Origin of the sequence: Streptomyces achromogenes subsp. achromogenes, from assembly GCF_000720835.1 — a bacterium.
Taxonomy (GTDB): Bacteria; Actinomycetota; Actinomycetes; order Streptomycetales; family Streptomycetaceae; genus Streptomyces; species Streptomyces achromogenes.
Window position 1 is genome coordinate 225,578 of the sequence record NZ_JODT01000005.1, and the last position, 44,636, is coordinate 270,213.

The 44,636-nt window shown below is 72.0% G+C and carries 38 protein-coding genes, 2 tRNA genes and 1 pseudogene (1 of these 41 cut by a window edge); 8 read left to right on the top strand and 33 right to left on the bottom strand.

Annotation, left to right across the window (positions count from 1 at the left end; translation table 11 throughout):
* Positions 1 to 739: the 5' portion of a translation elongation factor 4 gene (gene lepA / locus IH25_RS0107385; protein ID WP_030604973.1), read on the bottom strand. 1,136 nt of this gene lie to the left of the window's left edge; only the first 739 of its 1,875 coding nucleotides appear in the window; its start codon is at positions 737 to 739; the stop codon falls past the left edge of the window.
* A 225-nt stretch (positions 740 to 964) separates the two neighbouring features.
* Here lepA and rpsT point away from each other — a divergent pair, with 225 nt between their 5' ends.
* A complete protein-coding gene (gene rpsT / locus IH25_RS0107390; RefSeq protein WP_004001350.1) occupies positions 965 to 1,231 on the top strand; it encodes a 30S ribosomal protein S20 in 267 nt (88 codons plus the stop codon).
* A 451-nt stretch (positions 1,232 to 1,682) separates the two neighbouring features.
* On the opposite strand, the gene holA is transcribed toward rpsT, so the two are convergent.
* From holA to leuS, 8 genes are all read right to left on the bottom strand, one after another.
* Positions 1,683 to 2,672, bottom strand: a complete 990-nt coding sequence (gene holA, locus IH25_RS0107395; RefSeq protein WP_030604975.1) for a DNA polymerase III subunit delta — start codon at positions 2,670 to 2,672, stop codon at positions 1,683 to 1,685.
* An 87-nt stretch (positions 2,673 to 2,759) separates the two neighbouring features.
* Positions 2,760 to 3,005, bottom strand: a complete 246-nt coding sequence (locus IH25_RS0107400) for a hypothetical protein (protein ID WP_030604977.1) — start codon at positions 3,003 to 3,005, stop codon at positions 2,760 to 2,762.
* A 245-nt stretch (positions 3,006 to 3,250) separates the two neighbouring features.
* Complete coding sequence (locus IH25_RS0107405) at positions 3,251 to 4,132, bottom strand: YceI family protein (RefSeq protein ID WP_030604980.1); 882 nt, start codon at positions 4,130 to 4,132, stop codon at positions 3,251 to 3,253.
* A gap of 206 nt (positions 4,133 to 4,338) precedes the next feature.
* Positions 4,339 to 7,230 (bottom strand): ComEC/Rec2 family competence protein, encoded by a 2,892-nt coding sequence (locus IH25_RS0107410; protein WP_030604983.1) that lies wholly within the window; start codon positions 7,228 to 7,230, stop codon positions 4,339 to 4,341.
* Positions 7,227 to 8,246 carry a ComEA family DNA-binding protein gene (locus IH25_RS0107415; RefSeq protein ID WP_078844164.1) on the bottom strand — a complete coding sequence of 340 codons (1,020 nt, stop codon included), beginning with the start codon at positions 8,244 to 8,246 and terminating at the stop codon, positions 7,227 to 7,229. The genes IH25_RS0107410 and IH25_RS0107415 overlap by 4 nt, the downstream gene beginning before the upstream one ends.
* A 614-nt stretch (positions 8,247 to 8,860) precedes the next feature.
* Positions 8,861 to 9,706, bottom strand: a complete 846-nt coding sequence (locus tag IH25_RS0107420) for a DegV family protein (RefSeq protein WP_030604989.1) — start codon at positions 9,704 to 9,706, stop codon at positions 8,861 to 8,863.
* Between the two features lie 72 nt (positions 9,707 to 9,778).
* Positions 9,779 to 10,519, bottom strand: a complete 741-nt coding sequence (locus IH25_RS0107425; protein ID WP_030604991.1) for a hypothetical protein — start codon at positions 10,517 to 10,519, stop codon at positions 9,779 to 9,781.
* A gap of 192 nt (positions 10,520 to 10,711) precedes the next feature.
* Positions 10,712 to 13,591, bottom strand: coding sequence for a leucine--tRNA ligase (gene leuS / locus IH25_RS0107430; RefSeq protein ID WP_030604994.1), 2,880 nt, complete (start codon positions 13,589 to 13,591; stop codon positions 10,712 to 10,714).
* A gap of 401 nt (positions 13,592 to 13,992) precedes the next feature.
* Here leuS and IH25_RS0107435 point away from each other — a divergent pair, with 401 nt between their 5' ends.
* Both IH25_RS0107435 and IH25_RS0107440 read left to right on the top strand, forming a co-directional pair.
* Complete coding sequence (locus tag IH25_RS0107435; protein WP_209445281.1) at positions 13,993 to 15,243, top strand: YML083C domain-containing protein; 1,251 nt, start codon at positions 13,993 to 13,995, stop codon at positions 15,241 to 15,243.
* On the top strand, positions 15,240 to 16,850 hold the full coding sequence (locus IH25_RS0107440) for an NADH-quinone oxidoreductase subunit NuoF family protein (RefSeq protein ID WP_030604997.1): 1,611 nt from the start codon (positions 15,240 to 15,242) through the stop codon (positions 16,848 to 16,850). Before IH25_RS0107435 ends, IH25_RS0107440 begins: the two co-directional genes overlap by 4 nt.
* Before the next feature lie 194 nt (positions 16,851 to 17,044).
* On the opposite strand, the gene IH25_RS0107445 is transcribed toward IH25_RS0107440, so the two are convergent.
* A tRNA-Ala gene (locus IH25_RS0107445) sits at positions 17,045 to 17,117 on the bottom strand.
* Between the two features lie 115 nt (positions 17,118 to 17,232).
* On the opposite strand from IH25_RS0107445, the gene IH25_RS0107450 reads away from it, so the two are divergent.
* Positions 17,233 to 18,444, top strand: coding sequence for a glycosyltransferase 87 family protein (locus IH25_RS0107450; protein ID WP_037654494.1), 1,212 nt, complete (start codon positions 17,233 to 17,235; stop codon positions 18,442 to 18,444).
* Here the strand turns inward: IH25_RS0107450 and IH25_RS0107455 are convergent.
* From IH25_RS0107455 to IH25_RS0107465, 3 genes are all read right to left on the bottom strand, one after another.
* Positions 18,434 to 18,667: a hypothetical protein gene (locus IH25_RS0107455; RefSeq protein ID WP_030605004.1), complete on the bottom strand. Its 234-nt coding sequence runs from the start codon at positions 18,665 to 18,667 to the stop codon at positions 18,434 to 18,436. The genes IH25_RS0107450 and IH25_RS0107455 overlap by 11 nt on opposite strands.
* A gap of 3 nt (positions 18,668 to 18,670) precedes the next feature.
* Positions 18,671 to 18,844, bottom strand: coding sequence for a hypothetical protein (locus tag IH25_RS40550; RefSeq protein ID WP_107058340.1), 174 nt, complete (start codon positions 18,842 to 18,844; stop codon positions 18,671 to 18,673).
* A gap of 69 nt (positions 18,845 to 18,913) precedes the next feature.
* Complete coding sequence (locus IH25_RS0107465; RefSeq protein WP_030605007.1) at positions 18,914 to 20,278, bottom strand: MFS transporter; 1,365 nt, start codon at positions 20,276 to 20,278, stop codon at positions 18,914 to 18,916.
* Positions 20,279 to 20,571: 293 nt separating this feature from the next.
* Here IH25_RS0107465 and IH25_RS0107470 point away from each other — a divergent pair, with 293 nt between their 5' ends.
* Positions 20,572 to 21,456, top strand: coding sequence for a helix-turn-helix transcriptional regulator (locus IH25_RS0107470; RefSeq protein ID WP_030605010.1), 885 nt, complete (start codon positions 20,572 to 20,574; stop codon positions 21,454 to 21,456).
* A gap of 77 nt (positions 21,457 to 21,533) precedes the next feature.
* Here IH25_RS0107470 and IH25_RS0107475 read toward each other — a convergent pair.
* The 7 genes from IH25_RS0107475 to IH25_RS40555 form a co-directional block, all read right to left on the bottom strand.
* A tRNA-Ala gene (locus IH25_RS0107475) sits at positions 21,534 to 21,606 on the bottom strand.
* Between the two features lie 93 nt (positions 21,607 to 21,699).
* Positions 21,700 to 22,368 carry a histidine phosphatase family protein gene (locus IH25_RS0107480; RefSeq protein ID WP_030605013.1) on the bottom strand — a complete coding sequence of 223 codons (669 nt, stop codon included), beginning with the start codon at positions 22,366 to 22,368 and terminating at the stop codon, positions 21,700 to 21,702.
* The gene (rsfS, locus tag IH25_RS0107485) at positions 22,368 to 22,811 is read right to left on the bottom strand and encodes a ribosome silencing factor (RefSeq protein WP_030605017.1); all 444 of its coding nucleotides are present in this window, start codon (positions 22,809 to 22,811) and stop codon (positions 22,368 to 22,370) included. Before rsfS ends, IH25_RS0107480 begins: the two co-directional genes overlap by 1 nt.
* A 125-nt stretch (positions 22,812 to 22,936) precedes the next feature.
* Positions 22,937 to 24,760 (bottom strand): LytR C-terminal domain-containing protein, encoded by a 1,824-nt coding sequence (locus tag IH25_RS0107490; RefSeq protein ID WP_030605019.1) that lies wholly within the window; start codon positions 24,758 to 24,760, stop codon positions 22,937 to 22,939.
* Positions 24,761 to 24,776: 16 nt separating this feature from the next.
* Positions 24,777 to 25,463 carry a nicotinate-nucleotide adenylyltransferase gene (nadD, locus tag IH25_RS0107495; RefSeq protein ID WP_030605022.1) on the bottom strand — a complete coding sequence of 229 codons (687 nt, stop codon included), beginning with the start codon at positions 25,461 to 25,463 and terminating at the stop codon, positions 24,777 to 24,779.
* Positions 25,464 to 25,519: 56 nt separating this feature from the next.
* On the bottom strand, positions 25,520 to 25,684 hold the full coding sequence (locus IH25_RS41535) for a hypothetical protein (protein ID WP_030605024.1): 165 nt from the start codon (positions 25,682 to 25,684) through the stop codon (positions 25,520 to 25,522).
* Positions 25,685 to 25,851: 167 nt separating this feature from the next.
* Positions 25,852 to 26,016 (bottom strand): hypothetical protein, encoded by a 165-nt coding sequence (locus tag IH25_RS40555; protein WP_030605025.1) that lies wholly within the window; start codon positions 26,014 to 26,016, stop codon positions 25,852 to 25,854.
* A 103-nt stretch (positions 26,017 to 26,119) separates the two neighbouring features.
* Between IH25_RS40555 and IH25_RS0107510 the strand changes: the two genes are divergently transcribed.
* Positions 26,120 to 27,202: a M48 family metallopeptidase gene (locus tag IH25_RS0107510; RefSeq protein WP_030605028.1), complete on the top strand. Its 1,083-nt coding sequence runs from the start codon at positions 26,120 to 26,122 to the stop codon at positions 27,200 to 27,202.
* Positions 27,203 to 27,276: 74 nt separating this feature from the next.
* Here the strand turns inward: IH25_RS0107510 and IH25_RS0107515 are convergent, their stop codons facing one another.
* The 5 genes from IH25_RS0107515 to proB form a co-directional block, all read right to left on the bottom strand.
* On the bottom strand, positions 27,277 to 28,347 hold the full coding sequence (locus IH25_RS0107515; protein WP_030605031.1) for an SCO2583 family membrane protein: 1,071 nt from the start codon (positions 28,345 to 28,347) through the stop codon (positions 27,277 to 27,279).
* Between the two features lie 97 nt (positions 28,348 to 28,444).
* Positions 28,445 to 29,011 carry an SCO2584 family spore wall biosynthesis protein gene (locus IH25_RS0107520; RefSeq protein WP_030605034.1) on the bottom strand — a complete coding sequence of 189 codons (567 nt, stop codon included), beginning with the start codon at positions 29,009 to 29,011 and terminating at the stop codon, positions 28,445 to 28,447.
* A 121-nt stretch (positions 29,012 to 29,132) separates the two neighbouring features.
* On the bottom strand, positions 29,133 to 30,419 hold the full coding sequence (locus tag IH25_RS0107525) for a glutamate-5-semialdehyde dehydrogenase (protein ID WP_030605038.1): 1,287 nt from the start codon (positions 30,417 to 30,419) through the stop codon (positions 29,133 to 29,135).
* Between the two features lie 152 nt (positions 30,420 to 30,571).
* Positions 30,572 to 30,997 carry a hypothetical protein gene (locus tag IH25_RS0107530; protein ID WP_030605040.1) on the bottom strand — a complete coding sequence of 142 codons (426 nt, stop codon included), beginning with the start codon at positions 30,995 to 30,997 and terminating at the stop codon, positions 30,572 to 30,574.
* Between the two features lie 187 nt (positions 30,998 to 31,184).
* Complete coding sequence (gene proB, locus IH25_RS0107535) at positions 31,185 to 32,291, bottom strand: glutamate 5-kinase (protein WP_030605043.1); 1,107 nt, start codon at positions 32,289 to 32,291, stop codon at positions 31,185 to 31,187.
* A 310-nt stretch (positions 32,292 to 32,601) separates the two neighbouring features.
* Here proB and IH25_RS0107540 point away from each other — a divergent pair, with 310 nt between their 5' ends.
* Positions 32,602 to 33,279, top strand: a complete 678-nt coding sequence (locus IH25_RS0107540; RefSeq protein ID WP_030605046.1) for a hypothetical protein — start codon at positions 32,602 to 32,604, stop codon at positions 33,277 to 33,279.
* An 87-nt stretch (positions 33,280 to 33,366) separates the two neighbouring features.
* Here IH25_RS0107540 and IH25_RS0107545 read toward each other — a convergent pair whose 3' ends face one another.
* Genes IH25_RS0107545 through IH25_RS0107555 form a run of 3 tightly spaced genes read right to left on the bottom strand, consistent with a single transcriptional unit; the run spans position 33,367 to position 39,649 of the window.
* Positions 33,367 to 34,512 (bottom strand): glycosyltransferase family 4 protein, encoded by a 1,146-nt coding sequence (locus IH25_RS0107545; RefSeq protein ID WP_030605048.1) that lies wholly within the window; start codon positions 34,510 to 34,512, stop codon positions 33,367 to 33,369.
* A complete protein-coding gene (locus tag IH25_RS0107550; RefSeq protein ID WP_030605051.1) occupies positions 34,509 to 37,382 on the bottom strand; it encodes a bifunctional glycosyltransferase/CDP-glycerol:glycerophosphate glycerophosphotransferase in 2,874 nt (957 codons plus the stop codon). The genes IH25_RS0107545 and IH25_RS0107550 overlap by 4 nt, the downstream gene beginning before the upstream one ends.
* A gap of 8 nt (positions 37,383 to 37,390) precedes the next feature.
* Positions 37,391 to 39,649 (bottom strand): bifunctional glycosyltransferase/CDP-glycerol:glycerophosphate glycerophosphotransferase, encoded by a 2,259-nt coding sequence (locus IH25_RS0107555; RefSeq protein WP_030605054.1) that lies wholly within the window; start codon positions 39,647 to 39,649, stop codon positions 37,391 to 37,393.
* Positions 39,650 to 39,910: 261 nt separating this feature from the next.
* Here IH25_RS0107555 and galE point away from each other — a divergent pair, with 261 nt between their 5' ends.
* Positions 39,911 to 40,882 (top strand): UDP-glucose 4-epimerase GalE, encoded by a 972-nt coding sequence (gene galE, locus IH25_RS0107560; protein ID WP_030605057.1) that lies wholly within the window; start codon positions 39,911 to 39,913, stop codon positions 40,880 to 40,882.
* A gap of 144 nt (positions 40,883 to 41,026) precedes the next feature.
* On the opposite strand, the gene obgE is transcribed toward galE, so the two are convergent.
* The 5 genes and pseudogenes from obgE to IH25_RS0107585 all read right to left on the bottom strand — a co-directional run.
* Complete coding sequence (obgE, locus tag IH25_RS0107565; protein WP_030605062.1) at positions 41,027 to 42,472, bottom strand: GTPase ObgE; 1,446 nt, start codon at positions 42,470 to 42,472, stop codon at positions 41,027 to 41,029.
* A 139-nt stretch (positions 42,473 to 42,611) separates the two neighbouring features.
* A complete protein-coding gene (gene rpmA / locus IH25_RS0107570; RefSeq protein WP_030605064.1) occupies positions 42,612 to 42,866 on the bottom strand; it encodes a 50S ribosomal protein L27 in 255 nt (84 codons plus the stop codon).
* 14 nt (positions 42,867 to 42,880) lie between these two features.
* On the bottom strand, positions 42,881 to 43,201 hold the full coding sequence (rplU, locus tag IH25_RS0107575; protein ID WP_028422127.1) for a 50S ribosomal protein L21: 321 nt from the start codon (positions 43,199 to 43,201) through the stop codon (positions 42,881 to 42,883).
* 193 nt (positions 43,202 to 43,394) lie between these two features.
* Positions 43,395 to 44,456 carry an iron-containing alcohol dehydrogenase family protein gene (locus tag IH25_RS0107580; protein WP_030605067.1) on the bottom strand — a complete coding sequence of 354 codons (1,062 nt, stop codon included), beginning with the start codon at positions 44,454 to 44,456 and terminating at the stop codon, positions 43,395 to 43,397.
* Positions 44,444 to 44,636, bottom strand: a pseudogene (locus tag IH25_RS0107585) (phosphocholine cytidylyltransferase family protein); the annotation flags it as partial. The gene IH25_RS0107580 and the pseudogene IH25_RS0107585, both read right to left, overlap by 13 nt.

The following is a 44,636-nucleotide window of genomic DNA, read 5'->3' on the forward strand; positions in this document are numbered from 1 at the left end:
TCGACATCATCTTGATGCGCTCGCGCTTGTTGAGCTGGCCGTCGATGACACGGACGTACGTCACGACACCGCGGTAGGAGTCGTAGACCGAGTCGAAGATCATCGCGCGGGCGGGCGCGTCGGCGACACCGACCGGTGCCGGGATCTCCTTGACGACCTTGTTCAGCAGCGCGTCCACACCGAGACCGGTCTTCGCCGAGACCTTGAGCACGTCGTCCGGTTCGCAGCCGACCAGGTTCGCCAGCTCCTCGGCGAACTTCTCCGGCTGCGCGGCCGGCAGGTCGATCTTGTTCAGCACCGGGATGATCGTGAGGTCGTTCTCCATCGCCAGGTAGAGGTTGGCGAGGGTCTGCGCCTCGATGCCCTGGGCGGCGTCGACCAGGAGGATGGTCCCCTCGCAGGCGGCCAGCGACCGCGAGACCTCGTAGGTGAAGTCGACGTGCCCGGGGGTGTCGATCATGTTGAGGATGTGGGTCGTGCCCTGGTCGGGGCCCTCGGTCGGGGCCCAGGGCAGACGCACCGCCTGGGACTTGATCGTGATGCCGCGCTCGCGCTCGATGTCCATCCGGTCGAGGTACTGAGCACGCATCTGCCGCTGCTCGACCACACCGGTCAGCTGGAGCATCCGGTCGGCGAGCGTGGACTTGCCGTGGTCGATGTGCGCGATGATGCAGAAGTTGCGGATCAGAGCCGGGGCGGTACGGCTCGGCTCGGGCACATGGTTAGGGGTCGCGGGCACGCAGGGTCCTGTCTCTTGAGGCGCCTTATGCCTCGGGTCGGATCGTTACGTAGTCTCCATGGTCCCACGGGGAGGGACCTAGGGCCGTTTTGGGCTGCCCGGAGGGCCACTGGTACTGTAGATGGCTGTGCCTCATGCCCTCTCAGCGCGAGGCGCGACAGAAAATTTTGGATCACCGGCACGGGACCCGAGCGGCCCCGTGCCTGAACCTGAAAAGGCTCCTTCGTGGCGAACATCAAGTCCCAGATCAAGCGGATCAAGACCAACGAGAAGGCCCGGCTGCGCAACAAGGCCGTCAAGTCCTCTCTGAAGACCGCGATCCGCAAGGCCCGTGAGGCCGCTGCCGCGGGTGACGTCGAGAAGGCCACCGAGCTGCAGCGCGCTGCCGCTCGTGCGCTCGACAAGGCCGTCTCCAAGGGCGTCATCCACAAGAACCAGGCCGCCAACAAGAAGTCGGCGCTTGCTTCCAAGGTCGCTTCCCTCAAGGGCTGAACCTCCTTTCTGATCTGATCGCCGGAAAGACCCAGAGCGGGCCCTCTCTCATCCGCTCCCGACCGGCACCCCCGGAACCACGCGCGGCCTGCGTTCGCCACGCGGGCGTGGATCCACAAGCTTGATCCAACGGCCCCGGCACCTTCGCCTTTCCCCAAGGCGGGCGCCGGGGTCTTTGGCATGTCCGGGGAGCTTTTGGCGTGCCTGGGAGGGGTGGGGCGCCAAAGTCTCGGTGGGCGGTCGGTCGACCGGTGCCGGCTCTTCGGTGAGCGGAGCCGGGCATGCGGTGCCTGGGGGCGCCGGGTTGTCCGGTGGGCGTGAGTGCCAGTTGTCCGGCGCCCGTGTTTCGTGGGGCGAGGTGCGCCTGCCAGTGGCTCATCGGGAGGCGGGGCGGGCCGGCCCACCCCCGCCGGACCCTGCCGCGGCCCGTCGGTGGGCTGGAGCCCTCCGGTCAGGCCCGGCCTCTGGAGCGGGCGGCCCGGGCGATCACCACGACCGCCTTCTCCAGGGCGTATTCGGGGTCGTCGCCGCCGCCCTTCACCCCCGCGTCCGCCTCCGCGACCGCTCTGAGTGCCACCGCGACCCCGTCCGGCGTCCAGCCCCGCATCTGCTGGCGCACCCGGTCGATCTTCCACGGCGGCATGCCCAGCTCACGCGCCAGATCGGCCGGCCGGCCGCCCCGGGCCGAGGACAGCTTGCCGATCGCCCGCACGCCCTGCGCCAGCGCGCTGGTGATCATCACCGGCGCCACGCCTGTCGCCAGCGACCATCTCAGGGCCTCCAGCGCCTCCGCCGTACGCCCCTCCACGGCCCGATCGGCGACCGTGAAGCTGGAGGCCTCGGCACGCCCCGTGTAGTACCGCCCGACAATCGCCTCGTCGATCGTCCCTTCCACGTCGGCGACCAGCTGCGAGACCGCCGAGGCCAGCTCCCGCAGGTCGCTCCCGATGGCGTCGCAGAGCGCCTGGCACGCCTCGGGGGTGGCCGACCGCCCGAGGGAACGGAACTCGCCCCGCACGAAGGCCAGCCGGTCCGCCGGCTTGGTCATCTTCGGGCAGGCCACCTCCCTGGCGCCCGCCTTGCGCGCCGCGTCCAGCAGCCCCTTTCCCTTGGCGCCGCCGGCGTGCAGCAGCACCAGGGTGATCTCCTCGGCCGGCGAACCGAGATACGCCTTCACGTCCTTGACCGTGTCGGCGGACAGGTCCTGCGCGTTGCGTACGACCACGACCTTGCGCTCCGCGAAGAGCGACGGGCTGGTCAGCTCGGCGAGTGTGCCGGGCTGCAGCTGGTCCGGAGTCAGGTCACGTACGTCCGTGTCGGCGTCGGCGGCCTTGGCGGCGGCCACCACCTCCCGCACGGCACGGTCGAGCAGGAGGTCCTCCTGGCCCACGGCAACGGTCACCGGGGCGAGAGGGTCGTCATTCGCAGTCTTCCTGGCCATCGCTTACAGCATCCCACGCGGCACTGACAGCCAACCGGCTCCGCCACCCTGAGCGGTCCCGGAGCGGACCCTGAGGACGGCTCGGGGTCAGGGCTCCTCGCGCCAGCCGTCCCACTCCCCCGCGAACGCGTCCAGCTCGGCGGGGTCGAGCCGCTCGCCCTCGTCCCGCAGGACCACCAGCCACTGAGCATCCTCGGCGTCGTCCTCGCCGGCCAGCGCGTCCCGGACGAGCCGGGGCTCCTCGTCGATCCCGAACCGCTCCCCGAGCACCTCCGCCGCTTCCTCGGCGGCGTCGCGGTCGGGCAGCACCAGCACGTGTCTCACATCGCTCACCGGCCCATTCTCCGGCACCCGGCGGGGGCCTCCGGCCCGGGTTCGGTCGACCTCTGTTCCAGGTCGGCCGAGGTCGGCCGGTACGCATGCGCTGCGCCGCCGGTACGCGTGACATCCGCCCGCTACGCAGGACATTCGCCCAGCCCTCGTGGCACCCGACCAGTACTCGGGGCACCCGCCGCAGGGACGCGCTCGTCGGCCTGGCAGTCGCTGTGCCTCCCCAGCCCGCCCGGGTGAGTCCGCGGTCAGCTCTTCGGCACGATCTGCACGTCGAGGTCGACACGGATGCTCGGTCCGACCGCCGCGATGCCCCGGGCCAGCATCGACTGCCAGCTGATCGTGAAGTCGTCCCGGTGCAGCTCGGTGGTGGCCCGGCAGGCCGCCCGAGTCTCGCCCTCCACGCCGTTGCCGAGCCCGAGGTACTCGCTGTCGAGCGTGACCGTGCGGGTCACACCGTGCAACGACAGCGCCCCGGTGACCGCCCACCGACTGCCGCCCTTGTGCACGAAACGGTCGCTGTAGAACTCCAGCGTCGGGAACCGCTGCACGTCCAGGAAATCCGCCGACCGCAAGTGGTCGTCGCGCATCCGGATGCCCGTGTCGATGGAGGACGCGTCGATCACCACGTGCATCGCCGACTGCTCCATCCGCTCGGCGATCCGCACCACCCCGGCGAAGGCGTTGAACCGCCCGTGGATCCGGGCCAGTCCGATGTGCCGTGCGGTGAAGCCGATCGAGGAGTGCGCGGCATCTATGTCCCAGTCGCCCGGCGCCGGCGGTTCCGGCGGCTGGGCCACCTGGAGCGTGACGTCGCCCAGCGAGGCAAGGGAGTTCTCCCCCACCAGCGCGGTGGCCCGGTACGGCGCGTAGCCCTCGGCCGCCACCGCGAGCCGGTACTCCCCCGCCGGCACCATGGCCAGGAACAGACCGTAGGGGTCCGTGCCCCCGGTCACCACCCGGCGGCCCATGGCGTCACTGACCGCCAGTTCCGCGCCCACCACGGGCTCGTTGACCGGATCGACCACCCGGCAGCTGAGCACTCCCGCGTGCGGTGGTGTCCGGACCCCCGCCAGGGGATTCGACCGTTGCACCCGGTTTCCCCGGCTACCCAACAAGCGACCGAACATCCACGACACCCCTGTACCCCTCGACATGATCGACTGTCGAAGGTTCATTCGATCACCGATGCGGCTTTCGAGGCAACACGAACCCACATCACAGGAATCCACTGCATGCGCCGGGACTGATCCGAATTAGTCGTTCGGGTCAGGATTTCACACAGCCGCCACACAACCCCTCCCGTGTGACACCGGGTCAGGCGCGCGACGACGGGTCAGCGTGCGCTCGCCACCCGCAGTTCCCCCTCCCTCCCTCCGCTCCCGGTCAGCGCGAGCGCCCCGTCCCGGTCGGTACGCAGGACCGTCGCCCCGCCGCTGCGCAGGGCGGCCACGGTCGACGGTGCCGGATGGCCGTAGGGGTTGTCGGCACCCGCGGAGACGAGTGCCACCCGGGGCGCGGCGAGGCGCATCAGCAGGGGATCCTGATAGGCCGAGCCATGGTGGGCCACCTTCAGGACATCCACCCCGGCCAGGCCGGCCGCCGCCGGAGACCGCAGCAGGGCCTGCTGGGCCGGGGGTTCAAGGTCCCCGAGCAGCAGCAGTCGCAGCCCGCCCGTGCGTACGAGCAGCGTGACGCTGGCGTCGTTCGGCCCTTCCGGCTGGAAAACCGGACCGGGTACGGGGGCCGAAGCGGCCGCGGAGACGGAACCGGGTACGGAGGCGAGGCCGGGCGCGGAGGCGGAACCCGGTAGGGAAGCTGGACCGGGCACGGAGGCCGGACCCGGTGCGAAGCCAGGCGGTCGCGTTCCCGAGGGCGCCTTGGCCGGCTGGGGCGGGGGCCACAGGACCCGCCAGGTCAGCGGTCCGACGCGTCGTTCCTCTCCGGCGGCGGCCGTCACGACCGGGATGTGCCGCTCGGCCGCCTCCCTCCGGACGAAGCGCGCCTGGTCCGCCGGCTCCGCGAGCCCGGTGGTCTCGATCGCGGCCACCGAGCGGCCCCGCAGGACACCGGGCAGGCCCGCCACGTGGTCGGCGTGGAAGTGGGTCAGGATCACCAGGGGGACGCGGGTGATGCCCAGCCGTCGCAGACAGTCGTCGACCAGCGCGGGATCCGGTCCCGCGTCCACGACCACCCCGGTTCCCTCGCCCGCCGCCAGCACCGTCGCGTCGCCCTGCCCGACGTCGCACATCGCGAATCTCCAGCCGGGCGGCGGCCAGCCCGTGATCACCCGGGTCAGCGGCGCCGGCCGGGTCACGGCCAGCACGAGCAGCATGCCGAGCAGTCCGCACCAGACGGGGTGCCGCAGCAGTCTCCGGCCGATCAGCACCACGACCACGGTGACCGCCGCGAGCGCCAGTGCCCCGGGCCAGCTCCCCGGCCAGTCCACACCCGCGCCGGGCAGCGCCGCCCCGGCCCGGGCCACTCCGGCGATCCACCCGGCAGGCCAACTCGCGCACCATGCCAGCGCCTTGGCCACCGGCATCAGCAAGGGCGCCGTCGCGAGCGCCGTGAACCCCAGCACTGTGGCCGGTGCGACCGCCACCTCGGCCAGCAGATTGCACGGCACCGCCACCAGGCTCACCCTGGCCGACAGCACCGCCACGACCGGCGCGCAGACGGCCTGGGCCGCGGCAGCCGCCGCCAGCGCCTCGGCGAGCCTCGGAGGAACCCGGCGCCGCCGCAACGCCTCGCTCCAGCCCGGCGCCAGCACCAGCAGTGCGCCGGTGGCCAGCACCGACAGCAGGAAGCCGTAACTGCGGGCCAGCCAGGGGTCGTACAGCACCAGCAGCAGGACGGCCGTGGCCAGGGCCGGGATCAGCGATCTGCGGCGCCCGGTGGCCAGGGCGAGCAGCGCGACGGCGCCGCAGACCGCGGCCCGCAGGACGCTGGGGTCCGGCCGGCAGACGACCACGAAGCCCAGCGTCAGCGCTCCCGCGAGCACGGCCGTCATCCTCAGTGAGAGGCCCAGGCGTGGGGCCAGGCCCTTGCGTTCGGCCCGTTGGGCCAGGCCCGGCGGCCCGATGAGCAGCGCGAGCAGGACGGTGAGGTTGCTGCCGGAGACGGCGAGGATGTGGGCCAGGTCCGTCTCGTCGAAGGCGTGGTCCAGCTCGGGTGTGATCCGCGAGGTGTCTCCGACGACCAGTCCGGGAAGCAGCGCCCGCGCGTCCCCCGGCAGGTTCTCGGTGGCCTCGCGCAGGCCCGCTCTGAGCCGGCCGGCGAGCCGTTGCGGTCCGCTCGGCCCCGCCACGATCCGGGGGGCCGGCCGGCCGCGCACCCGTAGCACGGCCGCTGTCCGGTCACCGCCCGTGAGCGCGGGCGCCAGCCGGCCTCCGACCCGGAGCCGCGTGGACGGCAGCAGCCCGAGCCAGGCGGCTCGCCCACCCGGCCTGTGCCGGCCGGCTTCCGTCGGCGGCCCGGGACTCCGGCTTCTCCCGGTGCTTCCCTCTGGTGCCGGGACATCCGCGTCCACGATCAACAGCACGGGCGTCCGGATCCGCATCCGCCGTCCGTCGGCCGCCTCCACGCTCCGCACCTCGGCCCGCGCCAGCACCGCCACCGGTGCCAAGTGATCGCCGCTCACCCGTGGGCTGCTCAGCCAGGGATCGCCGGTCAGCTCGACCTCGGCGGTGACGGTCGCGGACCGCCGGGCCAGCTCGGGCACCGGCCCGCGCCGCACGTCGGCCCCGTGCAGTCCGGCGGAGACGGCCGCCGCCGCGGCACAGAGCAGCACGGCGGCGACGGTGGCCCGCGCCCAGCGAAACCGGCCCCACACCCACCCGGCCACCCCGGGCCAGGCGGCCCGTCCGGCCTGCCCGGCCCGTCTGGTGTGGCCGGCGTGTCCAACCTGCCCGGTGCGTTCAGCCTGCCCCGCCCGCCCTGGCTGCCCTGGCCGCCTCGTCTGCCCGGCCGTCCCTCTCGTCCTCCCTGTCCGCCCCGCCCGGCCCGATGGCCGCGTCGACAGCAGCAGGACACCGCCGAGCAGGCAGCAGACGACGGTCCCGACGGTCCAGGCCACCGGTGCGTCGAGGGTCAGGGCCGCCGTGCCCCAGGCCGCGAGCGCGGACGGCACCAGGCGTAGGTCCAGCGGGCCGTCCCGGCTGGTTCGCGCGGTCCCGCTCCCCTCGTGCCCGGCGCCCGGGCCGGCCTCGTCGAGCGCGCGGTTCACGGCCGTACCAGGTCGCGCAGGTCGGTGAACCGGCTGTCGCCGATGCCGTTGACCTCGCGCAGTTCGTCCACGGAACGGAAACCGCCGTGCTGGGTGCGGTAGTCGATGATGTGCCGGGCCAGTACCGGGCCGACTCCGGGCAGCGTGTCGAGCTGGTCCGCGGTGGCGGTGTTGAGGGAGACCGGCGCGGCCGGGCCCGTGCCGGTCGCGTCGGAGAGCTGCCCGGCGGCCGGGCCGGCTGGAGCGGCGGCTCCTGCGGAGGCGCCGACGAGGACCTGCTCGCCGTCGACCAGGAAACGGGCCCGGTTGAGCCCCTCCGTGCTCACCCCCGGCCGGACCCCGCCCGCGGCTCGCAACGCGTCGGCCACCCGGGCACCGTACGGCAGCCGCAGGATTCCCGGTTTGCGGACCTTGCCGCCGACATCCACGACGATCTCCGCGCCGGGTGTCGCCGAGGCGGGCCCGGCCACCGCGGTCGCCGGCCCCTCCTCCTTCTTGGGGAGCGGCGCCTGTGCGCGGACCACTTGCGGGGCGCTCACGGACTGGGGCCGGCCGGACCAGAAGTGCTGCCCGGCGAAGACGGCCGCCACCACGAGCACCACGGCCAGCGCCACGACCGCTCGCCGTTCCACCCCGTACCGCGCCTGGAGCCACACCGGCATCCGCTCCCGCAGGGCCAGCGCGGCGCGTTCCCGCCAGCCCGGAGCCGTGGGCACCCCCGTCACTCGCGGCTCCTCCGGATCCGGCGACCGTGTGTCACCGGCCTGTTCGTCCTCCGGCGAGACGACGGATGGCGGGGGCGGTGGGACCAGGCCGGCCGGTGAGCGCGGCGGAACCGTGGCCCGCTCCGGCACAGCCGTGGCGACCGACCTCGCCGGCACCGTCGGCCGCACCGGCTCCGGCTCCGTTTCCGGCACCACCGGCCGCACCGGCTCCGGCTCCGTTTCCAGCACCACCGGCCGCACCGGCTCCGGCTCCGTTTCCAGCACCACCGGCCGCACCGGCCGCAGCGCCATCCCCGGCATCGTCCCTGCCGCCCCCGGTGCTGCCCCCGACCCCGGTGCTGCCCCCGGCACCGGCCCTGCCGCCCCCTCCATCCACCCCGCTGACGCCGACGCACCCGCGGAGCTCACCGGATCGGGCGGTGCGTTCCCGGACTCCCGCCACTGCACCGCCCGTTCGCCGAAGAGGAGTTCCGCCCGGCGGCGCAGTTCCTCCGCCGGTGCGGGCGAACGGCGGCGGGCGCGACGGTGTTCGGCAGGGCGGAGGTCGGGAACACCGTGTTCGGCAGGGCGTGGTCCGGGAACGCCGTGTTCGGCGGGGCGAGACTCGGGGTCGCCGTGCTCGGCGGAGCGAGGCTCGGTGGCCCCGTATTCGGCGGGGCGGGGAGCGGTGACGCGGTATCCCGTGGCGCGGCGGTGCCGGACGCGGCCGTCGGAAGCCGGGCCACGGCCGGGGCCGCTGGTCGGGGTCGCGACGCGGGAGCGAGATCGAAGTGCCATGCGACGAGGATGGAGCACTTCGCCACATCACGATGATCTTGGTGAATTCCCGTGCATTACTGCCCGGTTGTGGATAACTCCGCCACCCGCACGAGTGAAACCTACGGGCCGGCGGCCCCGCCCCGGCCTCAGCGAGGCGAGACGACCGCCCCCAGCAGACCAGGCCCGGTGTGCGCCCCGATCACCGCTCCCACCTCGCTGACATGCAGGTCGGCCAGGCCCGGGACACGTGCCCGCAGCCGGTCGGCGAGTGCGGCGGCACCGTCGGCGGCGGCGAGATGGTGAACGGCGATGTCGACCTCCGCGTTGCCCGCCCGCTCCACGGTGAGCTCCTCCAGACGCGCGATCGCCCTGGACGCCGTACGCACCTTTTCGAGCAGCTCGATACGGCCGTCCTCCAGCTGGAGCAGGGGTTTGACGGCGAGCGCGGAGCCCAGCAGCTTCTGCGCGGCGCCGATGCGGCCGCCTCGGCGCAGATAGTCGAGGGTGTCGACGTAGAACACGGCGGATGTGCCGGCGGCCCGCTTCTCGGCGGCCGTGACGGCCTCGTCCACGGTGCCGCCCGACTCCGCGGCCTCGGCGGCGGTGAGCGCGCAGAAGCCGAGCGCCATCGCGACCACCCCGGTGTCCACCACCCGCACGGGCACCGGTGCCTCACGCGCCGCGAGGACCGCCGCGTCGTAGGTGCCGGACAGTTCGGCGGACAGGTGCAGGGAGACGATGCCGTCGGCCCCGGCTTCGGCGAGTCTGCGGTAGGTCTCGGCGAACACCTGGGGGCTGGGGCGGGAGGTGGTCACGGCGCGCCGCTTCTGCAGCGCCTGGGCGAGGGAGCGGGTGGAGATCTCGGTGCCCTCTTCGAGCGCCTGGTCACCGAGGACCACGGTGAGCGGGACCGTGGTGATGCCGTGACGCTCCATCGCCCGGGGCGGCAGGTAGGCCGTTGAATCGGTGACGATCGCGACATGGCGGGACATGAGCTGGAGGTTACCTGGCGTAGTGCCCGCTCGGCAGCCCGGCCCCTGCCGTGTGCCCGGGGAGCGGTCCGCTCATGTGGTGCTCTCGGGGCGGGGCTTCTTCTGCCACGGGACGGTGGGGCGCCACGAGGGTCCGGCGATCGCGTCGGGAGCGGGCCGCGCGGTGGCGTGGGCACCGGCCGCCTGGGCCCGCGCCTGTCCCGTGGCAGGGCCGTCGGCGGGGGCGGCGGAGGCGTCGGGCCAGTGCGAGGACGCCTGGCCGGGTTCGGTTCTCGTCCAGTGGCGCAGGGCGTCGGCCTCGATGTCGATCTGGGCGCTGAGGTGGTCCAGATCGTCGTCGGAGAAGCGGCGGGCGCGGTCGCGGACGGCCCAGCGCAGGGAGTCGGCGGACTGGGTGATGCGCTCGGTGCGCGCGCGGAGTTCGGGCAGGCGCGCGGCGAGTGTGGCCCGGTCGGGCTCGGTCTCCAGCCGCTTGAGGTCGGCGTCCAGGTCGCGCCCGTGGACGCTGAGCCGTTCGAAGAGGGCGAGGGACTCCTTAAGCGACTCGTCCTCGGCCACGCCCGCGTGCAGTGCGTCCTGTGTGGCGCGCATGGAGGTGCGCAGTGCGAGCCGCAGCCGGGCGATCTCCCCGGCCGGCCCGGGCTGGGCGACGGACTTGGCGCGCAGGGTGTGGTCCTCGACCGTGCGCCGGGCTTGCGCGAGGGTCCGGTCCACCCCGCGCTTGGTGGCGCGGACGGCCTTCACCGTGGCGTAGGCGCCCAGGCCGACGAAGATCAGGAAGAGCAGGGCGAACACGGTGAGCACTACGTCCATGGCGCTCCTCCTCCGGTCGGTGCGGTACGGCCCGCTGCGCCTCTCCACGGTAAACGCAGCGGGCAGGCCCGGAGTTCCGTCCGAACCCCGAACCTGCCCGTAGGGGACTACCCCGAGCCGGCGGAAACACCCGTTTCCACCGGCTCGGCATACGCCGGCATCGGCCCGGTGCAGGCCAGACGCAGCCGGTGTTTACGCGGGAACGATGTTGACCAGCTTCGGCGCCCGCACGATCACCTTGCGGATGCCCGCGCCGCCCAGCGCCGCGATCACCTTCTCGTCGGCCAGCGCGACCTTCTCCAGTTCCTCCTCGGAGATGGCGGGCGGCACCTCCAGCCGGGCCTTGACCTTGCCCTTGATCTGCACGACGCAGGTCACGGTCTCGTCGACGACGTAGGCCGGGTCGGCGACCGGGAAGTCACGGTGGACGACGGAGTCGGTGTGGCCCAGCTTGCGCCACAGCTCCTCGGCGATGTGCGGGGCCAGCGGGGCGACCATCAGCACCAGCGGCTCGGCCACGGACCGCGACACCGCGCCACCGGTCTTGGTGAGGTGGTTGTTCAGTTCGGTGACCTTGGCGATGGCGGTGTTGAAGCGCAGGCCCTCCAGGTCCTGGCGCACGCCGTCGATGGCCTTGTGCAGGGCGCGCAGGGTCTCCTCGTCCGGCTCGGCGTCGGTCACGGTGACCTCGCCGGTGGTCTCGTCGACGATGTTGCGCCACAGCCGCTGCAGCAGCCGGAACTGGCCGACCACCGCGCGCGTGTCCCACGGGCGGGAGACGTCCAGCGGGCCCATGGCCATCTCGTACAGGCGCAGCGTGTCGGCGCCGTACTCGGCGGCGATCTCGTCCGGGGTCACCGCGTTCTTCAGGGACTTGCCCATCTTGCCCAGCAGGCGGGAGACCTTCTCGCCCTGGTAGTAGTACGCGCCGTCGCGCTCCTCCACCTCGGCGGCCGGCACCGCGATGCCCCGGCTGTCGCGGTAGACGTAGGCCTGGATCATGCCCTGGTTGAACAGCTTGTGGAACGGCTCCGCGGAGGAGACGTGCCCCAGGTCGTACAGGACCTTGGACCAGAAGCGCGCGTACAGCAGGTGCAGCACGGCGTGTTCGGCGCCGCCGACGTACAGGTCCACACCGCCGTGCGGCAGGCCCTCGCGCGGGCCCATCCAGTACCGCTCGATCTCCGGGTCCACCAGCTCGCGGTCGTTGTGCGGGTCCAGGTAGCGGAACTCGTACCAGCAGGAACCGGCCCAGTTGGGCATGGTGTTGGTCTCGCGGCGGTACTTCTTGGGGCCGTCGCCCAGGTCGAGGGTGACGTTGACCCATTCCGCGTTGCGCGACAGCGGGGTCTCGGGCTGGGTGTCGGAGTCGTCCGGGTCGAAGGTGCGCGGGCTGTAGTCCTCGACCTCGGGCAGCTCCAGCGGCAGCATCGACTCGGGCAGCGCGTGGGCGACGCCATCCTCGTCGTAGACGATCGGGAAGGGCTCGCCCCAGTAGCGCTGGCGGCTGAACAGCCAGTCGCGCAGCCGGAAGTTGACGGTGCCCTCGCCGATGCCCTTGTCGGCCAGCCACTCGGTGATGCGCGCCTTGGCGTCGGCCACGCCCAGGCCGTTCAGCCTCAGGTCGTCGCTGTCGGAGTTGACGATCTTCGCGTCGTAGGAGACGAAGGCGTCGTCCCAGGTGAACGGGTCGGTGCCGCGGCCGTCGGTCGGCTCGACCACGCAGCGGATGGGCAGCTCGAAGGCGCGCGCGAAGGCGAAGTCGCGGCTGTCGTGGCCCGGGACGGCCATGATCGCGCCGGTGCCGTAGCCCATCAGGACGTAGTCGGCGATGAAGACCGGGATCCGCTCGCCGCTGACCGGGTTGGTCGCGAACGCGCCGGTGAAGACGCCGGTCTTGTCCTTGGCCTCGGCCTGCCGCTCCACGTCGGACTTCGAGGCGGCCTGCGCGCGGTAGGCGGCGACGGCCTCGGCCGGGGTGGCGTGGCCGCCGGTCCACACCTCGTGCGTGCCCTCGGGCCACGCCTCGGGGGTGAACTTCTCGACCAGCGGGTGCTCGGGCGCCAGCACCATGTAGGTCGCGCCGAACAGGGTGTCCGGGCGGGTGGTGAAGACCGTGATGCGCTCACCGTCGATCGGGAAGTCGATGCGGGCGCCCTCGCTGCGGCCGATCCAGTTGCGCTGCTGGAGCTTGATGGCCTCGGGCCAGTCCAGCTCCTCCAGGTCCTCCAGCAGCCGGTCGGCGTAGGCGGTGATGCGCATGTTCCACTGGCGCAGCTTGGCCTTGAAGACCGGGTAGTTGCCGCGCTCGGAACGGCCGTCGGCGGTGACCTCCTCGTTGGCCAGTACGGTGCCCAGGCCGGGGCACCAGTTGACGGGCGCGTCGGAGGCGTAGGCCAGGCGGTACTCGCCCAGGATGTCGGCGCGTTCGCGGGCGCTCAGTTCGTTCCACGCGCGCGTGGTGCCCGGAACGGCGCGTTCACCGGACTCGAACTGGGCGATCAGCTCGGAGATCGGGCGGGCCTTGCGCGCCTCCTCGTCGTACCAGGAGTTGAAGATCTGCAGGAAGATCCACTGGGTCCACTTGTAGTACTCCGGGTCGATCGTGGCGAACGACCGGCGCTTGTCGTGGCCCAGACCCAGCCGGCGCAGCTGGGCCTTCATGTTCTCGATGTTGGCCTCGGTGGAGACCCGGGGGTGCGTGCCGGTCTGCACGGCGTACTGCTCGGCGGGCAGGCCGAAGGCGTCGAAGCCGAGGGTGTGCAGGACGTTGTGGCCGGTCATGCGCTGGAACCGGGCGTAGACGTCGGTGGCGATGTAACCCAGCGGGTGGCCGACGTGCAGGCCCGCACCCGACGGATACGGGAACATGTCCATGATGAACTTCTTGGGCTTGGCGGCCAGCTCCTCATCGCCCGCCAGGTCGCCCGTGGGGTTCGGTGCCGCGTAGGTGCCGTCGGCGTCCCAGAAGTCCTGCCAGCGTGCCTCGATCTCGGCTGCCATGGCGGCCGTGTAGCGGTGCGGCGCGGCCTCCGCCGATGCGGCGGTGGCAGCGGGGTTCGTCTCGCTCATGATCCTCAAAGCTCCATCGATCGTCTCTGCCTGCGGAAATGAAAAAACCCCTCGCACAGGAGGGGACGCCGCGCCGATGCCGACCTCACGGCTGGACCGGGGTCGGTACTGATCAGCGCGGCCCGCTAAGCAGAAGGCGTACGGCACGCATGGCGCTAGGGTACCGCAGCCCTTGAGCAAGCCGCGACGCGCTTCCGTATCCCTGGGGGACATGTCCACGAAGCCCGCCGGTACCGAACAAAGGTCAGCGATTTCTTCGCGTACCTCCCCTATGGGACGCCACTCCGATCAGATTGTCCGTCGATAACAACGCAATAACCCAAACCCCGTACTGATCGGTATGGCGCCACTTAGAGTGCGGCAGCGGGACCGCTTTCCCGGAACTGCTCGGAGTTGCCCCCATGAACCCTCGTCGTCGTACCAGCTCGCTCCCCCTACCGGGCCGCTCGGCCTATGGGGTGGCGTCCGCCGTCGCCTTGCTGCTCATTCCCGTGTCCGTGCTGGTCGGGGGCGTCCGGTTCCGCGAGTTCCTGAACTTCGGCGCGGGTGTGCTGTCCCTCGTCTCGCTGAGCTGCTCGGTGATCTGGGGCCTGTTCGCCCAGGACCGGATCTTCCTGAACACCCGGCAGCGGATCATCGGGCAGGCGGTGCACCGGACGACCGCGGTCGCCTCGATCGCGTTCCTGCTGCTGCACATCACCACGAAGATCGCGCTCGGCCACACGGAGGTGATCGCCGCGGTCATTCCGTTCTCGCTCGGCCTCACCGGGATCGCCGGGCTGATCGGGCTGGGCTCGCTCGCCGGGCTGCTGATGATCTTCGTGGGGGTCACGGGCGCCCTGCGCGGCACCTTCGCCACACCGGCCCCGGTCGCGGCGCGCTGGCGGGCCATGCACATGCTGGCCTACCCCGCATGGTGCGCGGCGCTGATCCACGGTCTCTACGCGGGTCGCGCGGCCAAACCCGTCTTCGTGATCCTCTACAGCCTGTCGCTGCTCGGCGTGATGGGCGCCCTCGCGCTGCGCGCCGCGCCGCGCCCGGTCAAGCGCAGGGTCGCCGACCGGCTGGTGGCCCTGTTCGACCGGCCCGGCCGGCCCGCGTCCGAGGAGCCGGAGACGAGCCGCTCCCGGGCGGCGGGCCCGGCCCGGCCCGGCCCGCGACGCGGCCGGGAACCGCGCCCGGCACCCGCCTCGCCGCTCTACCAGCCCTCGACCGCCGAGCCCGCCGCCGGTTTCGCCGCGGCCTACCGCGCGGTGTCCGTCCCGCACCACCCGCGGCAGCCCTTCACGGCGGCCCAGACGGCCGCTGCGGACCTGCCGCCGGATCTCGCCGCCGCGCGCGCGGACGGCCCCTTCGGCGCCTCCGGCGGCTGGCCGGTCCCCTCCCCGCCGCCGGTCGGCGAGGCCCCGCCGTCCGCGTACGACCCGCTCCAGGACACCGGGTACACGCTCCCGGTCCACGGTGATCCGGGCGCCGCCGGCTACGGCGGACGTGACGTGTACGACACCGCTGAGACGAACGGCTCCTACGGCACGTACCTCCCGGGTGACACGTTCGACAGCGGTCCCGCCACCGAACCGCTGCCCGGCTCGCCCTACGGGGCACCGGGTTCGGGCGAACCATGGAACACGCCTTCCGGAGGCTTCAAGTGAACGAGGCACTGCCCGACGTCCCCGAGGTCCGCGTGGTCGGTCTTCCCCAGCTCACGTCGGGCTTCGACCTTGTGGAGCGACTCGACCTGCCGATGCATCTGAAGGTGCACGGGCCGCTCGACCCGCTGGGCGGCGAACAGCTCGCCCAGCTCGCCGAACGCATCAACCTCAAGGGGCGCGGCGGAGCCGGTTTCCCCTTCCACAAGAAACTGCGCTCGGTCGCCGAGTCGGCGATCAGGCGCGGAGTGCGGCCGGTCGTCGTGGTCAACGGCAGCGAGGACGAGCCGGCCTGCCGCAAGGACACCGTGCTGATCAACCGGGCGCCGCACCTCATCCTGGACGGCGCCCTGCTGTGCGCCGAGGCGCTCGGCGCGCGCACCCTCGTCGTCGGCGTCACGCGAGAGTCCACGCAGCGCTCCATGGAGGCCGCGCTCGCCGAACGCGGCCTGGGCAACAGCCGTAGAGCGGCGCTCCGCGCGTGGGTGCAGCGCAACCCGGTCCGCATGGTCACCGGTGCCGCCGCCTCGCTGATCCGCTCGATCGACGGCGGCCCGGCGATCCCGCCCGGCCGCAAGGTCAGCGCCTCGCGGAGCGGTGTCGGCGGGGCGCCCACGCTGCTGTCGAACGCGGAGACGTTCGCGCAGCTCGCCATAGCCGCCCGCATCGGCCCGGAGCGTTACGCCAACACGGGCCTGTACGACGAACCGGGCACCGTGATGCTCACCGTGTCCGGTGCGGTCGCCCGCCCGATGGTGATCGAGGTGCCCACGGGCGTGCCGCTGCGCTACGTGTTGCAGCTAGCGGGCGCCCCGCCGGTGCCGCAGGGGGTGCTGACCGGCGGCTACCACGGCAAGTGGATCGACGCGGCGACCGTGGACGAGGCGATCGTCTCCCGCAACTCGCTGGACGCGGTGGGCGGTTCGCTGGGCGCGGGCGCGATCCTGCCGATCGGCCAGGAGACGTGCCCGCTGGGCGAGTCGCTGCGGGTGGCGCAGTGGCTGGCCGAGGAGAGCGCCGGCCAGTGCGGGCCCTGCTATCTGGGGCTGCCCGCCGCCGCGCGCGGGCTGGAGGACATCCTGGACGGCGGCGGACCGGCGGCCCTGGAGGCGCTGAAGCAGGTCGCGAAGAACGTGAAGCGGCGCGGCGCGTGTTCCCACCCGGACGGTTCGGCGATGTTCCTGGAGTCGACCCTCAAGGCGTTCACCGACGACCTGGCGGCGCACGTCCTCGGGAACGGCTGCGGACGGCCCGTGGAGGGCGTTCTGCCGCTCTTCGAGGGGGGCAGGGCCCCCACGGGCGTCCCGGGCGGCGCCGACGCCGCGGAGAGCGGCGCGAGCCGCCAGAAGATCTACGTCGACTGGACGCTGTGCCGGGGCCACGGACTGTGCGCGGACATCCTCCCGGAGGTGTTCGAACTCGGCGCGGACGGCTTCCCTACCGTCGCCCAGGCGCAGATACCGCGTTACGCCGAGGCGAAGGCGCTGCGCGCGGTGCGCCGCTGCCCGGCACTCGCCCTGCGCATCGAGGAGGACACACGCGGGCAGGCACCGGCGCGCAATCTGCCGGTGCTCTCCCAGGGGCGCGGCCGGCGCGCGCTGGGCCGCTGAACCCGCAAGGGGTGCGTCACCTGAATTCGTAAGGGGCGGGTCACCGGATCGGGTGGCCCGCTCCTTGGCGTTCCACCGCTCCTTGACGCTCCACCGCTCCTTGACGTTCCGGCGCCTCCTGCGTTCCGGCGCGCCTTGCGCCACAACACGCCGAAGGCGGACCATCGCTGGGATGGTCCGCCTTCGGCGTGTTGTGGAGCTAAGGAGAATTGAACTCCTGACCTCTTGCATGCCATGCAAGCGCTCTACCAACTGAGCTATAGCCCCTTGTTTTGTTGTTTCGCCCGGTTCCCCCGGCGACGACGTAAACATTACAGGCCCTCGGGCGCAGCACCAAATCGGTTTCAGCTTCACTCCGGTATGACCGCTAATGTCGGTTTCCATGCCCGAGATCGCGCCGTTCACAGCAGCCCGCCGGGCCCCGGTCGCCCTGGGCGTGTGCCTGATGTCCTTCGCGGCGTTCTGGGCCGCGCAGCGGGCCGCGCACGTGTCGATGATCGACCTGATGGTCTACCGGGCCGAGGGGGCCGCCGTACGCGCCGGCGGCGATCTGTACGCGCTGCGCGCGACCACCGCCCGCCTGCCCACCACCTATCCGCCGTTCGCGGCCCTGCTGTTCACCCCGCTGTCCCTGCCGGACACCGCGCTGCTGCGCACGCTGGCGACGGCCGGCAATCTCGTGCTGCTGGTGGTCTTCGTACGGCTGTCGCTGAAACTCGTCGGCCACGCGCGCGTGCGGACCGTCTGGTGGGTCGCGGGGGCGGCCGTGTGGTGCGAACCGGTGTGGACGACCGTGCGCTACGGCCAGATCAACCTGCTGCTGGCCGTGCTGGTGCTGTGGGACCTGACCCGCCGGCCCGCCGGCGGCCACGACCGCTGGAGCGGGCTGGGCCTCGGGCTGGCCGCGGCGGTCAAACTGACGCCCGCGCTGTTCGCCGTGCTCCTGCTCGTCACGGGCCTGGCGGACCGGCTGCGGGGCGGGCGGGGCGGGCCGTGGCTGCGGCACGCGCGCGGGGCGGCCGTCGCGTTCGCCGGGGCGACCCTGCTGGCGGCGGCCGTCCTGCCGTACGACTCCTGGCGGTTCTGGACGCGCATGGTGTTCCGCGCGAGCCGGGTCGGGCTGCCGGAGGACACCGGCAATCAGGCCCTGCGCGGCATTCTGGCCCGCCTCCTGCACACGCCGGACCCGGCGGCCCTCTGGGCGGCCGGTGCCGCCGTACTGGCCGCCCTCGGCCTGGCGGTGGCGGTGCGGGCGGAGTTGGGTGGGCGGCGGGCGTGGGCGGTGTGCTCCTGCGCGGTCACCGCCCTGCTGGTCAGCCCGGTGTCGTGGACCCACCACTGGGTGTGGTGCGTGCCGCTGGTGCTGCTGCTGTGGACGCGCGGGCACCGGGCGGCGGCCCTGGGCACCCTGCTGGTCTTCTGGTCGTACATCCCGTGGTGGGTGCCGCACGGGCCCGGGCGGCCGGAACTGCACCTGAGCGGCGCGCCATTGCTGCTGTCGGCCGGCTACGGCGCCACCGGTGCGCTCTTCCTCGCGCTGGCCCGGGCGTCGTTGCCGGGGCCCGGCGGCGGCGAGGTCCGCGTCAAGCCGTGACGAACTGGTAGAACCTCTTGAGCGTGCAGTGCTCCTCCAGGAGCCGGCCGTAGATCGGCTCGCCTTCGAGTTCCCGGTAGGTCTCGATGGGGTCGCCTTTTATGATCAGCGCCCGCGCGCATTCCTCGCACCAGTACTGGTACGCGGGATTGATCGGCTCCATGTCGCGGACGATGGGCGTACCACTCCCGCACCAGTCGCACTTCCGCCGGTGTGCCCCCATCGATCAGCTCCAGGTATGGCCGCAGGCCGTGCACACGTACGAGATTCCGCCATTGTCGCCGAGTACCTGCGCCACGTGCGCGGAACCGCAGGAAGGGCAGCTCAGCCGGGTGATCGAATCCCGTATCAACGCCGCACCGAGGAGGTGGCCGACCTCCTCGAGGATGCTCGCAGGCATCGCTACTCCCTCCCGTCGGGCCGCGCCCCCTTCCGGCCGTTTGATTCTGCCACGACCGGACCGATACGGTCAGCGACGCCTCAGTACCAGTCCGGACACGGCGCCCACCGCCGCCGTCCCGGCCAGCGCCCAGGCACACACCGAGAACGCCTCCGCGGAGGGGTACGGCCCGAGGGCCCCGAACGACTCGATCCGGTTCAGGAACAGGGTGCCGAAAGCCGCCACGCCGATCAGCTGACCGAGTTGCGCGACCGTGGCCAGCAGGCCGCTGGCGTCCGCGGCGTCCTCGGGCCGTACGGTGGCGAGCGCCCCGGTGAGCGTCGGGCTGAACGCGAGCGCCAGCCCGGCCCCCGTGCCCGCGTACCCCGCGTACAGCACCGCTCCGCCGGACCCGCCGCCGTGGAAGGCGAGTCCCACGACGGCGACGGACACCGCGGTGAGCGTGAACCCGGCCGGCGTGAGCGCGCGCTGCCAGGCGGCCGGCCATGTCCGCCAGGTGAGGCTGACGGCACCGAAGAAGACCGCGGTCGGCACGAAGCCCAGCCCGGCCCGCAGGGCGCCGTAGCCGAGGCCGCCCTGGACGTGCAGGGTCAGCGCGAAGAGGAAACCGGCGTTGACCGACATGGCCGCGAGGATCCGGAAGACGGCCCGCCCGACGCCGGGGTGCCGCAGCACCCGGGGCGCGATGAGCGGGGCGCCGCCCCGCCGGGCCAGCCGGGACTCGTAGCCGCAGAACGCGGCGAACAGCGCCGCGGCCCCGGCCAGCGACAGCCACGACCACAGCGGCCAGTCCTCTTCCTGCCCGAGCACCAGCGGCACGGTCAGCAGCGACACGGCGGACCCGAGCAGCACCAGACCCGGCAGGTCGAGCGCCCGGGCCCGCTCCCGCCCGGCCGGACCGCCCAGCGGCAGGACCTTGCGGCCCAGCAGGAACAGCGCGGCGCCCACCGGCACGTTGACCAGGAACACCGGCCGCCAGCCGGTACCGAACAGGTCGGCGCTGACCAGCACCCCGCCGACCACCTGCCCGGCAGCGGCGCCGACGGCCAGGACCGCCGAGTAGGCGCCGAGCGCCCGGGCCCGCGCCTCGCCGGTGAAGGTGCGCTGGATGAGGCTGAGCACCTGCGGGGTCATCAGCGCCGAGCCCGCGCCCTGGACCAGCCGGAACACGATCAGCTCGGTGGCGCCCCCGGCCAGTCCACAGGCGAGCGAGGCGGCGGTGAACAGGGCCAGCCCGGCGAGGTGCACCCGGCCGTGGCCGAGCCGGTCACCGAGCCGGGCGCCGGTGATCAGCAGCACGGAGTACGTGATGGTGTAGCCGGCGATCACCAGCTGCAGGTCGGCGCCCGAGGCGTGCAGGCCGGAACCGATCGACGGCGCCGCGACGTTCACGATGAACACGTCCAGCACCGCCATGAACAGGGCGGCGAGCAGCGCACCGAGCAGCAGGCGGGGCCGATTGTCAGTGGCGGGTGCTTCACTGTCCGTGACGGTTGATCCCGCCCGGTCGGCGACCGTGGGGTCACTGTCAGTGGTGGGTGGTTCACTGTTCGCACGGTTCGGAACGGGCTCGGCGCCCGGTCCGGTGCGGGATGTCGTCGTCATGGCGTCGAGCGTGACGACGAGCCGGTACGGGTGCCGAGTGCCCGCTGATGCTGGTACTGCCAGCACCTGGCAGGAGCGGGCCCGGGCACGGACGATGAGACGGATACGACGGGGGCTGGACGATGGGGACGAGGACACAGCGGCGCCGGCCGGAGCTGGCCGCCTTTCTGCGCAGCAGGCGGGCGCGGGTCACACCGGCCGATGTGGGGATGCCGCCGGGGCTGCGGCGGCGCACCCCCGGGCTGCGCCGGGAGGAGGTCGCGCAGCTCTCGGGAGTGGGTGTGACCTGGTACACGTGGCTGGAGCAGGGCCGGCCGATCAACGCCTCGCCGCAGGTGCTGGACGCGGTGGCGCGCACGCTGCGGCTGGACCCGCCGGAGCGCGAGCACCTGTACCGGCTGGCGGAGGTGCCCTTCGAGCCGGGCCCCGAGGGGCTGAGCCGGCGGGTCGGCGCGGAGGTGCAGGCCATCATCGACGCCCTGGACCCGCTGCTGGCGGTGGTCTACAACGCGCGGTACGACGTCCTGGCCACCAACGCGGCCTACCGCGACCTGTTCCTGGTCCCGCCGGCCGGTGTCGCCGGCACGGGCCTGCCGAACGTGCTGTGGACGCTGTTCACGCTGCCGGAGGGGATCTGCCCGCTGGTGCACCGGGAGGTGGAGCTGCCGCTGATGGTGGCGACGCTGCGCTCCTCCTACGGCAGACACGTGGGCGAGCCCGTCTGGGAGGACTTCATACGCGGGCTGTCGGCGGCGAGTCCCTGGTTCGCGGAGCTGTGGGCGAGCTGTGAGGTGGTGGTGCCGGGGCCCCGGGTGAAGACCTTCCGGCACACGGCGGTCGGCCGGATGCGGATGACCTCGCAGTCGCTGTCCGTCGACGGGATGCCCGAGTGCCGGATCGTCGTCTACACCCCGGAGGACGAGGACGCGCGGGCGAAGATCGCGCTGCTGCGGGAGCGGAGGGTGCTGCTCTTCCCGGCGGCGGACAAGGAGGTCGTCCACGGCTGAACACGGAAAATCCCGCCCCCAGGCGGGGACGGGATTCTCATCACCGATCTTTGACAACTCAACAGAGTGTCGATCAGTGGAGCTAAGGAGAATTGAACTCCTGACCTCCTGCATGCCATGCAGGCGCTCTACCAACTGAGCTATAGCCCCTGGTGTTCTTCCCGCTCGGCGGGGCGAACAAGAAGAACTTTAGCCTGTGACCTGCCGGAAAGTGAAATCCGGGGTCCGGGGGTCCCGGGACGGTCAGTCGTCGTCGCCGAGGACGGGCTCCGGGAGGGTGCCCGCGTTGTGCTCCAGCAGGCGCCAGCCACGGGCGCCCTCGCCGAGCACGGACCAGCAGCAGTTGGAGAGGCCGCCGAGGCTCTCCCAGTGCCGGGCCTCCAGGCCGAGCAGCCGGCCGATGGTGGTGCGGATGGTGCCACCGTGGCTGACGACGACGAGGGTGCCGTCCTCGGGCAGCTTCTCGGCGTGCCGCAGCACGACGGGGGCGGCCCGGTCGGCGACCTCGGTCTCCAGTTCGCCGCCGCCGCGGCGGACCGCTTCCCCGCGCTTCCAGGCGGCGTACTCCTCGCCGTGGCGGGCGATGATCTCCTCGTGCGTCAGCCCCTGCCAGACGCCCGCGTAGGTCTCGCGCAGGCCCTCCTCGCGGGTGACGTCGAGGCCGGTGAGGGCGGCCAGCTCGGCGGCCGTGTGCGCGGCCCGCCGCAGGTCCGACGAGACGATCGCGTCGGGCCGCAGGGAGGCGAGCAACCGGGCGGCGCGGCGGGCCTGGCCCAGGCCCGTCTCGGTCAGCTCGACGTCCGTGGTGCCCTGGAAGCGCCGCTCGACGTTCCAGGAGGTCTGGCCGTGTCGCCACAGGATGATGCGGCGGCCCCGGCCCTTGCGGTCGGTCACCTCACCCGTGGCGCTCATCACCACTCCCCGTCCGGCTCCTGGTCGGCCTCGGCGGCCTGCAGCTTGGCGTGCTCCTCGCCCTTGCCGCGGGTGGCCTTGGCGTCGGCGGGCAGCTCGAGCTCGGGACAGTCCTTCCACAGCCGCTCCAGGGCGTAGAAGACCCGCTCCTCGCTGTGCTGGACGTGCACGACGATGTCGACGTAGTCGAGCAGGACCCAGCGGGCCTCGCGGTCGCCCTCGCGGCGGACCGGCTTGGCGCCGAGTTCCTTCTGCAGGCGCTCCTCGATCTCGTCGACGATGGCCTTGACCTGGCGGTCGTTCGGCGCGGACGCGAGCAGGAAGGCGTCCGTGATCGACAGTACGTCGCTCACGTCGTAGGCGATGACGTCGTGGGCGAGCTTGTCGGCCGCCGCCTGGGCGGCGGTGTTGATGAGCTCAAGGGAACGGTCTGTGGCGGTCACTACATGGCTTTCCGTCGGCGGTCTTTTGTCATCAAGGGTCTCACGGACCGCCCGGCACCCCCCACGGGATTACGGCGGCACGTGGGGCTCGCGGGCCGCGCTCCGCCGGGGAGCGCGGCCCTGGGTCAGGACGAGGACGGCTTGTAGTCGCGGCCGAGGACCACCGAGACGTCGGCGCCGGAGGAGACGGTGCCCTTGGTCACGGAGCCGGCGGGCAGACCGAGGGTCTTGGCGACCTCGGCGGCCTTCGCCTGGTCGGCGCTGTCCGCGTAGGTCACCTTCGAGGTGGCCTCGGTGCCGGAGGCGCTGCCGCCCTCCAGGAAGGTGAAGCCGCCGTTGAGGAGCACGACGCGGGCCTTCTCCGTGTCGTCCTTCACACCGGTGGCGTTCTGAACGGAGACCCGGACCGCGGAGCCGGCGTCGGGGCTCTTCGCGGTGCCGCCGAGAATGTCCTTCACCACGCTGTCGCTGGTCTCGGCGCTGAGCGTGCCGTCGGCCCGCACGGGCAGCAGGGCGGTCTTGTAGTCGCCGCTCTTGGCCAGGTCGGCGAGCCTGGCGAGGAAGCTGCCGAGGTCCTTGTCGGTGAGCGGCGGATCGAGGATCTGCGCGAGCGTCTGCACGGTGACGGTGGCGGAGGCCGGGTCGGAGGACATCTTGCGCAGCACACCCTGCATGACCTGGCCGAACCGCTGCAACTGGGCGTTCTCGGACTCGCCGGAAGCCCGGTAGGTGGCGTAGGCGACGGCCATCTTGCCGCTGAGGGTCTGGCCCCGGCCCTTGTGGACGAGCGGCGCGGCGCCCTTCTTCTTGGCGTCCGGGTCGGGCACGTCGGTGTCGGTGTCGATCTCGATGTTGCCGACGAGGTCGACGAGGTTCTGCAGGTAGGGGGTGTCGAGCCGCCAGCTGCCCTGGATGCTGGTGCCGAGGGCGGTGTCGAGCTGGTCGCGGGTGCCGGAGGTGTCGTCGTCGTCCACGGACTTGGCGAGGGTCGTGGTCGAGCCGTCGTCGTCGGTCAGGGCCAGGGAGTTGGGCAGCAGGACCGTGGTGCCCTGCTTGGTGGTGGTGTTGTCGACCAGCAGCGCCGTGGAGGTGCCGCCCTTGACGGTGTTGTGCAGGTGGACGACGAGCACATCCCGTTTCTGGGCGGCGACCGGGGCGGCGGCGGTGCCCGAGCCGCCGGAGGACAGGCCGGGCAGTTTTCCGGCGTACCAGAGGTAGCCCACCCCGCCGGCCGCGAAGACGGCGAGGACGACGAGCAGGGCGATGAGCCGGCTGCGGGCGCGGCGGCGGGCCTCCTCGCGGCGCTCGGTGCGGTTCTCGGTGAACTTCAGCCAGTCGATGACGTCCTCGGAGTCACCGTCCGGCTCCTCGACGAAGGCGAACTGTTCAGTGCGGTAGTCCGGTTCGGCCGATCCAGGCCCGGTGCCCTCGGCGGCCGTGCCGTGCCGCGCGACCGGACCGTCCTGCGCCACTGGACCGTCCTGCGCGGCCGGGGCGTCCTCCGCCGGGCCGGTCTGCTGCGGGATGTAGGCGGTCTGCTCGGCGACCTGGGGCTGCCTGCCGCTGCTCGCGGCCTGCCCGTAGGGGTCGTAACCGCCGGCGTCCTGGGTTCCGGTGCCGGTGGCGTACGGGTCGTACGGGGCCTGGGAGCCGTAGGCGTCGTAGGGGGCGTAGGCGTCGTAGGACTCGTAGGCGGTCTGCTGCTGCTGGTCGGGGGCGTAGGGGGAGGCCGGGGGCTGCTGGCCGGTGGCGTAGAAGTCGTAGCCGTAGCCCTGCTGCTGGGCGTAGGGGTCGTAGGCCGCCGGCCGGCCCTGGGGGACCTGGTGGGCCTGGGGAGCCTGCTCGGCCGGTACCTGCCGGTACACGGGCCTGCCGTACTCGTCGTAGCCGACGACTTCGTACGGAACGGCGCCGTAGCCCGCGTCACCCGCGTCGTATCGGTCGTTCACCGGTGCCCCTCTCGGCTCACTCGCCGCGGTACAGCTCGCGCTTGTCGATGTAGCGCACGACTCCGTCCGGGACCATGTACCAGATGGGGTCGCCCTTGGCGACTCGCGCGCGGCAGTCCGTGGAGGAGATGGCGAGGGCCGGCACCTCGACCAGCGAGACACCGCCTTCCGGCAGACCCGGGTCGGTCAGGTGGTGGCCGGGGCGGGTGACGCCGATGAAGTGCGCGTAGGAGAACAGTTCCTCGGAGTTGTGCCAGGTCAGCAGCTGGGCGAGGGCGTCGGCGCCGGTGATGAAGAAGAGGTCGGTGTCCGGGTTGAGGGCACGCAGGTCGCGCAGGGTGTCGACGGTGTAGGTGGGGCCGCCGCGGTCGATGTCGATACGGCTGACGGAGAACTGCGGGTTCTCGGCGGTCGCGATGACCGTCATCAGGTAGCGGTCCTCGGCCGGGGAGACCGTGCGGTGCGACTTCTGCCACGGCTCGCCGGTGGGGACGAAGACCACCTCGTCCAGGTGGAACTGCGCGGCGACCTCGCTGGCCGCCACCAGGTGCCCGTGGTGGATCGGGTCGAATGTCCCGCCCATGACGCCCAGGCGCCGCTTGCCCGAGTGGGCGGGGGCGTGGCCCGGTCCGTGCTGCGGGCGCTTCACCGGGGCGTCGGCCGTCTCACGCGCCGGACCGGTAGGCATGTCCTGCTCTCCCATGCGTGCAGACCCTACCGGCCCGGCTTCGAACGTCCGGCCGGGGACGGGGTCCCCGCTCAGCGGTCGCGGTTGAAGCGCGTGGTGATCCACAGCAGCAGGAGCAGGATGATCAGGGCGCTGCCACCGGTGATGGCCGGGTTCAGGCTGTTGTGGTTTCCGCCGTGCTCCTCGCCCTCGGCGGCGAGGGTGACCAACTGGGCTGCGGCGCTGTGGAAGCTCATCTTCGGCAGGACCTATCGCGTGTGGGCGGAATAAAGATGTCGGCTCATCGTAAGCGGGCGGCCGTACGGCGATCACGCCGACTCCGCCGTTGGGGACGCGGGGGCCCCGATGCCCGGTCCTGGCGAAGACCGTTCGCCGGGGACGGACGGGGAACTTCCGGCGCGCCTCAGTCGTCCTTGCGTTTGTAGCCGCTCAGCAGGAACCAGGCGGTCAGCGCACAGCCGAGGACCATCACGATCAGCACGACACGGAGCAGGTTGCCCGTCCCGTGCTGCTGGACGGCGCTCGTGGCGGCCTCGGTCAGCCGGGCGGCTGCGGGGTGGTGCTCCATGGCGGGGACTCCTTCGGGTGTACTGCCTGTCCACGGTATCTCCGCCCAGGCCGGGCCCCGCCTCGGGGGCGCGGTGGGCACCGACGCGTACATGGGGGAAGACATGTCCGACGACGGCCGGCAGCAGACGGGGCACGAGCGGTTGCCCGGCAGGCAGCGCAGGCGTTTCCCGGGGATCTCCTCGCGTGCGTACGAGCACCCGGCGGACCGCTCGGCCCTGGTCGCGCTGCGCAGGCTGAGCGGGTTCGACACCGTGTTCAAGGCGCTCAGCGGGCTGCTGCCGGAGCGGAGCCTGAGGCTGCTGTTCCTGTCCGACTCGGTGCGGGTCTCGGAGCGGCAGTTCTCCCACCTGCACGACATGCTGCTGGACGCCTGCTACATCCTGGACCTGGAGAAGGTCCCGCCGATGTACGTCACGCAGGACCCGCGGCCGAGCGCGATGTGCGTCGGCCTGGACGAGCCGATCATCGTGGTCAGCACGGGGCTGGTGGAGCTGCTCGACGAGGAGGAGATGCGGGCGGTCGTCGGGCACGAGGTGGGCCACGCGCTGTCCGGGCACTCGGTGTACCGCACGGTCCTGCTGTTCCTGACCAGCCTCGCGGTGAAGGTCGCGTGGATCCCGCTCGGCAATCTCGCGGTCACGGCGATCGTGACGGCGCTGCGGGAGTGGTTCCGCAAGTCGGAGCTGTCCGCCGACCGGGCGGGCCTGCTGGTGGGCCAGGACGTGCGGGCCTCGATGCGGGGCCTGATGAAGATCGCGGGCGGCCACCACCTGCACGAGATGAACGTGGACGCGTTCCTGGAGCAGGCCGAGGAGTACGAGTCCGGCGGTGACCTGCGCGACTCCGTGCTGAAGATCCTGAACGTGCTGCCCCGTTCCCACCCGTTCACCACCGTGCGGGCCGCCGAGCTGAAGAAGTGGGCCGAGTCGCGCGACTACCAGCGGATCATGGACGGCCACTACCCACGGCGCGACGAGGACAAGGACACCTCCGTCAGCGACTCCTTCCGCGAGTCGGCGGCCGGCTACGCGAGCGATGTGAAGAGCTCCAAGGACCCGCTGATGAAGCTGGTCACGGACCTGGCGGGCGGCGCGGGCGACCTGGGCGGCCGGGTCCGGCGCGGCTTCGACGGCTTCCGCAGCCCTCCGCCGGCCCCGGGGGACGCGCCGGGCACGGACGCGTAGCCGGGTCTTCCTCCGCCCCGGCGGCCTCTTCCAGAGCCCGGCAGCGCCCCTGCCGGGGCGGGTCCAGCTGGTCCTCACACCCTCGGCTGCGCCCCCGTGGCCAGCGTTCCGCAGAGGTGGGCCGGGCTGTCCGTGTCGTAGGGATTGGTGCCCGCGGGGCCGCCCGTTCCGGCCGTCTGGCCGGCCAGGAGGGGGCGCAGGTAGGCCGAGGCGTCCTCGGCGCAGGCGAGGGGGCCCGCCTGGACGTGGGAGGCGACCAGCTGGACCTGGCGGGTGCGCAGGTCGTCGCGGTCGAGGTGGAACGTCAGCTCGCGGCGGACCGTGAAGAGGGACACGGAGGCGGGCGGGGCGGCGCCGGTGGGCCGCAGGGCGTAGACGAAGGTGTGGTCGGCGGAGACCTCCAGCGTCGCCGCACCGGCCTCGGTGGCCTTCAGGGTGCCGAAGACGCGGATCCGGTCGTCGGCCAGCCGGGCTCGCGCGGGGTCGATGCGGACCATCCAGCCCGTCACGGCGTGCCGCCCGTCCGCGGCGGGGTGGGCGACGCTCCGGTCGAACTGGGCGAGCTGCTCGGAGTCGACCAGGGCCCGCACCGGGCGCACCTCGCGGCCGGTCAGCACCTCGGGGTGGAGGGAGGAGCGGACGATGTAGTCCTTGACGGCGGTGAGGGCGGTCATCACCTGGCTGTCGGAGAAGTGGGCGGTGCGGCGCGAGGCCGGCAGCGGAATGCCCTCGGCGCCGACGGCGAAGGGGGCGGCGGGGCTGTGCGCGAACAGCCGCTCGGGGCCGGCGGCGCCGGGCACCCGGCCCTGCGGGACGAGCGGGATGACGGTCATCCGCAGGGCCTCCACGGACCGGCGGACCGGCGTGGAGCCGTAGGGGTGGCGGACGCCCAGGTAGACGGCGGTGCCGAAGGCGACGGCGATCAGCAGGGCGAGGACCAGGAGCTGCCGGGTGAGTCCGCGGCGCAGGGGCGGGCGGCGGCGTACGGCGGGCGCGTGGTCGGCCATCCGCTCCGCGGCGGAGGACTCCTGGAGGCGGGCAGCACGGACGAACGACTCGTCGAAGACGACGGATCGGTATTCGTCCTCCGCACCGCCGGGGCCGCCCTCGGGTGTCCCCTCCGGTGGGTCTCCAGGCCCGCCCATACCTTGAGAGTAGGTTCGGCGGGCCCCGGGTAAACGCCCGGCCCACGACAACTTCTGACAGGTTCTCAACAGGCGCGGGCGGGCGCTCGCAGGGCGCTCAGGGGGAGCGCGGAATGGCCGAGACGGCCGGCCGGGAATGGTCGTCGGAAGCGGCGGGAGCGGAGGCGGGGTCCTTGCCGACGCCGGTCGAGGCGGGCGCGGGGACCCGGTCGCGGGTGCCCGAGGAGCCTCCCCGGTAGACGGCGGCGAAGGCCAGGGCGACCATGCCGATGCCCATCACGACGGCCAGGACCCAGGCGACGGGGCGGTGCCAGCGGACCTGCTTGCCGTACGGGCCGTGGGGGCCGTCGCCGAGGGCGTAGGCGTCGTCCGGCCCGTCATCGTCGTGATCTTGGCCGAATCGGGCGCCGTCGGGGCCGTAGCCGTCGTCGTAGCGCTCGCCCCGGGCGTGGGCGCGGCGGGCCTCCGCCTCGGAAGCCTCCGCTCTGGCCTGGGCGGCCGCCAGGAGGCGCTCGACGGCGGACGGTTCGTGGACCGTGGCCGCCTGCACGAAGGCCTCGTCGAAGACCACGGAGGCGAACTCTTCGTCCGACACCCCGTGGTCGTGGTCGTCGTCGGGCTCCCAGCCGTCAGGGAACGGCGTGCCCCCCACGTCCTCCGGCACGGGTCCAGAGTAGACCTGGGGGGTCAATTTGGGCAGACGGTATGGAAATTCGTCTGCCTGGTGAGATGCCTTTCGGCCGGGGTCCCCGGGGCCCGGGAGCGCTCGGCCGGACGGGTGAACCTCAGCGGCGTACGTGCCCGTCGCCGGTGACGATGTACTTGGTGCTGGTCAGCTCCGGCAGCCCCATCGGGCCGCGGGCGTGCAGCTTCTGGGTCGAGATGCCGATCTCGGCGCCGAAGCCGAACTGGCCGCCGTCGGTGAAGCGGGTGGAGGCGTTCACGGCGACGGTGGTGGAGTCGACCAGCTGGGTGAAGCGGCGGGCGGCCTGCTGGGAGGTGGTGACGATGGCCTCGGTGTGGCCGGAAGTCCACAGCCGGATGTGCTCGACGGCCTTGTCCAGCGAGTCGACCACCGCGGCGGCGATGTCGTGGGAGAGGTACTCGGTCTCCCAGTCCTCGGGGGTGGCCTCGACCACGGTGGCCCGGGAGTCCTTGGCGTAGGCCATGACCCGGTCGTCGGCGTGGACGGTGACCCCGGCCTCGGCGAGGGCGTCCAGGGCGCGGGGCAGGAACTCGGGGGCGATGTCCTGGTGGACGAGGAGGGTCTCGGCGGCGTTGCAGACGCTGACCCGCTGGGCCTTGGAGTTGATCAGGATCTCGATGGCCGTGTCGATGTCGGCCTGGGCGTCGACGTAGACGTGGCAGTTGCCGGTGCCGGTCTCGATCACGGGGACCGTGGACTCGTTGACCACGGTCCGGATCAGGGAGGCGCCGCCGCGCGGGATGAGGACGTCGACCAGGCCGCGGGCGCGCATCAGCTCGCGGACGGAGTCGCGGCTCTCGCCGGGCACGAGCTGGACGGCGTCGGCGGGGAGCCCGGCGCCGCCGACGGCGTCCCGGATCACCCGGACGAGGGCGGTGTTGGACTCGTAGGCGGAGGCGGAGCCGCGCAGCAGGACGGCGTTGCCGGACTTCAGGCACAGGGCCGCGGCGTCGACGGTCACGTTCGGGCGGGCCTCGTAGATGATGCCGACGACGCCGAGCGGTACGCGGACCTGGCGCAGGTCGATGCCGTTGGGGAGGGTGGAGCCGCGGACGACCTCGCCGACCGGGTCGGGCAGCTTGGCCACGTCGCGGACGTCGGAGGCGATGGCGCGGACCCGCTCGGGGGTGAGGGTGAGCCGGTCGACGATGGCCTCGCTGGTGCCGTTCTCCCGGGCCTTGGCCACGTCCTTGGCGTTGGCCTCGACGATCTCGGCGGTCCGGACCTCCAGGGCGTCGGCGATGGCGAGCAGCGCGTCGTCCTTCACGGCGCGCGGGAGCGGCGCGAGGTCGGCGGCGGCGGCCTTGGACCGGTAGGCGGCCTGGGTGACCGGGGACATCGAGTCGTACGGCGAGAGCGTGGTCATGGGGGAAGGGTAGTGCGCGGGGCGTCGCGGTTCAGCGGTCGTCCCACACCCCGAGACACCCCAAAAGGGGCGAACACCCCTCCCCCGGGCGCCTGCCCCGGTCCCGCCCGCGGCCCCGGCGGCCGGCTGCCCGCTCGGAACGGTCGGAACGGTCAGAACGGGTGGACGCCCACCGGTGCGGCCGGCGGCGGGCCGTAGCCCTCGGCGATGCGGTGGTGGTAGGTCTCGCGGTCGATGACCTCCAGGCCGACGATCTCCCAGGCCGGCAGGCCGGCGGTCTGCCGGTGCTCGCCCCACAGGCGCAGCGCCACCGCGGCGGCGTCGTGCAGGTCGCGGGCCTCTTCCCAATACCGGATCTCCGCGTGGTCGCTGGCGTATCTGCTGGTCAGCAGGAAGGGGTGGTCGTGGGCGAGCTGTTCCAGGGCCCGCCGCAGCTCCTGCAGCGGGACCTTCTCACCGGAGACGCTCAGGGTGACGTGCCACAGCCTGGGCAGGTCCCTGGGTTCCTCGTAGGTGTCCCCGGCCGCGACGCTCGTCAGAGCACCGCGGGACGCCGCCCCCGGGCGCACTCGTCTCACGACGGCCTCCTTCACGCATGGCCGGCAAGGCCGTACGGCTCGCTTGGCCCCTTGACGGAACGTGTTCCCTTCAACAGGTTCCCGAGACAAAGTGGAGCAGGCCGCAGGACTTCGCGTGGGGGTTTTACGGAACGTCCCCCACCGGGGGCGCTTCGTACGCTCCGCTTTACGAGTGGTTTTGCGAGCGTTACACGTGCAGGAGCGCCAGATCGTCCCTGTGTACGACCTCGCGTTCGTACGCGGGGCCCAGCTCACGCGCCAGCTCCCGCGTCGAACGCCCGATCAGCTGGGGGATCTCCTTGGCGTCGAAGTTGACGAGCCCCCGGGCCACCGCGCGGCCCCGCGCGTCCCGGAGTTCGACGGGGTCGCCGGCGCTGAACTCGCCCTCCACGGCGGCGATGCCGGCCGGCAGCAGCGACTTGCGCCCGTTCACGACCGCGTCCACCGCGCCGTCGTCCAGGGTCAGGGCGCCCTGCGGGGTGGAGGCGTGCTGGAGCCACAGGAGCCGGTCGGCGGAGCGCTTGCCGGTGGGGTGGAAGTAGGTGCCGGTGTCACCGCCGGCCAGTGCCTCGGCCGCGTGCACGGCGCTGGTGAGCACCACCGGGATGCCGGCGGCGGCGGCGATCCGCGCGGCCTCCACCTTGGTGACCATGCCGCCGGTGCCGACGCCGGCCTTGCCCGCGCTGCCGATCTCGATGCCCGCGAGGTCCTCCGGGCCCCTCACCTGGGCTATCCGGGAGGTGCCGGGACGGCTGGGGTCGCCGTCGTAGACGCCGTCCACGTCGGAGAGGAGGACGAGCAGGTCGGCGTGGACGAGGTGGGCGACGAGCGCGGCGAGGCGGTCGTTGTCGCCGAAGCGGATCTCGTCGGTGGCGACCGTGTCGTTCTCGTTGACGATCGGGAAGGCGCCCATCGCGAGCAGTTCGTCGAGGGTGCGGGAGGCGTTGCGGTGGTGGGCGCGGCGGCTCATGTCGTCGCTGGTGAGCAGGATCTGGCCGACCCGGACGCCGTAGCGGGCGAAGGAGGCGGTGTAGCGGGCGACGAGCAGGCCCTGGCCGACGCTGGCGGCGGCCTGCTGGCGGGCCAGGTCCTTGGGGCGGCGGCGCAGGCCGAGCGGGGCGAGGCCGGCGGCGATGGCACCGGAGGAGACGAGGACGATCTCCCGCTCGCCCCCGCTGCGGCTCTTGGCGAGGACGTCCACGAGGGCGTCCACACGGTCGGCGTCCAGGCCGCCCTCGGCGGTGGTCAGCGACGACGAACCCACCTTGACGACGATCCTGCGGGCCTCGCCCACGGCCTGCCTTGCCCTTGCCACGGTGCCTTCCGTCCCCTCGCGCGCTGTCCGGCTGCCTGTTCCGGCAATCTACGCGAAGCCGTGTGGATGGTGCGCCCGGGTCCGGTGGATGGACAGCGGCGGACCCGCTCGCCGGGACGGCGTCCGGTCACCGGCCGCGACCGGTACGGCACCATCCGGAGCCGTGGCATCCGGCCACCGGCCGCGACCGGTACGGCACCATCCGGAGCCGTGGCAGCGGTCTGAGAGCATGGGGCCCATGCGTCAATCGGGTTCGACACGTGCCGCCGTGGGCGCGGTCTGTGGTGCGATGGCCGTCATGTCCCTCGCGGGGTGCGGGACTTCGGACCACGGGAAGCCGGCCGCTCACGCCCGGACGGACGACGCGCAGCCACGGCACACGCCGTTGAAGCGGGTCCCCGGCGTCGGGGACCGGCTGTGGGAGCGCGTACCGGCGGACTCCCGCCAGGTGGTCGTCGTGTACGGCGCGGGCAGGAACTCCCCCGATTCCACCATCGCCCTCTTCGACAGGCACGGCTCGGTGTGGAAGCAGGAGCGCTCGTGGTCCGGGCACAACGGCCGCAGGGGCTGGACGACGGACCACCACGAGGGGGACCAGCGCAGTCCGGTGGGCGTGTTCACGCTGACCGACGCGGGCGGGGTGAACGCCGCGCCGGACGCCAGGCTGCCCTACACCAGGTCCGCGGCCTTCCAGGCGCCCCACTACTGGAAGAAGGCGTCCTGGCACGACTTCGACTACGTGATCGCCATCGACTACAACCGCGTGAAGGGCACCGCGCCCAACGATCCGACCCGGCCGCTGGGGCAGACCAAGGGCGGCAGCATCTGGCTGCACGTGGACCACGGCGGCGGGACCTCGGCGTGCGTCAGCCAGTCCGCGTCGGACATGCGGTACCTGCTGCGCACGCTCGACCCGAAGGCGCACCCCGTGGTGGTGATGGGCGACCGGGAGGACCTGAAGGCGTGAGCCGTACGCCCACGCCTGTGCCGTACGCCTACGGCGGAAGGGCCGGCCCCCCTGGGGGGACCGGCTCTTCCGTCCTGCCTGATGCCGTCAGCGCTCCAGGAACTGGAACAGTTCCTCCCACCGGTCGCGGATGACCTTCGGAGAGTAACGCTGGACGTTCTTGCGGGCCAGCTCGCCCATCCGGTCGCGGAGTTCGGCGTCCTCCATCAGCCGGCCGAGCTTCTGGGCGAGTTCGGGGACGTTTCCGGGGCGGGCCAGAAGGCCGTCCTCCTCGTCGCGGACGATTTCGCGCACGCCCGGCGCGCAGTCGAAGGCCGCGCACGGCACCGCGCAGGCCATCGCCTCCAGCAGGGCCAGCGGGAAGCCCTCGCCCCGGGAGGACTGGACGAACACCGACGCCCCGCGCAGCGCGCCGGCGACGTCGTCGGTCTGGCCGGCCCACTCCACCCGGTCGTCCAGGCCGAGCCGGGTGCACTGGGCGCGCAGCGCCTCCTCGTCGGGGCCGGAGCCGTAGATCCGCAGCAGCCAGTCGGGGTGCTGCGGCGCCGCTTCCGCCCACACGTCCAGGAGCATGTCGATGCCCTTCTGGTGCCCCAGACGGCCGATGCTCGCGACCACCTTCTCGGTGCGCTCGGAGGGCACCTCCGGCATCATCGGCAGCGGGTTGGGCATGTACCCGACGTTGTTCATGCCCCGGCCGATCCACAGGTCGGCGTCCTCGCGGGTCAGCAGCAGCAGGCGGTCGACGTCCTTGTAATACCGCGCGACGCGCCCGAAGCGGGAGGAGCCGCGCGAGTACTCGTAGGACTCGTGGCTCATGCCGATGACCGGGTGGCCCGCGGTGTCCGCGAGGGCGACCCACTCCATGGCCCACACCTGGGTCACGATGATCATCGCCCCGGGCCGGGCGGCCCGGAAGATGGCCGACAGCCGGTCGGCGGCCGCCCGCATGGCCTCCTCGCGCGCGGCCTCGCGGCGCCGGGCCTGGAGGTTGGCCCGGTCCAGCAGGGTGCGCGCCTGCCAGCGGCCCGGCGGGCGCTCGTCGTAGAGCGTCACGGTGGTGAAGGGCGGGTTCTCGCCCAGGTCCATGGGCACCTCGGGCGGCGCGATGCCGACGATGGTGACCCGGTGGCCCTCCTCGGCGAACAGTTCGGCCATCAGCGCCTGCCAACGGGCCACACCGCCGAGTTCGTTGACCTCGTTGGCCACGAAGATGATGTCACGCTGTGTCATCGGGCGTCTCCCCGGGTTCCGAAGAAGCGATCGACGATCTGGGCGGCGGCGTCGCCGCGGTCGTACTCGCCGTACTGGGCCACGAATTCCTTGAGGCGTGCCTCCTGCTCGGAGGCGAGGCTGTCCAGGTCCTCCAGGACGCCGAAGAGGTCCTCCGCCGTGTGGACGACGGGACCGGGGGCCTCCTTCGACAGGTCGAAGTACGTGCCGCGGCTGTTGTCGACGTACTCCTCCCAGTCGTAGGTGAAGAACACCATGGGGCGCTGGAGCAGCGCGTAGTCGAACATCACCGAGGAGTAGTCGGTGATGAGCGCGTCCGCGAGCAGCATGACCGGGGTGATGTCCGGCTCGCCGCTGACGTTGACGACCCGTCCCGCCACGGAGGGCGGCAGTGCGACGTTGTTCAGGTAGTGCGTGCGCACCAGCAGGGTGAAGCGGTCACCGAAGCGGTCGGCGAACTCGTCCACGTCGAACGGGAACTCGAACTTCTTGACCTTGCCGTTCTGCTCCCGGAACGTCGGGGCGTACAGCACCACCGGGCGGTCCAGACGGATGCCGAGGCGCTCGGCGAGTTCCCGGGCCGCCGGGTCGAGAGTGCCGGCGTCCCGGGCCCGGACGAGCGCGTCGTTGCGCGGGTACCCGGTGCGCAGGAGCCTGTCCTCGGTGATCCGGTAGGCCGGGGCGAGGGTCCGCTCGTCGTGCCGGCCGCGCACCACGAAGTAGTCGAACCGGTCGATCGCCTCCTGGTAGGCGCGCTGCTCGTGCTCCGGCTTGATGCGGTACTTCGGCTCGTCGAAGCCCATCCGCTTCAGGGCGGAGCCGTGCCAGGTCTGGATGTACGTGGTCTCCGGGCGCTTGCTCAGCTTCAGCGGGAAGCCCTGGTTGTCGATCCAGAACTCGGCCTGCGCCAGCGCCCTGAGGTAGGGCCAGGACCAGCGGCGCACCAGTTCGACGTCGTCCGGGAAGCCCGTGGGACGCTCACCGGCGTAGGACCAGATGGCGTGGAAGGGCAGGTTGCGGCGGCGCATCTCCTCGTAGATGGCCCGCGGGCTGTCGCTGTACTGCTTGCCGAGGTGGCTCTCGAAGACGACCGTGCCCTTGCGGATCGGCAGCAGCCGGATCATGCGGTGGTAGGTCTCGATCTTGCGCGGGCCCGAGTGCAGGTCCTTGCGCACCTTGACGGCCTTGCGCACCATCTTCTTGGCCATCGCGGCGGGCGGGCTCTGCAGGTTGCGCCGGACCAGCGTCGTGGTGCGCTGGGCGAGCGTGCCGTGCTGGGCGAGCCGGAACGCCAGGTGGCCCTTGGCCGAGGCGTGCGGCACGAGGCGGTCGGCCGTCATCCGTCCGAGCCGGGGGCGGACCCGGACCACGCCCGCGTCCTCCAGCGCGGTCTGGCCGACGGTGAGCCGGCTGGTGGCCTGGACGCCGTCGACGCTCAGGTAGAGGCGTACGTCCCACACTTCGTCGACGATGCCGAGGGGACGGAACTTCGCCGCCAGGGGCACGGTGGCCTGCCACGCCACCGACTCGCCGTCGTGCTGGACGCTCTGCACCGGGAAGCGGAACTTCTGCAGGCTCCTGCGGCGGGCGCGGAACTCCAGCTCGGCCTTCAGCTCCGCGCCCGGCGGGATCACCCCGAGCGGGTTGACGACCGAGCCGGAGACCTTGATGCCGGCGGGGTTCTCCGCGTAGGAGGTCACCTGGTTGCGCAGCCACAGGCGCTGGACCGGCCGGGTGTGGTAGCCGAGGTCGGTCACGTCGAGGATCTTGCGGGCCAGCGGGTCTTCGAGGTGCTCCGCGCACCAGTAGATCCGGCCGTCGCGCTCGGCCAGCGGGCTGGAGACCTTGCGCGGGTTGATGAGGGTGTCGATCGCCGGGGTGAGGTTCTTCCAGTCCTCCTGCAGCAGCAGGTAGGCGCACAGCCGGTGGACCGGGGAGAGCTCCTCGTAGGCCTCCGGGGAGAAGCCCTGGACGTAGCCGCGGGCCAGCTCGGCGAACTTGTGGCGGTAGTCGTCGTCCAGGAAGGGCAGGTCGCGCAGGTACAGCACGAGGTCGTGCTTGAGGAACTTGCGGTCCTTGTGGAGCTTCAGCTCCGTCTGGCCCCGCTCTTCGAGGACGCGGTCGATCCTGCGGTGGATCTCGACGCGGTCGACGAAATTGTTGATCTCGTGGCGCCGGTTGCTGATCGACTTGGCGGCGGCCTTCTCCACGACGTTCCAGTGGTAGACCGTGTTGGGGATCAGGGTGATCCGGGAGGCGGCCAGGTAGGCCTGCGCGGAGAAGAGCAGGTCCTCGTAGTGGATGCCCTTGGGGAACGTCAGACCGCTTTCCAGCAGGAACTCACGCCGGTAGCACTTGTTCGTCGACAGGGTGTCGAAGACCATCAGGTCCGGTATCTCGGCGACCGAGTCGAAGGTGCGGGTCTCCCGGTAGAGCCAGGGGTACCACTTGACCTTCTTGCCGTTCCGGCTGTCGGTGTGGACGCGCAGGCAGAGCCCGGAGACCAGGTCGGCGCCGGTGCTCTCGGCGGCGTCGAGCATGTTGCGGCAGGCGTTGAGCTCCAGGGTGTCGTCGCTGTCCAGGAACATCACGTAGCGGCCGCGGGCGACGGCGATGCCCTGGTTGCGCGGCTCGCCGCAGCCGCCGCTGTTCTCCGGCAGCTGGATCGCGCGCACCCGGTCCGAGCGGGCGGCCAGCTGCTGTGCGACCTCGAAGGAGCCGTCGGTGGAGCAGTCATCGGCGATGATGACCTCGACATTGCGCAGCGTCTGGTCCAGGACCGACTGCACGGCGGTCGGAAGACGTGCCGCGTCGTTGTAGACGATGACGACGACGCTGATGTCGGGCGTTGTGTCGGGTTGCTGGGACACTGCAGCGGCTACCTCTGGCTCGTGTGGGTGGATATCAGGGCCGACGCGTCGCGGGACGGCTCCGGCGGCGGGGCGGGGGTCCGCTCGTCCAGGGGGACGACCGGTGGCAGATCCCCGAGGTCCTCTCCGAGGAAGATGTGGCGCACCACACGCTCCGCCGCACGACCGTCGTCGAAGTCGCAGAAGCGGCGACGGAACCGATCGCGTGCCCGGGCGGCCCGCTCCCCGCGCCAGGCGCCGGAACAGAGTACTTCGGCCAGCTCGTCCTCGGTGGTGGCCACCGCCCCGGGCCCCTCGGTGCGCACGTCGAAGTACGTGCCGCGCACGACGGAGTAGGTCTCCCAGTCGTCGGCGTGGACGACGATCGGCCGGTCCAGGTTGGCGTAGTCGAACATCGCCGAGGAGTAGTCCGTGATGAGGCAGTCGGCGGCGAGGTAGAGACGCTCGACCGCCCGGTGGCCGGACACATCGATGATCCGGCCCTCGGACCGCCACTCGGCCGGCCACTCGGCCGGGCGTTCGCCGGGGTGCGCCCGCACGAGCAGCACCGCGTCCGGTCCGAGCCGCCCGGCCAGCTTCGCCAGGTCCAGCCGCGGCACGAAGCCGCGCTGGTACTCACGGCGCGTCGGCATGTACAGGAAGGCCGTCACGCGCTCGCCCAGTCCGAGCTCGCGACGGGCCTCGCGCACGTCCTCGGCGGTGGAGTCGAGCAGGACGTCGTTGCGCGGGTAGCCGGTCGTCAGGGAGGTGTACGAGCAGGGGTACGCCCGCTGCCACACGGCGCTGGAGAAGTGGTTGGCGACGAGGCTGAAGCTCCAGCGGTCGCAGCGCCGCAGCAGGGCGGCGAAGTCGGTGCCCGCCGAGGCCGGGTACTGCCGCCGGTCCAGCCCCATGGTCTTCAGCGGGGTGCCGTGGTGGGTCTGCACATGGATCTGGCCCGGCCGCCGCACCACGGCGTCCGGGAAGTTCACGTTGCCGACCAGATAGGTGGCGCGGGCGAGGGCCGCCCAGTACTCGCGCGATCCCACCCGGACGTGGCCGGCGCCCTCGGGCACCTGGTCCACCGCGTCCGGGCGGACGGCCCACACGCGGCGGATGTGGGGGGCGCGGCGGGCGAGCTCGGCGTCGATGGCCGCCGGGTTGCAGGACACCTCGCTGCCCCCGTAGGCGGAGAACACGGCCAGGTTCTCGTCGAGCGGCAGTCTCAGCTGGTGCCGGTAGTCCAGGCTCAGCGCGGTGCGTCTGGTGCGGCCGAGGGTGGTGCGCGCGTAGCCGCTCGCCTTGGCGCGGAGCTTGACGACGGCCTTGGCGCCCACCAGACCGGCGTAGGCGTCGCGCTCCAGCAGTGCGTACTTCTTGCCGCGGGATCCGGCCGGCTTGCGGAAGCCGGCGGGCATCCGGGCCCGGTAGTCCGCGGCGGCGCGGTGGAAGAACTCGGCCCGCGCGTCCCGCGGCAGCCGGCCGGGCCGCTCCAGGATCGCCAGGTAGTGGTCGACCATCTTGCGGAACAGCGGTGCGCGCCACTGCTCGGCGTCCGCGCGGGTGTCGAGGAACTCGAAGACGCGGCGGTACTGCTCGAAGATGTCGAAGTGCTTGCGGCTGACGGTGGCGAGGATGTTGCCGCCCTCGCGCCGCTGCCGGTACAGCAGGCAGACGCGGTCCAGCACGGCGATGCGCTCGGCGCTGATCAGGGAGCGGAACGTCCACAGGGCGTCTTCGTAGTAGCCCGGCGGGAAGGTGAGGCCCTCGCGGGCGATGAAGTCCCGGCGGTAGGCCTTGTTGCAGACGATCTGCAGCAGGTTGAGCAGCTGCGGACGCTCGGCGAGGGAGAACACCCCCGGTCCGGCCTCCGCGAGCAGCGCCGCCCGCTGGTTCGGGCGTATCTCGCCGTCCCAGTAGGTGCGCACGTAGTCGTAGATCAGTACGTCGGGATCCCCGGCGGCCGTCAGCCGCTCCGCTATCGCGCGGAGCGCGCCCGGCGCCAGGGTGTCGTCGCTGTCCAGGAACAGGACGTAGTCGCCCCGCGCCGCTTCCAGGGCGGCATTGCGCGCCCGTCCGAGACCCACGTTCTCCATGAGGTGGATCACATGGATGCGATCATCCCGGGCGGCGTATTCGTCGAGGAGGGCACCGGAGCCGTCCGGGGAGCGGTCGTCGACGGCGACGATCTCGAAGTCCTGGTAGTCCTGCCCGAGGACCGACTCGAGGCACTCTGCGAGGTAGCCCTGCACGTTGTAGACGGGGACGACGAGAGAGAGCCTAGGCATCCTTAGCAACCTGTCTCCGTGGCGGACGTTGACGACGCGAACGCGGCCGGCACATTGCGGCCATCGCCGACCCGAGTGCACACCGTCCATCAGCGTAGAGGATTAACAGGTCGTTTCCGTCGGGGCCACTTGTCATCTTACCGACAGTCACCGCGACGGCATTGCCCCCTTGCTCCGCATGGGACCGGATTCGTCCGATTCGATTTTTCCGGGGCCGGGAGCCAGGCTGAACAGACTGACCGCCGCTGTGAAGAGGTGACGATGAGCTGGCTGGTAACTGGTGGCGCCGGATATATCGGCGCGCACGTGGTACGCACCCTGATCCAGGGTGGTGAGGAGACCATCGTCTACGACGACCTCTCCACCGGCAGCGCCGACCGGGTGCCCGAGGGCACCCCGCTGGTGGTCGGCAGCGTGCTGGACGCCGACAAGCTGGAGCGGACGATCCGTGACCACCAGGTGACCGGCGTGGTGCACATCGCGGCCAAGAAGCAGGTGGGCGAGTCCGTCGAGCGGCCGCTGCACTACTACCGGGAGAACGTCACCGGGCTGCAGACCCTGCTGGAGGTCATGACCGCCACCGGGGTCGACCGCCTCGTCTTCTCCTCCTCCGCCGCGGTGTACGGCATGCCGGACGTGGACCTCGTCACCGAGGACACCCCCTGCGCGCCCATGAGCCCGTACGGCGAGAGCAAGCTGATCGGCGAGTGGCTGATCACCGCCGCCGCCCGGGCGCACGGACTGCGCGCCGCCTCCCTGCGCTACTTCAACGTGGCCGGGGCGGCCGAGCCCGCGCTCTCCGACAGCGGTGTCTTCAACCTCATCCCCATGGTGTTCGAGCGGCTGGAGGCGGGTGCGGCGCCGCGCATCTTCGGCGACGACTACGCCACGCCGGACGGCACCTGCGTCCGCGACTACATCCACGTCCAGGACATCGCCGGCGCCCACCTGGCCGCCGCCCGCCGCCTCACCGACGCCGAGGCGGGCACGTCCCTCGTCCTCAACATCGGCCGCGGCGAGGGCAGCTCGGTGCGCGAGATGGTGGACCGCATCCTGAAGGTCACCGGCCGTGAGGACGTACGGCCCGAGGTCACCGAGCGCCGCCCCGGCGACCCGGCCCGCGTGGTGGCCTCCGCCGACCGCATCCGGCGGGAACTCGGCTGGACCGCCGCGCACGACCTGGACGACATGATCGAGTCGGCCTGGCAGGGCTGGCGGCACCGCCACCCGTAGAACGCGAACGGGCGGCGCCGCAAGGCGCCGCCCCGGGGCGTCAGGGCCCCCGCCGGTCCACGACCGGCACCGCTCGCACCGCTCCGGAACGGCTCGAAGCCGCCGGAACCGCTCCAGAACGGCTCGGAGTCGCCGGAACCCGCTTTAGAACGGCTCGAAGTCGTCGAACTCGGCCAGCGCCTCGTCGTGCTCGGCCTGCTTGTCCCGGCGGCGCTGGGCCGCGGGGCGGGGCGCGTCGAAGCGGTGGTCCTCGCCACGGCGGCCGAGCATCTCCGCGCCGGACATGACGGTCGGCTCCCAGTCGAAGACGACCGCGTTCTCCTCGGGGCCGATGGCGACGCCGTCGCCCGCGCGGGCGCCCGCCTTCATCAGCTGCTCCTCCACACCGAGCCGGTTCAGCCGGTCGGCGAGGTAGCCGACGGCCTCGTCGTTGTTGAAGTCGGTCTGGCGGACCCAGCGCTCGGGCTTCTCGCCGCGCACCCGGAACAGCGGCTCGCCGCCGGCGTCCTCGCGTACGACGGTGAAGCCCGCGTCGTCCACGGCCTTGGGCCGGATGACGATCCGGGTCGCCTCCTCCTTCGGCTTCGCCGCGCGCGCCTTGGCGACCAGCTCGCCGAGGGCGAAGGTGAGCTCGCGCAGACCCATGTGGGCCACGGCCGACACCTCGAAGACGCGGTAGCCGCGGGCCTCCAGGTCGGGGCGGACCATCTCGGCGAGGTCCTTGCCGTCCGGCACGTCGATCTTGTTCAGGACGACGATGCGGGGCCGGTTGTCCAGGCCGCCGTACTCGCGCAGCTCGGCCTCGATGACATCCAGGTCGGAGACCGGGTCGCGGTCGGACTCCAGCGTGGCGGTGTCCAGCACGTGCACCAGCACGCTGCACCGCTCCACGTGCCGCAGGAACTCCAGGCCCAGGCCGCGGCCCTGGCTGGCGCCGGGGATGAGGCCGGGCACGTCGGCGATGGTGTAGACGGTGGAGCCCGCGGTCACCACGCCCAGGTTCGGGACCAGCGTCGTGAACGGGTAGTCGGCGATCTTCGGCTTGGCCGCGCTGAGCACGGAGATCAGCGAGGACTTGCCGGCGCTCGGGTAGCCGACGAGGGCCACGTCCGCGACGGTCTTCAGCTCCAGCACGATGTCCTGGACGTCGCCGGGCTCGCCGAGCAGCGCGAAGCCGGGCGCCTTGCGGCGGGCGGAGGCCAGCGCCGCGTTGCCGAGGCCGCCCCGGCCGCCCTGCGCGGCGATGTACGAGGTGCCGTGGCCGACCAGGTCGGCGAGCACGTTGCCCGCCTTGTCCAGGACGACCGTGCCGTCCGGCACCGGCAGGACCAGGTCCTGGCCGTCCTTGCCGGAGCGGTTGCCGCCCTCGCCGGGCTTGCCGTTGGTGGCCTTGCGGTGCGGGGAGTGGTGATAGTCCAGCAGCGTCGTGACCGACTGGTCGACGGTCAGGATGACGTCACCGCCCCGGCCGCCGTTGCCGCCGTCGGGGCCGCCGAGCGGCTTGAACTTCTCACGGTGGACGGAGGCACAGCCGTGGCCTCCGTTACCCGCGGCGACGTGCAGTTCGACGCGGTCCACGAAGGTGGTCATGGTGGGGTGCCTCCAAAAGACGAACGGGGTTTTACCTGTGTTAACACGCGAAAGGCGGACCCGCCTTCCCGCCCGGGAAGTGAGGTCCGCCTCGCGAAAGCGTTCAGCGCTGAATCAGACGATCAGACGATCTGGTGATTCAGGCGACCGGAACGATGTTCACGACCTTGCGGCCGCGGTGGGTACCGAACTCCACCGCACCGGCCTGCAGGGCGAACAGCGTGTCGTCACCGCCACGGCCGACACCGGCGCCGGGGTGGAAGTGGGTGCCGCGCTGGCGGACCAGGATCTCGCCCGCGCTCACGACCTGACCGCCGAAGCGCTTCACGCCGAGCCGCTGGGCATTGGAGTCGCGACCGTTCCGGGTGGACGATGCGCCCTTCTTGTGTGCCATTTCTCCTCAGTCCCTTACTTCGCAGCCGTGGGGATCGACGTGACCTTGATCGCCGTGTACTGCTGGCGGTGACCCTGCCGACGACGGTAACCGGTCTTGTTCTTGTAGCGCAGGATGTCGATCTTCTGGCCCTTGTGGTGGTCCACGACCTCGGCCTGGACCTTGATGCCGGCCAGCACCCACGGGTCGCTGGTCACGGAGTCGCCGTCGACAACGAGCAGGGTCGAGAGCTCGACCGTGTCGCCAACCTTGGCGGTGGAAATCTTGTCAACCTCAACGATGTCGCCGACAGCAACCTTGTGCTGGCGACCACCGCTGCGCACGATGGCGTACACGCGGATCTCACTTTCGCTCGTCTAAGAACCGGCACCCCCGCAGGCCAGCCGCCCAGAAACACCACAGACGACCTCTCCCGGCCAACCGCGTTGCCCGGGAGGAAGAGGTTTACGGGGATGTGGCGTGTTCAGTGGACACGCCGACGGTCCAGGGTACGGGGCCACGGCCAGGGGGGTCAAACCGGGCCACGGCTCAGGACGTGACCGCGGCGACGTACTCCGCGTACGCCTCCTCGATGCCCTTCGGGGACAGCTCCAGGTGTTCGAGGACGGTGTACCGGCCCGGCCGGGTCTCCGGGGCCAGGCGGACGGCCCGGACGAACTCCTCGTCGCCGAAGCCGATGTCCCGCGCCACGACCGGCAGCCCGTGGCGGCGCAGCACTCCGGCCAGCTGCCGGGCCCCCTCGTGGTCGCCCCGCAGATGCGTGGCGAAGGCGGCCGCGAGGCCCACCTGCTCGCCGTGGCTCGCCGCCCGCTTCGGGTACAGCAGGTCGAGCGCGTGACCGATCTCATGGCAGGCGCCCGAGGAGGGCCGGGTGTGACCGGCGATCGACATGGCGATGCCGGAGAGCACGAGGGCCTCGGCGAGCACGGTGAGGAACCCGTCGTCCCCGCATCCGCCCGGGTGGCGCAGCACGCTCTCGCCGGCCTGCCGGGCCATCGCCGCGGCCAGGCCGTCGATCCGCTCCCCCTTGACCCGGTGGGCCAGCTCCCAGTCCGCGACCGCGGAGATGTTGGACAGGGCGTCGCCGATGCCCGAACGGACGAAGCGGATCGGAGCCTCCCGCACCACCGCGAGGTCCACGAGGAGGGCGATGGGCGTGGGCACGCCGTACGAACCCCGGCCTGCGTCGTTGTCCAGTATGGACACGGGCGAGCAGATGCCGTCGTGCGAGAGGTTGGTGGCGACGGCGACCAGCGGCAGCCCGATGCGCGCCGCGGCGTACTTCGCGCAGTCGATGACCTTGCCGCCGCCGAGGCCCACCACCGCGTCGTACCGGCCGGGCTTCATCTCGTCGGCCAGCCGGATGGCGTCGTCCAGGTCGCCGCCCCCGACCTCATACCAGGTGGCACCCGGCAGCATGGGGGCGATCCGCTCGCGCAGCCGGGCGCCGGAGCCGCCGCTGACGGCGACGGCGAACCGGCCGGACGGCGAGATGCGCTGGTCGGCGAGGACGTCCGCCAGGCCGTCCAGGGCACCCGGGCGGATGTCGACGACGACCGGCGAGGGGATCAGCCGGCTCAGTACCGGCACGCGATCTCCCGTCCCCGGGCGAGGTCGTCGTGGTTGTCGATCTCGACCCAGTCGACCTCGCCGATCGGCGCCACGTCGATACGGAAGCCGCGGTCGACCAGCTCCTGGTACCCGTGCTCGTAGAACTGCTGCGGGTCGCTCTCCCAGACCGTCTTCAGCGCGTCCGCCAGCTCCGGCGCC

Coding starts and splice junctions, on each gene's coding strand:
- holA (WP_030604975.1), bottom strand. CDS start 2,672: ATGGCCAGGAAGACTGCGAATGACGACCCTCTCGCCCCGGTGACCGTT.
- IH25_RS0107405 (WP_030604980.1), bottom strand. CDS start 4,132: ATGTTCGGTCGCTTGTTGGGTAGCCGGGGAAACCGGGTGCAACGGTCG.
- IH25_RS0107415 (WP_078844164.1), bottom strand. CDS start 8,246: ATGGCGCTGCGGCCGGTGCGGCCGGTGGTGCTGGAAACGGAGCCGGAG.
- IH25_RS0107420 (WP_030604989.1), bottom strand. CDS start 9,706: ATGTCCCGCCATGTCGCGATCGTCACCGATTCAACGGCCTACCTGCCG.
- IH25_RS0107425 (WP_030604991.1), bottom strand. CDS start 10,519: ATGGACGTAGTGCTCACCGTGTTCGCCCTGCTCTTCCTGATCTTCGTC.
- leuS (WP_030604994.1), bottom strand. CDS start 13,591: ATGAGCGAGACGAACCCCGCTGCCACCGCCGCATCGGCGGAGGCCGCG.
- IH25_RS0107435 (WP_209445281.1), top strand. CDS start 13,993: ATGAACCCTCGTCGTCGTACCAGCTCGCTCCCCCTACCGGGCCGCTCG.
- IH25_RS0107450 (WP_037654494.1), top strand. CDS start 17,233: ATGCCCGAGATCGCGCCGTTCACAGCAGCCCGCCGGGCCCCGGTCGCC.
- IH25_RS0107455 (WP_030605004.1), bottom strand. CDS start 18,667: ATGGGGGCACACCGGCGGAAGTGCGACTGGTGCGGGAGTGGTACGCCC.
- IH25_RS40550 (WP_107058340.1), bottom strand. CDS start 18,844: ATGCCTGCGAGCATCCTCGAGGAGGTCGGCCACCTCCTCGGTGCGGCG.
- IH25_RS0107470 (WP_030605010.1), top strand. CDS start 20,572: ATGGGGACGAGGACACAGCGGCGCCGGCCGGAGCTGGCCGCCTTTCTG.
- IH25_RS0107480 (WP_030605013.1), bottom strand. CDS start 22,368: ATGAGCGCCACGGGTGAGGTGACCGACCGCAAGGGCCGGGGCCGCCGC.
- nadD (WP_030605022.1), bottom strand. CDS start 25,463: ATGGGAGAGCAGGACATGCCTACCGGTCCGGCGCGTGAGACGGCCGAC.
- IH25_RS41535 (WP_030605024.1), bottom strand. CDS start 25,684: ATGAGCTTCCACAGCGCCGCAGCCCAGTTGGTCACCCTCGCCGCCGAG.
- IH25_RS40555 (WP_030605025.1), bottom strand. CDS start 26,016: ATGGAGCACCACCCCGCAGCCGCCCGGCTGACCGAGGCCGCCACGAGC.
- IH25_RS0107510 (WP_030605028.1), top strand. CDS start 26,120: ATGTCCGACGACGGCCGGCAGCAGACGGGGCACGAGCGGTTGCCCGGC.
- IH25_RS0107515 (WP_030605031.1), bottom strand. CDS start 28,347: ATGGGCGGGCCTGGAGACCCACCGGAGGGGACACCCGAGGGCGGCCCC.
- IH25_RS0107525 (WP_030605038.1), bottom strand. CDS start 30,419: ATGACCACGCTCTCGCCGTACGACTCGATGTCCCCGGTCACCCAGGCC.
- IH25_RS0107540 (WP_030605046.1), top strand. CDS start 32,602: ATGGCCGTCATGTCCCTCGCGGGGTGCGGGACTTCGGACCACGGGAAG.
- IH25_RS0107545 (WP_030605048.1), bottom strand. CDS start 34,512: ATGACACAGCGTGACATCATCTTCGTGGCCAACGAGGTCAACGAACTC.
- IH25_RS0107555 (WP_030605054.1), bottom strand. CDS start 39,649: ATGCCTAGGCTCTCTCTCGTCGTCCCCGTCTACAACGTGCAGGGCTAC.
- galE (WP_030605057.1), top strand. CDS start 39,911: ATGAGCTGGCTGGTAACTGGTGGCGCCGGATATATCGGCGCGCACGTG.
- obgE (WP_030605062.1), bottom strand. CDS start 42,472: ATGACCACCTTCGTGGACCGCGTCGAACTGCACGTCGCCGCGGGTAAC.
- rpmA (WP_030605064.1), bottom strand. CDS start 42,866: ATGGCACACAAGAAGGGCGCATCGTCCACCCGGAACGGTCGCGACTCC.